Here is a 51,962-nt window from a genome sequence, read left to right as displayed (position 1 = left end):
ACCTAAAGTTTCACTTATTAAAATGCACATTTTAAAAATCAAAATTCCAGCTAGAAGAATCCACAAACCAATATAAAACAGCAAATAAAATTACCATTTTCAAATAATGAAATACAGGCCCTAAAAGTGTGACGGGAGATATATATTGTAACTTCCAATCAAAACAAGAAAACAAACGTGATCATAGTCAACTTGTTTTTAATTTAATTAAACAATACTTAAGTTATAAATATAAACATAAAAGCAATATTTATAATTAAGAGGAAACAAATATGATTACAAGGAGAGCACTACTTGCTAATGGCGCTAAAGTTGCTGTTGGTACAGTATACGGCGGTACATTAGTTGGTTTTCTAACAGGGTGTGGTAGCAGTGATGACGCTGACACCCCTATTGTAGAAGTTCTTCCCGGCGGCCTTATGGTGGTTAATCCAATGCTATGTGTCGGTTGTCGTCGCTGCGAAATTGCTTGCAGTTGGAGCCACGGGAAATCAGCTGTCAGCCCAAGCACCTCAAGAATTAAAGTCGCTAAAAACTTAAACTTTGGCCCTCATGGCGTACAAGCCAATTATGAAGACCAGCGCGGCGAACAAGGTGATAGCACCATTGTTCCGTCTACCTGTCGTCAATGTGATGTCTGCATGACGGTATGTCCGCAACAAGCCATTTCAGTCAATGAAGAAACTGGTGCAAGAGAAGTAAATGATGATTTATGTGTTGGCTGTGGTTACTGCGCGGATAAATGTCCCCAACAAGTCATTACTATCGATAAAACCACGCGTAAATCACTTAAGTGCGACCTTTGCCAAGGTAATCCTAATTGCGCTCAAGTTTGCCCTACAGGTGCCATTAAGTTTTACACCTGGGAAGAAGCAGTTGCTGAAGTTGAGCTTCATGAAAAATATTTAGAATTAGTTTAAACAAAAACTAAAAGGAATAATTATGACTACTACATATGGCGGCTGGGCCGGTTATGTTTTAAGAGTTAATTTAACAACAAAAGTAATTACTAAAGAAACAACAGAAACCTACCACGATTATATTGGCGGAATGGGGATCGGTTATAAAGTATTATGGGATAATCATATTGATGGTATTAAAGCAACAGATGAAGAAAATAGACTAGTTATTTCAGCAGGACCATTAAGTGGTTCTGGTGCTATTTGTTCAGCAAGAACAACTATTACTTCACGCAACCCTGTTATTCGTAATCACTTAATTACTGACGGCCATTTTGGCGGGCACTTCTCACCCGAACTTAAATTTGCAGGCTACGATGCAATTATCGTTGAAGGCAAATCAGACACGCCAGTTTGGTTAAAGATTGTCGATGATACGGTAACATTAGAACCCGCAGAATCTTTATGGGGAGTGGGAATTTTCGATACTTTTGCTGCTGTTAGCAAAATGATGGGACAGCAAGCCCAAGTGGCAGCAATTGGTCCTGCCGGTGAAAACCTCGTTGCCCAATCAACAATTCAAACCCAAGGTGGTCACTCTGCTGGTGGACATGGTTCAGTTCTAGGTTCTAAGAGATTAAAAGCAATTGGTATTATTGGTACCGGCACAGTTGATATCGCTGAATCCACAACCAATGAGCAACTGCGAGCATTAGATGATCATATTCTTGGTATCATTGGCGCGAATAATAACGGCGTTGTGCCTAACCAACCGCAATCTTGGGCAGAATATAGCTCTTCTGGTAGCCGCTGGCGCGGTGGGCCAGGCGTAAAATGGGGTGCAGCTGACACCCCTGTTGAATTAGAAGAAACCCCATGGGACGATCGCCAAAAAGTGGGCATGCGCAGCTCAATGGCCGAAATGTATTTTGGCCGCGACGAAGCCAATAAAATCTTCAAACGTCCTGGTGGCTGTCATTCTTGTCCTATTCGCTGTTTCTGCGAAATCAAGAACCCAAAAATGAAAACCGAATACAAACTACCAACTGAAAACATCACAAATGTATGTTTAGGATTCCTTGATCCATGGTATTCAATGGGTAAACCAAGCAGTGGTGAAAAACGCACCGATATTCAAACCGTTGGTGCTTATTATATGGATTATAATGGCATTTGGAGCGCCTATGGCCAGCTTTCTCATGTCATGCGTGAATTTACCGCACGCGACTTTTGGAAAATAATTCTACCTGCAGAAGAATATGCAGCGATTAATTGGGCCCAGTACGCTGACCAAGATGCTCACTTCATGCAAGATTACTATACTCGAATTGCTCATGGTGCATCTTATAATGGCTCAAACATTTTTGGCCGTATGCTTGGTCAAGGTTTACATAATTTTATCAACGATGATGGTGAGCTTTATAACATTGAAGATATTCTAAACGAAGTCGAATCACCAAGAATGGCAGGACTGACATTTGCACTTGAAAGTGATGAAGGTTATGAATTCTACGGTGAGACCTATAGCGTATTCTTAGATTCCCATGTAAAAGTATTCAATCGCTCAATGGTTGGTGGTGTACATCATGCCAGTGAGTCTGCAGGACAAGTTGGAGCACTGCTCAACACTGTATTTAACCGTGACCCACAATGTCATTCACACATTAATTTAATCAATTGTGGCCTTCCTTGGGCGAAAATTGCAGAAGTCGCAGAATCAATGTGGGGCCCCGGTGCATTTGACCCAGTCAAACATTACACTGAAATGAACACGTCTAAAGCTAAGTTTGCTAAATGGTGTTTAGTGAAAAACGTACTGCATGATTCACTGACTTTATGTAACTGGATGTTCCCTCTATTGGTTTCACCTGACGTAAATCGTGATTACATTGGTGATAGCTCAATTGAATCGCAAATGTTCAGTCTCGTCACAGGGATTGAGACCTCTGAAGCAGAGCTTGATGCAAAAGCTGAAACGGTACTGCAACTGCATCGAGCATTAACAGTGTTGCAAATGAATGAGCCAAATCAACGTAAAAAACATGATGTGTTATCTGAATGGGTTTACGATTTAGATCATGACATGAACTTTGGCGATGAAGGCACGATTAAAATGGATCGCGACGATATCCAAATAGGTTTAGACATGTTCTATGCCGAAATGGGTTGGGATAAAGACACAGGCGTGCCTACACGTGCCACCTTAGAGAAGTTCAAACTGGGCTATGTCGCAGATAAACTAGAAAGTTTAGCCTTGCTACCAGCTTAAGCATTGATTAGTTAGTAATAAAGAAAGGTGGTTATTTCATGATTGAACTAGTCGATTATATTCGTTTACTCAGTAAGGACGGTCGTCTTGTGACGGCCGAACAGGTCATTGCCGTTGCTGGACTTGATCTTGAAATTGAAGATGTAGAAGTCGCACATCAAGCCCTGATTGAAGATAGTCAATATCAAGATATCGCCATCATTGCTGCAGAAACTGAACATTACTTTTATTCTAAAAAGTTCATTGTCCGCAGCTATGCTACTCAGTGGGTGGGTGTTAAAGACGGTAAGTTAATTGAAACTATGGCGGACTATATTCGCCGTTACTCTTCAATGGGTGAATTAGTCGCGGCATCAAATTTCACCCATCCACCCTATAATCTTGAGCATTCAGCGTTAGTAGGCTTGATAGAGAGGTTTGATCAAACAGCAGGATGTGAAGATATTCATTTTCAGCTGGATGCTCAATCCTATGAAACTAAAAGTGAGGGTTACTTTTTTTCTATCAAAACCATGACAACAACCTATGCCAAAGTGCTAGCGGATCATGATCCTTTTGAATGGTCAGCGTAAACTCATTATTCATTAATGAGTTGAAGGATAAAATTTAACAATGCCAATCGAAAGATTGGCATTTTCTTTTATCTGCAACGTTATCATCAGGTTCAAGAATGAGTTTAAAAGTTAAGTTTCAACGTTAAATTTCAAAAGCCAGTTTAAGGCAAGATTCTCTGTTACTCATATAACATATTGAAATTCACTATTTCACTCAGTATACAAAATAAACTTTAGGATGATTTTCTTTTTAATTATCGTGAGTTAACAGTTCGATAGTATAAATCATACAAAAGCGTGATTAAGGTATAAATTATTACAACGCTCTCTGCTAAGTTACCTCTAAATTGGTACATTACTAACAAGGTTAATCCATAATAAGCGTGCATAATGAACCCTACAACAACACAAGAAAGGTTACTAAACCTCGACTACATGACCTTATTAGTTTTTTTAAGGCTATATGAATTCCAAAGCGGAAAATTAACAGCTGAGTCATTTAGCGTCCCTCAATCAAAAATCAGCCGCTGTTTATCAAGGCTCAGAGAAGCTTTTGATGATCCTTTGTTTGTAAAAAGAGTGTCAGGATTAGAAATTACCGATAAGTCACAGCGCTTATATCCAATATTAAAAAAAATTGAAATAAACCACATCGACCTTGCCCAAGAGATTAATAAAAGCGTTGAAAGCTTAGACAGTGACATTATTATTAAAGCTCCATCAGGTTTTACCAATGGCGTATTAAGAAAGCTTTATAACTGCCAATGTGAGAACCATTGCGGCAGTGCATGTGTCAAGTCTGCAGTACTGCAAGACAATGGCTCAAATGATGAAGAAATGCTGTTAAATAGCCAGTGCGATATGGTTATTAGCTGTAATCCGTCTATCCATGTTGGTATTCAAAGCCAAAAGATTTGTGAAGTAACAGACACTTTTGTCATCGCTAAACATGATCACCCCATTTGGGATGAAATCTATAAACCCCTTTTAGATCGCGTATTAAACTACCCTGTCATTTTAACGGAAGTAATGCACTTCAACAGCGAGCTTGAAGCCACGCCGTTAAAGCAGTTTGCTGACGGCAGAATGCGAGAATTAAAAGTCGCAGCAAAAACCAATAATTTAAATGAGATTTACGACTTTTTAACTGGCACAGATGCCATCACGCTAGTGGTTTCTCAAGGTGCGGTTGATTATTTAACTAATGACGATGCTTTACGCGCGCAAATCGTGCCGCAAACAGAGCGCGCTGAGTTAATGCGCAACAAGCCTAATATGACGCTGTATATGCAAACTCGTAAAACTGAGCGCAAGTTATCAAACTGCGTTAAAAATAAGATAGCAGAGCTGATTGCTACGGGTGCCAATGGCTGTATTAAAGCTTGCCAATTATCGCGTTAATCGCAATAAATTCATAACGCATGCGCCCAGTTATACCACGCCAACTAGGCTAGCTTAGTTGGCGTTTTTATTGCCTTAAATCCGCTTATTTGACACATAGCGCTGTTCCCCGCAAGATAATCAACAAACTAAAAAAGACTAAAACCCTCCTAAAACAGGCTTTTATCACTAGATTGCGAAGAATGGAATCAAGATGTTTAGACAAAATATTATTATTACTGGCGCCAGTTCAGGGCTAGGCCAAGGTATGGCACTTGAGTTCGCGAAACAAGGCGCTAACTTAGGTTTGTGCGCAAGGCGGACCGATCGTTTAGAAGCATTAAAAGCCCAAATCAACGACACTTATCCCAATGTCAAAGTCTGGTTACTAGCCTTAGACGTTAACGATCATCAACAAGTATTTGACGTGTTTGACCAATTCAAAGAGCTAATGGGCAATGTCGACAGGGTTATTGTTAATGCAGGCATGGGTAAAGGTGGCTCTATCGGCACTGGGCTTTTTGAAGCCAATAAACAGACTGCCCAAACCAATTTTGTTGCAGCATTAGCTCAGTGTGAAGCAGCAATAAAAATTTTCCGACAACAAAATGCAGGGCATCTGGTCACCGTTTCATCAATTAGTGCTCTGCGCGGTTTCAGGCGCGCGATGACGGTTTACGCCGCGACTAAAGCTGGACTGACTTCGTTAACCGAAGGGATCCGACTCGATGTTATGAATACACCAATAGCGGTTACTTGTGTGCATCCAGGATACATTAAAACTGAGATTAACGATCACGCTGATGGTGCACCATTTATGGTTGATGCAGAAACCGGTTGTCGAGCAATGGTTAAGGCCATCAATAAAGAGCCGGCTAACTGTTATGTGCCGAGTTATCCATGGGCATTTATCCAACTTATTTTAAGAGTACTGCCAGATAAAATGCTACGCAAAATGAGTTAAAAAACAACAAATCGAACAAGCATCAAACCAAAAGACAGTAAAATTGTTCAATAAATATTTTGATACCGTATCATCTTAAATTACGGCTCTGCATAAAAAAGAGAAGCATTAAGCTTCTCTTTTTTGTGCTCGTCTCGCGCCCGTCTAATGAGTATAGGGCGACAAAGTCGCTTACTTAAGTTCAGTAATATTGATTGAACCTTTACCGTAAGTTGGATGACCTTTTTGTTGTTCTTCAGGCAGTTGATTAATGCAGTAATTGATATAAAAAATGTTAAACACGACTGTGAGAATTTTATTCATTTTCAAATCAATGCCGAAATTCACGTGGGCATAATCTTGCAATGCCGCTCGCGCTCTAAATGACCAAAATACATGTAAAAAGAAAGCCCCAAAAAGTAATAAACTGCCGATACCACTCATCAAACCAAAGTCACTGTGTGACAACACACCACCAAAACCAAAGCAAACTGCTATCGCAATAATAAACGAATCATCAGCGGTGCGAATTGAAGTAATCTCGTCCATTTTGGGATACTTAGCAAATAACCAAATTATCGGATATATCCCACCAGTAAAAACGGTTAACCAAAATAATCGGCTGGTTTTAGTATTAATCTTTTCAGGTAATTCTTTAATATTATTCATATACGTTGATCAAACCTTTATCATATTTACTGGTTAACACTTATTTGCATCACTAACTTAGTTGCTACTCGACAATGTAATCTGCCTACCTTGACTGCATCATTGCTAAATGACACCCAAAGATTATAAATTAAAAACAGTTCAATTTGATTAAATAACACTATAAATCAGCATGTAACTCTCATTTTAGACCAATTATCGCTGTAATCCAGTCCCGTTTTAACGCATGACTAGCTAGTTCATATCGAATCATTATTTTAAAGGCAATAAAAAACGAGCCATTTGGCTCGCTTTTAATAACACTAACAAACTACACAGTAAGCTCTTTGGTAAGCGAATCAGCATACCCCATCTTAGTTAACGCAGTGCGAACAATATCTAATGTCATTGGATCTTCAATGGTAGCTGGCACAGTATATTCATTGTTATCAGCGATTTTACGCATGGTGGCACGTAATATTTTGCCTGAACGAGTTTTAGGTAACTTTTGTACTGCACTCACTAATCTAAAAGAAGCGACTGGGCCAATTTCATGGCGTACTAAAGCCAGTAACTCTTTGTAAAGTTGCTCATCTGATAAGTTAACGCCATTTTTAAGCACCACTAACCCGAGTGGTACTTGGCCCTTTAACTTATCTTGTACCCCAATGACCGCAGCTTCAGCCACTGCATCATGCTGACATAACACTTCTTCAAAGCGGCCAGTCGATAAACGGTGCCCTGCGACATTTATAATGTCATCAATACGGCTCATGATATACAGGTAACCATCTTCATCAATGTAACCCGCATCACCCGTTAAATAGTACCCTTCATACATCGACAAATAGCTGTCTACATATCGTGCATCATTATTCCAAAGGGTAGTAAGATTACCAGGCGGCAATGGCAGCTTAATGACCACGTTACCGCTTTCATTAGCAGGTACTTCATCACCCATGGCATCGAGTACCTCTACTTGATAACCCGGTACTGGACGTGCTGGCGATCCCGCTTTTACTTCAATGGGATCAACCCCCATCAAATTCGCTGCAACAGGCCAACCTGTTTCGGTTTGCCACCAATGATCAATAACTGGCTTATTGAGTTTATCTTGTGCCCAATAAAGCGTATCAGGATCGCAGCGCTCACCCGCTAAGAACACTTGGCCTAAACAAGATAAATCGACGCCTTTAAGCAGTTCACCATTAGGGTCTTCGCGTTTGATCGCACGAATGGCAGTAGGCGCGGTGAAAAAACTGTTAACTTTATATTGCTCAATGATGCGCCAAAAAGCGCCAGCATCAGGGGTGCCTACAGGTTTCCCCTCATACATTAGTGTTGTTGCGCCAGCCATTAACGGTCCATAAACAATATAAGAATGACCAACCACCCAACCCACATCAGATGCAGCCCAAAATACATCGCCTGCTTCAATATTATAAATGTGCTTCATCGACCATGTCATAGCAACCGCGTGACCACCATTGTCACGCACAACGCCTTTGGGTTGCCCAGTGGTGCCCGAGGTATACAGCACATATAAAGGGTGAGTTGATTCAACTGGCACGCAATCCACAAATGGGGCATCCGCTATTGCAGTCTGCCAGTCAGCATCTCTCACAGGTTGCATCTCAGCACTATACTGGGGACGATTTAAAATAACGCAGTGATTCACTTCATGGCTAGCTTGATTTAATGCTTCATCTAAAAGCGGTTTGTATTTCACTACGCCTGATGGCTCGATACCGCACGAAGCCGAAAGAATTAACTTGGGTTTAGCGTCGTTAATGCGTGTCGCTAACTCATTTGCAGCAAAGCCGCCAAACACTACAGAATGAATAGCACCAATCCGCGCACACGCTAACATCGCGTAAGCAGTTTCAGGCACCATTGGCATGTAAATCACCACCCTATCGCCTTTTTCGATCCCGATAGACTGCATATAACCCGCTAAACGGCTTACTTGAGATAGTAATTCTTGATAGCTAATACTGTATTGGTTTTGCGTCACTGGACTTATATATTCGATTGCAGTTCGTTCGCCATGACCCGCTTCTACATGTCTGTCGACTGCGTTATAACAGGTGTTCATTTCACCACCAGCAAACCACTTATAAAACGGCGCGTTAGACTCATCAAGCACTTGCTTGAATGGTGTAAACCAGGTTACAGCCTCTGCTGCCTGTTGCCAAAACCCTTGCTTATCTTGCAAAGATTGCTGATGCATTTGCTTTCCTAATCCAGCCATCTTTTACTCTCCAGTAAACTGCTTGTCAGTTAATTTTAAATCGTAGTGATTATTTTTATTTCATTATGGCGTGGTTAAAAAATAAACCCTATTAGACCAAGGGATATAGCATTTCAGGGATTAAATAAGGATTTAGAATCTGCACTTAATGAGTTAACGTATTGAAATTAAAACACTCGTATAAATTTTCATGTCACCTATTTAACAAAACTTGATATAATGCCTAGTGCTAACTTGAGCTATGACTGGTGAATGCCCACCTTGATTGGCAAGCACGATTTACAAAAATCCCCGCTAAAAAAACCGTTACAAACTGGCAGCAAACTTTACCTTTACGTAAACTTCATATATCTTGCATCAAAAGACGTACTTTTGGTGAAACGATGAGCGCAAATTTAAATCCACAATCCACTTATTCAATTAGTGATTTATCAAAGGAATTTGATATCACCACACGGAGTATTCGTTTCTACGAAGACCAAGGGTTAATTAAACCTAAACGCCGTGGGCAAACCCGTATTTACAGTCTGAAAGACCGTGTACGTTTAAAACTTATTCTACGTGGTAAGCGCCTAGGCTTTTCGCTAGCTGAAACCCGTCGTTTGTTTGAACTCTACGATGCTGACAAAAGCAGCACATCGCAGCTGCACACCATGCTTGATTTAGTCGAAGAAAAGAAAGCATCACTGCAACAGCAAATGGACGATATTAAAGTGGTATTAATGGAGCTTAATTCGGCAGAGCAACAATGTAGAGCAGCCCTTAAAGAAGAAGCTTAAATACTTATTTTAAATAAGCATTGAGATACCAATAACTCAACAAATAGAAGTTAATCTCAAAAGGTATGCATCAGCTCATATAGCGATCCAGTAAATAGCACGTTAATACAGACAGTAACACCAAGCAGTAACACCAAGAGGTAGCGGAACTCATCGCCGCTATTTTTTGAAGTAACAAGTAAAACAACATTGAGCCCGTACAAAGAGATGGGCCAATAACAACATAACAAGCTTGACCATAAAAATTATAAGCCCAAGAAACAACATAGTTTCACGGCAGCAGTAACCTATATTCAACAGGACACAAGACAATGACATCACTCTACACAAGCCTTAATTTCGGCCTGGGCGAAGACGTGGACATGCTTCGCGACGCCATCCACGACTTTGCCAGCAACGAGATTGCTCCAATCGCTGCACAAGTTGATCAAGACAATGCATTTCCTAACCACATGTGGCCTGTTTTAGGCGAAATGGGGTTACTGGGTGTAACTGTGCCTGAAGAGTTTGGCGGCGCTAACATGGGCTACCTTGCCCACGTGGTCGCAATGGAAGAAATCTCCCGCGCATCTGCTTCTATCGGCCTAAGTTATGGTGCCCACTCAAACCTTTGCGTTAATCAAATTAACCGTAATGGTAACGATGCGCAGCGCGCAAAATACCTACCTAAACTTGTCAGCGGCGAACATATCGGCGCATTGGCGATGAGTGAGCCTAATGCAGGTTCTGATGTGGTATCAATGAAGCTTAATGCCCGCAAAGAAGGTGACCGCTACATTCTTAATGGCAACAAAATGTGGATCACTAACGGTCCTGATGCTGACACTTTGGTGATTTACGCTAAAACCGATATCGACAAGGGCCCACACGGTATTACAGCCTTCATCATTGAGAAAACATTCAAAGGTTTCAGCACAGCGCAAAAGCTCGATAAATTAGGCATGCGCGGCTCTAATACCTGTGAGTTGGTATTTGATAACTGTGAAGTACCAGAGGAGAACATTCTCGGCGGTCTGAATAACGGCGTCAAAGTGTTGATGAGCGGCTTAGATTACGAACGTGTTGTGCTATCAGGTGGCCCACTTGGGATCATGAATGCCTGTATGGATATTGTTGTACCTTACATTCACGAGCGTGAACAGTTTGGTAAATCAATCGGTGAGTTCCAGCTTATTCAAGGCAAAATCGCTGACATGTACACAGGCATGAATGCTGCGAAATCTTATGTCTACAACGTAGCAAAATCATGCGATCGCGGTGAGACGACCCGTAAAGATGCCGCTGGCGCTATCTTATACAGCGCAGAGCTAGCAACCAAAATGGCACTCGATGCAATTCAGTTACTCGGCGGTAACGGTTATATCAATGAATATGCAACGGGCCGACTACTGCGTGATGCCAAGCTATATGAAATCGGCGCAGGCACCTCTGAAATTCGCCGTATGTTGATTGGTCGTGAACTGTTTAACGAAACAAAATAATCAGCAAAACGCTAATTATCTATACACCAAAAAGCATAACCTAAGCCTTTTTTTAAATGGCCACATTGAAAGTGTTATTGCGAAGCATGGTTGGGAGTTCCCCCCATTGTCTCAGCCATGCTATCGCGCCACTTGACTCATTAAGGATATGAATTGTGACGCAATTGAGCAGCCGTATTAACTCCCGCAGCGATGAATTTAAAGCCAAGCATAACGACATGGCCGCACTCGTCGATGATTTAAAAATCAAACTCGCTAAGATTGAGCAAGGTGGTGGTCCTGTCGCCCTTGAACGTCATCTATCGAGAGGTAAATTGCTCCCGCGCCAACGAGTGGAAAAACTGCTCGATCCAGGCTCGCCATTTTTAGAAATCTCCCAATTTGCCGCCTATGAAGTTTATGATGAAGCCGTTCCAGCAGCTGGCGTAATCGCAGGTATTGGTCGTGTCAGTGGCGTTGAATGTATGATTATCGCCAATGACGCAACCGTTAAAGGCGGCACTTACTACCCTATTACCGTCAAAAAGCATTTACGCGCCCAAGACATTGCCAGTCGCTGTCATTTGCCATGTATCTACCTTGTCGATTCTGGCGGCGCAAACTTACCACGCCAAGACGAAGTATTCCCCGATCGCGACCATTTCGGGCGCATCTTTTATAATCAGGCGCAAATGTCAGCTAAAGGCATTCCGCAGGTTGCTGTAGTGATGGGCTTATGTACTGCTGGCGGCGCTTATGTACCCGCAATGGCAGATGAATCGATTATCGTAAAAGAGCAAGGCACCATCTTTTTAGCTGGACCGCCATTAGTGAAAGCGGCAACTGGTGAAGAAGTCTCAGCAGAAGAGTTAGGTGGCGCTGAAGTGCATACCAAAATCTCTGGGGTTGCCGATCACTTAGCCCAAAATGATGACCATGCACTTGAGCTTGCCCGTAAATCAATTTCTCGCCTTAATCATCAAAAAGAAATTGCCGCGCAATTAAGTCCTGTTAAACCGCCAAAGTTTGATATTAACGAGCTTTACGGCATTGTCGGCACTGATCTTAAAAAACCATTTGATGTCAAAGAAGTCATCGCACGTATGGTCGATGACTCAGATTTTGATGAATTCAAAGCCAACTACGGCAACACGCTGGTTTGCGGTTTTGCCCGTATTCATGGCTACCCCGTCGGCATTGTGGCCAATAACGGTATTTTGTTTTCAGAGTCAGCCCAAAAAGGCGCTCATTTTATTGAGCTATGTTGCCAGCGAAAAATTCCATTACTGTTTCTACAAAACATCACCGGATTCATGGTCGGTAAAAAGTACGAACATGAAGGCATTGCCAAGCACGGCGCGAAAATGGTTACCGCCGTATCCTGTGCAAATGTGCCTAAATTCACCGTGATTATTGGTGGCAGTTATGGCGCGGGTAACTACGGCATGTGCGGCCGCGCATTCGAGCCAACCATGATGTGGATGTGGCCCAATGCACGCATTTCAGTCATGGGTGGTGAACAAGCGGCAGGCGTATTAGCGACAGTACGCCGTGATGGTCTCGCCCGTAAAGGCCAAGAATGGTCTGATGAAGACGAGCAAGCATTCAGAAAACCGATTGTTGAGCAATACGACAAAGAAGGTCATCCGTATCATGCCAGTGCTCGTTTATGGGATGACGGAATCATCGACCCTGCGCAAACTCGTGATGTGGTTGGTTTAGCCTTATCGGCGGCATTAAATGCGCCTATTGAAGACACCAAGTTTGGTGTATTCCGCATGTAATTGCGGATAAATAGGAGCAGATAATGACAGATACAACAGCCATAAAAAATGACGTTCTAAAAAATGATTATCAATACATCCAATGCCAGCTAAACCAAGGTGTTGCTGAGCTAATATTAAACCGTGTTGAAAAGCATAATGCCTTCGATGAAGTGATGATTAGCGAAATGATCAGCGCCATTGAAGCCTTTGCTATCAACAGTCAATGCCAGCAATTGATACTGCGAGCAAACGGTAAAAACTTCAGTGCAGGCGCTGATTTAAATTGGATGCGCAAACAAGCAAAAATGGACTTTGAGCAAAACCTTAGCGATGCCAACGAACTGGCTAAGTTAATGCACGTGCTAGATAAGTTCCCTAAACCGACTATCGTTTTAGTCAATGGCGCAGCCTTTGGTGGCGCACTTGGGCTAATTTGCTGCTGCGATATTGCCATTGCCAATGAACGTGCCAGTTTTTGCTTAAGCGAAGTCAAACTCGGGCTTATTCCAGCAGTGATAAGCCCATACGTGGTTCGCGCAATGGGTAATCGCCAAGCAAGGCGCTACATGCTAACCGCCGAGCGATTTAGCGCAGAGATTGCATTAACTCATCAAGTTATTCATGAAATAAATGATGACTTAGATGCTGCAGCAAAACCATTTATTGAAGCCTTTAATGGCAACAGTCCTCAAGGTATGGCGTGGGTTAAAACCTTAGTGTCGCACCTTGAAGATGGCGTTATTGATGACGCTACCCTCGCCCATACCAGTGAGCAAATTGCTCGCATTCGTGTGTCAGATGAAGGCCAAGAAGGCCTTAATGCATTCTTTGAAAAACGCTCGCCAGCTTGGATAAGCAACCAACAACAAAACGCCAAGACTGATGCACAAGGAGCCAAATAATGTTTACCAAATTATTAATTGCTAACCGCGGTGAAATTGCTTGTCGCATTATTAATACCGCCCGCGCAATGGGCGTTCGCACTGTTGCTTTATATTCCGATGCCGATGCCAATGCCCGTCATGTTGCCATGGCAGATGAGTCATTTCATATTGGTGGCAGCGCACCAGCAGAGTCGTACTTAAAGGGTGATGTCATCATAGATATCGCCAAAAAATCAGGTGCTGAAGCGATACACCCAGGTTACGGTTTCTTATCTGAAAACGCAGGTTTTGCCCGCAGCTGTGAGCAAAACGGCATAGCCTTCATTGGTCCAGGCAGCGATGCCATTGACTCAATGGGCAGTAAAAGCGCCGCAAAAATCATTATGGGCGCAGCCAATGTACCGCTAGTGCCAGGTTACCATGGCGATGCACAGGACGACAACACCTTACTTGCTGAAGCAGAAAATGTCGGCTACCCCATGCTGATTAAAGCGGCCTATGGCGGCGGTGGTAAAGGCATGAAAATCGTTGAAAACCAAGCTGAAGTGCTTGATGCGATTAACTCAGCTCGCCGTGAAGCAGCATCATCGTTTGGTAATGACAAACTGTTGATGGAACGCTATTTGCGCCAGCCTCGCCATGTTGAAGTGCAAGTATTTGCCGATACTTTTGGCAACACCATTTACTTATCTGATCGTGATTGCTCAATTCAACGTCGCCACCAAAAAGTGGTCGAAGAAGCGCCAGCGCCAGGTTTGTCTGATGCGCTGCGTCAGCAAATGGGTGAAGCCGCTGTTGCTGCAGCCAAAGCGATTGATTATGTGGGCGCAGGTACGGTTGAATTCTTATTAGATACCGACGACAGCTTTTACTTCATGGAAATGAATACCCGTTTGCAAGTAGAGCATCCAGTAACCGAAATGGTCACAGGACAAGACTTAGTAAAATGGCAGTTAATGGTGGCCAGCGGCAGTGAGTTACCCCTTAAGCAAGATGAGGTCAGTATTCACGGCCATTCATTTGAAGTACGTATCTATGCTGAAGATCCCCGTAATGAGTTCCTGCCAGCGGCGGGTAAATTAAACTTCTTACGTGAACCTGATCAAAACCGCCATGTGCGTATTGATTCTGGTATTCGTGAAAACGACGTCATCAGTAACTTTTACGACCCAATGATTTCAAAATTAATCGTATGGGACGAGTCTCGCCCACGTGCGCTGCAGCGTCTGACTCATGCATTAAGCTCATACCAAATTAGCGGTCTTAAACATAACATCGAGTTTTTAGCTAATATCGCTGAGCATCCCGCATTTGCTGAAGCTGATTTTTGCACTGACTTTATCGAACGTTACGCCAGCAGTTTAATTGGTGACGTCACCAATGAGTCGGATAATGCCCTCGCCTTAGCAGGCCTTTATCAAGTGCTTTCTCGTCAAGAGACCGCAAAGGTTAACGCAACCAATAGCGACGACCCATACTCGCCTTGGGGACAAGTCAGTGGCTTTAGGCTCAATAGCGCCAGCGTGCACCATGTAGCGCTACTCGATGATGAGCAAACGTTGCAAAACTTAGTCATTACTGACTTAGGTGATGCTTTACACCTTGGCCTAAACGGTCAAGCGCTCAAGCTTGCTGGTTCCATAGTTGATGACATGTTATTAGCTGAAATTAACGGCCATAAAAGTAAAGTCCCAGTCAGCCATGAAGGTGATGATTTTACTCTTTTCTTACCGTCTGGCAGTTACCACTTTAAAGCGGTTCAGGCACAAGTTGCCGAAGACACAGCAGACAGTGCGGATAAATTAAAAGCTCCAATGAATGGCACTGTGGTCACTCACTTAGTTGAGGTGGGCGATAACGTCACTGAAGGCCAAGGCTTATTAGTGATGGAAGCGATGAAAATGGAATACACCATTGAAGCGCCATTTGATGGTGTGGTCAGTGAGTTTTACTTCCAAAGCGGCGAACTCGTGACCGATGGCGCTCAGCTATTAAATGTCGAAGCGCTTAATGTCGAAGCTCTGAATGTAGAAGTTGCAGAAAAGGAAGCCTAATGATGAATGCAGCGAGTCTTCCTAACAAAGTCAGTATTTTTGAAGTTGGCGCCCGTGATGGCTTACAAAATGAAAAGGCTGTTAGCACCCAAGATAAACTGACCTTAATTGAGCAACTCGCCGATGCAGGGGTCAAGCGTATTGAAGCCGCCAGTTTTGTGTCGCCTAAATGGGTGCCACAAATGGCTGATTCAGGTGATGTGCTTAAAACTGTCAAGCGTAAACAAGGCGTGGTCTACTCTGCTCTTACCCCAAATCTAAAAGGGCTGGAACTTGCACTTGACGCTGGCGCCGATGAAGTTGCCATCTTTGGCGCGGCATCTGAAAGCTTCAGTCAGCGCAATATCAACTGCTCTATTGAAGAGTCGATAACACGCTTTGAGCCAGTCATGGCACTGGCTAAGCAAAGAAACATCCCCGTTCGCGGCTATGTTTCCTGTGTCCTCGGTTGCCCTTACGAAGGTGACATTGATATTAACGAAGTCGCCCGAGTGTCTGAAATACTTTACAAAATGGGCTGTTACGAGATTTCACTTGGCGACACCATAGGTGTTGGCACGCCCATTAAAGCCCGTAAGATGGTTGAAGCCGTTGCTAAATTAGTCCCGGTTGAAAAACTAGCGCTGCACTTTCATGACACCTACGGCCAAGCGTTAGCTAATATCGCAGCCTGTTTAAGCACAGGCGTTAGCGTGATTGATTCATCCGTTGCAGGCCTTGGCGGTTGCCCGTATGCCAAAGGCGCATCAGGCAATCTTGCTACCGAAGATGTGGTTTACATGCTGCACGGAATGGGCATCGAAACCGGCATTGATTTAACTAAGCTTGCTAAAGCAGGTCAGCAAATAAGCCACACTTTAGGCAGAACAACAGGCTCAAAAGTGGCACAAGCTATTTGCGCAGAATAAACCGTTTTTAGCTAAGTAAGCTTTTTAGCTAATAAATAGTATGTAGATAGCAGACCAAATACATCGCGATGGGCATTAATTGCCACTCGCGCAATACAGAAAAGGACAAGATGATGGCAGGACTCAACAAAGTCGTTCACAGTTACGATGAAGCCCTAAACGGCCTCAGTAATGATATGACCATTATGGTCGGCGGTTTCGGATTATGTGGCATTCCAGAAGGTCTGATTAATCACATGGTCAAAATGGGCGTCACTGGATTAACCGCTATTTCAAATAATGCCGGTGTGGATGACTTTGGTTTAGGCTTGCTACTAAAAGAGCGCCAAATTGCCACGATGATCGCCTCTTATGTCGGTGAAAATGCCACTTTTGAGCAACAAATGTTGTCTGGTGAACTTAATGTCATCTTAACGCCACAAGGCACGTTAGCTGAAAAGATCCGTGCTGGCGGCGCAGGTATCCCTGCCTTTTTCACCGCTACTGGTTACGGCACACCGATTGCTGACGGTAAAGAAACCCGTGAAATCAAAGGCCGTCATTACGTGCTTGAAGACTCATTGACCGCTGACTTTGCCCTCGTTCGAGCTTGGAAAGCTGACACCATGGGTAACTTAATCTTCCGTAAAACCGCAGCGAACTTTAACCCGATGATGGCGACAGCTGGCAAAATCACCGTGGTAGAAGCTGAAGAAATTGTGCAGCCAGGTGAGTTAGACCCTAACCATATTCATACCCCAGGTATTTACGTTGACCGCGTTATTCAAGCAAGTTTCGAGAAGCGCATCGAACAACGCACTGTCAAACCAAACGCAGCGGCAGAAAAATAAGGAGCAAGACATGGCATTATCAAGAGAACAACTTGCTCAACGTGTAGCCCAAGAAATGCAAGATGGCTTTTACGTTAACTTAGGTATCGGCATTCCGACCTTAGTGGCTAACTATATTCCTGAAGGCATGAGCGTGATGCTGCAATCTGAAAATGGTTTATTAGGTATGGGCGAGTTCCCAACTGAAGACACCATAGATGCAGATCTTATCAATGCAGGCAAGCAAACCGTTACAGCTGTTGATGGCGCATCGTTTTTCTCATCGGCAGAAAGCTTTGCGATGATCCGTGGCGGCCATGTTGATTTAACCGTACTCGGCGCATTTGAAGTCGATGTAAATGGTTCAATCGCCTCATGGATGATCCCAGGCAAGTTAATTAAAGGCATGGGCGGCGCCATGGATTTAGTGGCTGGCGCAGACAATATTATTGTCACCATGATGCATGCTGATAAAAAAGGTAACTCTAAGCTACTGCCTTTATGCGAGCTGCCTTTAACGGGTTATGGCTGCATTAAACGCGTGATGACTGACTTAGCCTTTATGGAAATCAAAGACGGCGCATTCCACTTGTTAGAGCGTGCCCCAGGAGTGTCGGTTGAAGAGATCCAATCTAAAACTGCGGGTAAGTTGGTGGTGCCAGAGCATGTACCAGAAATGGTGTTTTAACTTCTAGCCAAAAGTTAATGTATTGGCCTTTTTAAAATCAAAAGCGAGCTTCATTGGAGGTTCGCTTTTTTGTTTGGTGGGTCTTTAGTGGATAGGGTTATTTACTGTTTTTAACAACAAAGACAACAGCAAAGACAAAAGCAAAATCAAGGTCGTGGCGCTTCGCCCACACCAGACGAAAGGGAAACAACAGCATTTCCCTTCTCGACATCCCTTGCCGCTCCAACGAAGTTATTCTGAGAAACGAATAAGCTGCGGCCTTATTCGAAAATCACTAACGCTTACGATGGGGCGTCCCTTCCCCTCGAAAGCTAGCCAGACATCCATGTCTGGGCTTACGCTATTTTCTTCAACGTCCACAGCAACTTCGAATGGAGATGGTCGAACGACTAAGTGTAATGATAACGACAATCTAACCACTTTTTTATAATTTAGTTAACTGGAGGAAATATTTGTTTTGAAACTAAATCATAGCTAATTACATCAACAAGATTTTCTTCCAATTGTGTTTCTAAAAGGTTATAGAAAAAACCATCGACGGTTCCAGTATCATGCCCACCACTCTCCAAGTCGAAAAAAGCTTGATAAACCATTCCTTCAGGGTTAAATAAAATAGCTTTTACTCTGCTTATTTTCACTGCTGTGATACAAGCCTGAAAAGTAGTATCACATCCAGAAGAGCGTGCATTACTATTTCTTATGAACAATACATACGTAGCTGGATTTGGGCCAGAAAATAACCTTTCTAGAATGTTTTCATCATTTATACTGAAGCTGTCTGACGCCAATTTAAAGGTCATTTGGGGAAGTTTTTCCTGAAATAAACTTTCTATATGTCTTGACTCATCAAGGTTCTTACTTGTCACTATCAGCGCTATTTTTGCTTCTTCTGAAACTTTAGTTTCCTTAATTATTTCGCTCACGAAATTACTCGAATCTCCAGGTTCTATTCCAAAGTTATTTTTATTCGAAGCACAGCCTGAAATAGCAAAACAAGCTAATATCGTTATTAAAACTACTTTCATGTTACATTCTCAAAGTTGACACAACAATAAATTTACCTACATAGCTTACATTCTTTGAACGAGATACATCTAATCATAAACTCTCACATACAAACATCATAAGCCATTGTATATAAAGATTAATATTTTAATTAAAGCTTTAGCCACAATCAATATTAAATAATATTAATCTGGTTTTACTGGTACTAATTCGGGACTAAAAATTTTAAGAGAATCCCCATGCATATTAAGCTTCAATTTACTCCGTTAGAAATGACTGAGGTTATTGAATAAATAGCGTAAGCCTATAGAAAGCATTAGCTATTTTCGAATAGCATCTAAGATGACAACTACGCCGAAAATAAGCATGCTCAGAGTTATACTTAATCAAAAACCTCTAATTGAGCCTGCTGATTCAATGATCTCCGTTGGAAGTGTCCGAATGCGTTAAGCTAATTTACGTGATGGAGGCAGGACGCCGACATAGCCTTAGATTGAGCCACGGATGGCGAATCTAAGGCGGTAGTTAATTCGCTAATAAGTACGAGGTTAAACACTTCGTCGGAGCGGCAAGGGATATCGAAAAGGGAAATGCTGTTGTTTCCCTTTCGTCTGGTGTGGGCGAAGCGCCACGACTTTAAATCTTAGTGACCGAAGGTCATAAACAAAACAACATGCCATTCAAGCATCCAGCCTATCGACGCCGACACAGCCTTAGATTGAGCCATGGCCGCTTTTTGACGTCCATGTCATCGCGACATTTGTATATCCTTATACTTCAGATACCAATCTAAGGCGGTAGTAAATTCGCTTAATTAAGCATAAGGATCAACACTTCGTCGGAGCGGCATGGGATGGTTCTTAGAAAAAGTAAGAGGGGATTGCTGTTGTTTCCCCTCTTTGTCGGGTGTGGGTGGAATACCCACGACGTTGACTTTAGCAACCGTCAGGTTGTAAGCAAATCAAAGTAAACTTAATTAAAAACCAGTTAGCCCTACTGATAGGTTAGCCATAAACAACAATGGCAACATGACTGTTGCCATTCATTCATCAATCTCGGGTTAGCACTTCTAATAATTCAATTTCAAAGAATAGATCAGAATTAGGCGGGATTTTATCGCCAATTTTGCGCTCGCCGTAACCAAGGTGAGCAGGGACTGACAGTTGGCGTGTTCCGCCTACCTTCATTGGGTTGTCACCAATAATACCTTGATACCAACCTTGGATAACTCGTTTAGCGGAGATCACCACTTGAAAAGCTTCTGAGCTATCAAATACGCTGCCATCGGCTAATTTACCGGTATATTTACAGGTGATTAGTGCACCTTTTTCTGCGGCTTTACCTTCACCAACCGTGATGTCGGTAATATTAAGTTCTGCAAGGGAAGTCATACGAATGCCTTTTCTATAAAATAATGCCGAGATTATAACAGCAAACGGACATTATTCTGATGCTAAAAATAACTAAGAATCAGTTATTCAGCATCGTTTCTAACCGCTAATTAACTCTTTCCAGCTAACCAATACATCTCCCTCAACCGCCCTATTCTCATCAATTTCAATTGTTCACTAAAACTGAATATCAGCTGAACCAACTGGTAATTTAAATTAATAATTACAACTATTTAATCTTACATCAAGCTTGTATCAAGTTGATGTCCTGATAATGAGTTATCGATTAAACCAACAGCTAACACCTTTAAAATTATTTCTTAAAGATAGCGCTTTAACCTAAATAGATAAGCCAGTTTGTAAACCACAACCCTTTCAAGAGGACAAAAAATGGAACCCCAGTTAGTCGAAGTGAAAGACTTCGTATCATTCACCTTAGCCATTATTACCTTATTTATTGGTAAAGGCATCATCTCGCAATATGAGGTGCTTAGAAAATACAGCATACCCGAACCTGTTGTAGGCGGTTTTTTCTGCGCTATTATTGTCGGCGTTCTGTATTATGCCTTTGGACTACAAATTGAATTTAACCTCGAAGTAAGAGATATATTATTACTGTACTTTTTTGCGGGGATTGGTTTAAAAGCTGATTTTGCGACCTTAATTAAAGGCGGTAAACCGTTACTAATTTTACTATTTTTATCAAGCACCTTTATTATCCTGCAAAATGTCATGGGGGTAAGTGTTGCAAGCTTATTTGGCTTAGATCCTAAAGCCGGCTTAATGTCAGGTTCGATTTCTCTCATCGGCGGCGTTGGAACCGCAATGGCATGGACCCCAACCTTTGTTGAAGAGTTAGGCATTACCAACGCTAGTGAACTAGGCATAGCTTCAAATACCCTAGGTCTTATCGCAGCATGTGTTATCGGTGGCCCGATTGCCGCCTATTTAATGAAGCGTCATAAGGTCAAACCCAATCAAGATGATGAACTGGATATTGGTGCTAGCCATCAAGAAAACAGTAAATCAATTAAAGTCGATTATTTTGGGGTACTGCGCGCTTGGCTATGGCTTAATGTCACCTTGATAATGGGCTATTTTATTGATTTAGGTTTGCAAGGCGCAGGCCTTAAATTACCTATGTTTGTCGCCTGTTTACTTGCAGGTATTATTATCGGCAACGTTGGTCGAGCGATACTGAATCGCAATAAAGACAGAGACCAAACCTACATTGAAGAAGCGTCAAGAGGGCTAAGCTTAATTCAAGATATTTGTTTAGGCATGTTCTTAACCATGGCGCTAATGAGTCTTAAAATCTGGGAACTCGAGGGCAGCTTCGCTTACATCTCCGTTGTAATGACCTTACAAGTCATTCTGTCTGTTGTCTTTACCATTTTTGTCGTCTTTAGAATGATGGGTAAAGATTATGAAGCGGCAGTGATTTGTTCAGGTTTTGGCGGGGTAACCTTAGGCTCAACAGCAACTGCAATTGTTAATATGACTGCGGTATCACAGCAATATGGCGCCGCCCATAGAGCCTTTATTATCGTCCCTTTAGTGTGCGGCTTTTTCATCGACATCATCAATGCAATGATTATTAATATGTTCGTGAGCTTTTAACTATCTCTCACACATTTTAAATTAACAAAAAGGCGAACCATTTTAGGTTCGCCGGTTGATTTTTAACACTCGCTCGTTAGAGTTTATCCTAATTGAGTAAGCTCAAAGTGAATTAATTCAAAGCCAATTAAACCTGTAAATTTAACAGTATTTGCTATAGACCTGTGTTAAAAGCTTATGTAAAAGTTTCTGTTAAAAACCTTCGCATATAAATGCTATTTTTAAGCCTCTATAACAAAGCTACCTTGCATAATCGCCCAATGCCCAGGAAAGGAGCAAAAGAATCGGTAAGCTGCACTGCTGTCTAACCCTTCAATACTAAAAGTGATTGATGTCTCTGCACCACCACCAATAACACCAGTATGTGCGATGACTCTGGTATCGTCTGGTTTAACATAACTGTGTTCAATACCTGCAGTCATTCCATCATTGGCGATTGCTTGTATATTCTCGGCCGTACTTAACACCCAATTATGTCCCATCGCAGATTTAGGTAACGTGCCTGAATGCTTCAGGTTTAAAGTTACTTGTTTACATGTTGCTGGAACAGCTAACGTTTTCTTATCAAATTGCATTGCATCATTGGCTGTAATAGTCAGTTCACAGTCATTAGCACTGACACTTAAACTTGCGAGAGTTAACGCTAGTGTCGCTGTTAACTTAGTAATGTGAGTCATATTGCTCCCTTATAATATGGTATTGATTGCAGCAGCGCTGCTTACCAAAGGCAGTCTAAATCAATAACAAGTAAATGAGAATGGTTATCAATAGTAAATAAGTTAAAGATTAAATTAGCCTACTACGAATGTGACTGACTCAAAGTGATCATCAACAGTTCGGCAATATTGTTAATAACGCCATTGAAAATCAAGTTGTAACTTATCGTTACACTCGACACTTTCTCTCCGCCATCATACTGTTACAATGAATTTTCCCCCTAAATACTGGACGTAACCTGTGAAAACTTTTCGTTTATTGACCGTATGTAGTCTGCTTTTGCTACCAAGCGTTGATGCTGCGCCATTTCAATTTGATCAAAAGATTTATCATGAAGATGTCAAAACTCTCGCCAGCGACGAGTTTGAGGGCCGAGGTCCTTTATCTAAGGGAGAAAAGCTGACTGTTGAGTATTTAGAAAATGCCTACAAAGCGATGGGGCTTGAACCCGGTTTTGGTGACAGTTACCGCCAAGCTGTGCCTATGGCTAAAATTACCGCAGACCAAAACATGCAGCTAAAAATTGACGATTTAGTTTTCAATAATGGCAGCGACTTTACCGCCAGAACTGAACAAGTTTTACCTCAGCTTGCGCTAAATAATAGTGATGTAGTCTTTGTCGGCTATGGAATTAATGCCCCAGAGTATCAATGGAATGATTACGCTAACCTTGATGTACAAGGTAAGACCGTGATTATTTTAGTAAATGATCCTGGTTTTGCGACCCAAGACCCTAGCATCTTCAAGGGTAACGCTATGACTTACTACGGTCGTTGGACTTATAAATATGAAGAAGCGGCAAGACAAGGTGCCAAAGCCGTTTTTATTGTGCATGAAACCGCACCGGCAGCCTATGGTTGGAATGTCGTACAAAACAGCAATACCAATACTAAATACACTTTAGTCGATGAGGATAAAAACCAGTCTCATATTGGTGTCATGGGCTGGATACAACATGATGTAGCCAAACAAATTTTTAAGGCCGCAAACTTAGATTTCGATAAATTAAAAGTCACAGCTGCAAAACCAAGTTTTAACGCTATTCCATTAAACCTTAAAGCTAATTTGTCTGTAAAAAACGATATTGAATTAGCCACATCTTATAATGTCGCAGGGTTAATTCCAGGCACTAGCCAAGGTGATGAGTACTTAGTGATGCATGCCCATTGGGATCACCTTGGTAAAACGATTAAAGATGGTAAAAGTCATATATATAATGGCGCAGTCGACAATGCTTCTGGCGTTGCTGGCGTCATGCAATTAGCGCGTCACTTTAAACAACAAAAGTTAGCTCCAAAACGCGCTATTCTTTTCACCGCCTTTACTGCTGAAGAAACAGGGTTAATTGGCGCACAATATTTTGCTGCTCACCCACCTGTACCCACTAAACAAATTGTGTCATTTTTAAATATCGATGGGATGAATGTTGGTAAAGGTGTCGATTACATTTTGCGTTATGGTGAAAATGTATCTGAACTAGAAACGTATTTAGATAATGCCGCTAAAGCTCAAGGTCGGTCAGTTAAAGCTGATCCCCGTCCTCAAAATGGTTTAATGTTCCGCTCAGATCATTTTGCATTAGCTAAACAGGGCGTGCCAGGGTTAATGTTTATGAGCCTAGGCGACACCGACCCTGAATACATTTCACATAAATACCATCAAACTGCCGATGATTATAATCCCAATTGGGACCTTGGTGGCGTAAAACAAGATTTGGCATTAATCTCAGATATCATTGAAAAACTTGCTAATAATGATGATTGGCCAAAATGGATTGAAGAATCTGATTTCAAAAAACGCCGATCTGAAGATGCACGGTAATAGGCACTATATGACTTTTCTGTCATTACTGTAAAAGCTCAGTAAATCAAAAAGCGAACCAATTAAGGTTCGCTTTCTAATTTATGCGATAAAGATCGAAGCTAAAGACAATAATTCGTTCTAGAAGTGGTAGCGCACGCCGCCTATTGCTTCTAGCTCGACTTTAACGTCATCCAGTAAATACAAGGTTGGCTGTGCTTCGATAAAAAAGGTGAATCGCTCTACCTTAGTGTGAGCACCAAATATTGCTCTAGCACCTAATTGAATATCATTGCTTTTAGAGTCAGCAATCTTACCGCCAATGCCCCAGTAAAAATGGGGATGGTCTTGAAAATTGAATGTTTTATCTAAGGTAAATGATAAATCATCTAAGCCTACACCAAACTTATAATTATCCATTTTGATATTAATACCTGAGTCACTACCGACCATAAGTCCCACTTCTGGAGCCGCTTTGGCTGGCGCTGAAATCATTATGGTTATGAAAATGATGATTGAGGTAAACAGTGTCGCAGACTTCATGAATATCCTTGCTAGATGCTTAAAAAGCGACATCCTAGCGAGATTGCATATCGGTGTAAATTAGAAACCCCTGTCCTTTCTTTTATGAACATTTATTTATAATAAAGCTTCAATTCTGATAACCATTTGATAGCGCAATAGCATCAAACTAAAGAGTGAAACCCTGAAATGAGAAACGTGGTGACAGGTTGTTGATGAAGATGAAGAAGCTGTTGGTGAAAAATAATAGCGCGCTAAGATGAGCAGTTGCTAGATTGACTGAGATTGTAAAAAAGAGATAAACAAAGAAAGAGAAAATAGCTAGGGTTAAATCTGTAAGCGCCCCTACTCAAGAAGGTAACGAGTACGGAACCGATTCAAATACATCTCACTCTATGAACAAGTTCCGATTATCTTACTTTAAGATAATTTCTCGCATTCTATATTCACCGGTTAAGGTTCTAACTTCAGGGTATTTGGCTGAAATTTCGTTAGACTTTTTCTCGTCTGACTCACTCCATTTTTTCATAAACTCTTGGTACTTGGTTTTATTCGGTTCGATATCAGCAGCATTAGCAAAACTGACCACCAGCAACATATTAAAATCACCGCTCGTCGGTAAATCACTGCCGTATATCTTCCAATCTTTAATATAACCAAGCTCCTTTTGTAGCTTTACAGCTTTAACCCAACTACTGCGTAAACCCGCTAGGTAAATATCACCCATATTCGGATCAACACGCACAGTCGTCATCATCATTATTTCGGTGCCAAGATCATAATCTTCAAATACTTCTAATCTATCCTTTGAAAATGCAGAACCACTTACTAAAACGCATAACAATAATATTAAGGTCTTGTTCATGTCGTTCACTCCTATTGCAATCATTTTGGTCACGATATAGCGACCAAATGTGCATAGAAAGTATAGCCAAATGGGCTATAAACGCATGATTAAATGCAAACGTCAGTCTTTTCAGTTTATTAGATTGAAATTTATACTGACAAAATAAAGCGACGTCATTCTAAAGTAATACAAGCTTATGATGAATATAGATAAAAAAAGGATACTTAAGAATGACACCGAATGATCAGCAACAAACACTGGTATAGAAATGATCAACTAACTCCATTATAAACCCCTAAAAAAAGCCTGTTAAACGTTATGTTAACAGGCTTAAATGTAGCACTTTGGTGGTACGCTATTTATCGGCAATAACTAGCCTGTTGATAAAAGCGTTTTCCTAACGATAATCGCAATTTAAAGTCACAATATTGGATAACAAGGTTAAAGCTCTTTGGCAGTATTGCCTGCAAATAGACTTTGTATTTTGGGTGTAATACTAATCAACTGAGCAGTCAGTAAGCTCATGCTATAACCCAGTACAGCACCGATGAATAATGGCGGTAAAATCGCGGCAAGATCTGCACTCATTGCAAAAGTAATGCAACAACCTATAAAAGCGCCAGGGATAAAAGCGAGCTTTTTATAACTTGCCTGTAAACACATTCCTGCTGTAGCAATACCCGTAAAGGCATAACCTATTATCGGAGATATAAAGAAACTACTGCCTGAAATGATTAACCATCCCCAAAACACGCCCGATAAATTAGTACTCATGGCCATAAACATGCCTTTAATACCGGTTTCGGTTTGAGCAAAAAAAGTGCTGCAACTTAAAAAACCTATCCAAGTCACTAATTGGAAAACGTCGGCAACGCCTGCCCACAATGCTGCTAATAAACCTGCTGAAATCGCGATTTGCCAACGATGTTCCATAGCTAACCTCTTGAAATAGTCTTTATTAAGAAATTGAGTGTTTACAAAATAACACAATGGAGGTTAATTTACGCTATTCAGGCACTAAAAAAAAGCGACCCAAGCCCAGTTTTGATGAATGAATCAACAAATTTTCGATAAAAAACATGTAAACATTCAATATTACTAATTTAAGATATAGCTTGTAGCGACTGTAGGGACCACTTTTTCTAATCATTAGAAATCTGCTTCAATCATTTTTTTGTCGTATAAGTATTGAATTTAAAACGGAACAAGTGATAGGCATCAAATTTTGGTAAATCAACTACATAAAAAAGGTATAGATTTGTATTTTCATGCTTTACACAACAGTTTGGACTTATTGAGTCATTTACGCTGATATCCATCTAATAAATAATTACAAACCAATCGCCCTTTTCAAATGAAAAGCTTGCACAGTTGGTGAAACCAAAAGACTAAGGCTTGCTCATGAAAAAATACTTATCTACTTCTAGGCTGAACCTTGCTACCAGCTCTTTAGACTGGGTAATGGGGATGACGATTAAGCAATCGCTCAGTTTAAAAGATGCCGTCGCATTAACTGATGTGACTAAGCTGACTGTGCCAGAAAAGCCCATCGAAACACTTTATATTCATATTCCTTTTTGCCATACCCTTTGCCGTTTTTGTTCATTTCACAAAATTAAATTTAATGAAGGTGTCGCCAAGGCTTATTTTAAGGCGTTAAGACAAGAAATTCGCATGGTGATAGCCCAAGGTTATCGCTTTAATCGGGTATACATTGGTGGCGGGACGACAACCATATTAGAAGATGAGTTGATTAAAACCATCGAGATGATTAAGTCTATTACCACGGTACGAGAAGTGTCCTGTGAAAGTGACCCAATTTATTTCAAAGAAGGTAATCCACATTTACTCAAAGGCTTGGTTGACCGCATGTCGATTGGGGTGCAAAGCTTTGATGATAAAATTCTAAAAGCCAGTGGCCGATTTGAAAAATTCGGCAGTGGTTTGCAACAAGCTGAATACGTTAGCCGTGCCATTGAAGTGATCCCCACAGTTAACTTGGACATGATGTATGGCTTTAAGATGCAAACGCCAGAGACTGTTGCCAGTGATTTAGCTCAAACCATTCGCTTAAGCCCAGATCAAATCACCACTTACCCTTTAACCGTTGGCATAGGCCAAAATCGCAAGAAAGCAGGTTGTTTAGCAGGTAGTCCTGAAGAATTATGGCCACAGTTTTTAGCGGTAAAAGAAGCAATGGCTGAACGTTACATCATGGAGTTCCCGTGGACATTCAGCCGTAACTTTGGTCAGCCAGTAGAAAATAAATACGTTTTAGATGGCGAAGATTGCTTTGGCGTTGGCTCAGGTGCTTTTGGTCGTTTTGGTGAACAGTTTAGAATTTCAAGTTTTGATATTCCTGACTATATTAGCCGAATCGAATCAGGGCAAACAGGTACCTGTTATACCAAACCATTAGAAGCCAAAGCCCTATTACAACATCACTTAATGATGATGATGGGTCACGGCACACTGGACAATCAGCAGTTTAAAGCCCATACAGGCAAAACACTTTGGCAAGCTTTTCCACTGGAAATGAGTTATCTGATTTCCGCTGGGGCTTTGACTAAGAAAGGCAATAATTACCAGACCACGGTTGGAGGTCAATTTATTGCACTGAAAATGTTCTCAGGCTTTTTGGCTGGTATGGATTACTTACGTGAACAAGCACGAGACTTGCCTTTAACCATGGCTGTTGATGAATCTGCAGAAAACAAATCTGATGAGTCTCCTATCTTTACAGGATAAGTCGTCACAAATAAGCTCAAGCTTGGTTTAACTGCTTATTAAGTTAAACCAATACAGAAAACATAACCCGCTTTTTATAAAGCGGGTTCTTTTTATAAAGCAGAGTGTTTTTATAATGCTAGTTGCTGTTTTATATCCCTATCAACCTGGTGGTCATGTTATTTCGTTATTGCTCAGATAATAGAAAATCAATTGCCTGAACTAATTTAGGTGAGTCTGGATCTGATATTCGCGTCACCCAAACCACTTGTCCTTGTCGATTAATAAACACAGTCGTTGGAGTACCTGTTACACCATAACGTTTTGCAACCTTGTCACCATTTATCAAGGTTGTCATGTCGATGCCTCGCTCCTTTAACACCTTCGCTGGCATTGCACCTTTATCTTCATTGAAGCTAATCGCCACCATTTCAAGATCAGATTCACTATTCGCTAACCTTAATCGTTCAAGCCCTGGTTGAAGCTTTTTACAATAAGGGCACCAAGTGGCCCAAAAATGAATCACAACCGGTTTACCCGCTTGCTCAGCCAATGACCATTCATTGCCTTGGGCATCATTGAGTATAAATGCTTCAGCTTGAGGAAAATGATGTTCATCAGTTAGTGTCTCATCTGCCCGCGCAGCAGTTGAAAAAAGCAACATTAACAAGCTCAGTAAAGTAAAGGTCATTACCTCCGCTGCAATTTCACGATACCGTCTGTTTAAAATCAGTCTGTTTGAAATCGGGCTATTTAAAATCAGTCTGTTTAAAATAAGTCCATTTAAACTCTGTCCGTTTAAGGTCAGTCCGTTGATAGGTTTCATAAGCATTCAATCCTATTAATAAAGTCGACAATCAGCGATAAGCATTCGCACTTGAATATTAAGACCGACTAAAACACCTTTTTTATTCAGGGCAGCTTACTGCTAAACGAGAACACAGCTCGCCAGTTTTTCAGCGGCTTGTTAAGTGACTGATTTAGATTAGTGTTTATGCATGTTTGAAAATAAGAATTCGACGTTAAGAACGTTTTACAAACAGGATTAATCACGTTAGTTTGGTATAAAACAAAAAAAACAAAATGGATTATTGGGGAATATCTATGCAAAAATTAACCCATTGGTTAAATCAAGGCCGTTTTCATAAACATGCCTTTAAACCACACTTTGAAAATAACATTTTTGTCAGACACGAGGGCGATAAGTCCAAACCAGCATTATTACTGATCCACGGATTCCCCACTTGCAGTTATGATTGGCAACCAATTTGGGATAGCTTAAGCCCACACTTTTATCTGATTACCTTAGATATGATTGGTTTTGGTTATTCCGATAAGCCGACAGACTTCCCTTATTCTTTTGCTGCTCAAGCTAATTTAATCGAAGATGTACTTACGTCATTAGATATTAATCAAGTTCATATTTTATCCCATGATTACGGTAATACCGTCACTCAAGAATTATTGGCAAGAAACAATGATGCTAAGCAAAAGCAAGCGTCGCCTTGCTTTGAAATATTAAGCTGTTTATTACTAAATGGCGGCATTTTCCCCGAAGTGATTCATCCAATTCTCATCCAAAAACTGTTACTAAGCCCCATAGGTTTTATTGTGGCTAAAGGCATGGGTTATGACGCTTTCAAACGTAATTTCGACAATATCTGTTGTATTAACATTGACGATATTGAACTGAGAAAATATTGGCAACTGATCCAACATAACCAAGGCGACCGTATCTTTCACAAGCTGATCCAATACATGAAAGAACGGGTTGAACATCGTGATCGCTGGGTCGTCGCATTGCAACAATATAAACAACCCATGCGTTTTATTAATGGTTTAGAAGATCCTATTTCAGGGCATGACATGCTTAAACGCTACCAAGAGCTGATAACCGATGCAGATACCATCAGCCTTAACGGCGTGGGACATTACCCACAAGTTGAAGCGCCAGAGCAAGTTCTTGAACATGCATTCTCGTTCTGGAAAAGCCATAAAATAATGACTTAAAGCCTACATTTACCTAGCTAAAACATCGCTTAAAAATAAAGCTGAGTTTTTACTCGAAATTGGTTAAGGTAGTTTATCGCCTAACAAATAAGCGAAATTGCACAGTAAATAATAAGCAAAAGGTTCAGCTGTCTGCCCATGTATTTGCACAGCTGAACCGACACGATAAACAGTTATGGAGTCTGTTAACCTTGCTTCGCTAGTATCGGCAGTTTGACAGATAGCAAACAACAAAGGACCGTATTATGCCGATTTATCAAGCTCCCCTTCGCGACTATCAATTCATCCTATCTGAGTTACTCAATATTTATCAGCAAACTGATCTTAAAGGTTTTGATGAAGTCGACCCTGAACTTACCGATGCCATTTTACAAGGCGTGGCTGACTTCACCACCGATATCATGTTGCCGCTTAATGCCTCTGGTGATCTTGAAGGTTGTAAGCTTGAAGACGGAAAAGTGATAACACCAAAGGGGTTTAAAGCCGCATATCAGCAATACATTGATGATGGTTGGGCAACCCTTACCTGTGACCCTGAATACGGCGGTCAAGGCTTACCCGAAGTGATTGGCACCTTTGCCACCGAAATGAAAACCGCCACCAATATGGCATTTGCCATGTACCCGGGATTAACCCATGGTGCTTACTCAGCGATTCATGTTCATGGCAGCGATAAACTTAAACAAAAGTATTTAGAAAAACTCGTCAGTGGTGAATGGACTGGCACAATGAACTTAACTGAGTCTCATGCAGGGACAGATCTAGCCTTACTGCGCACTAAAGCTAAACCTCTTGGCGATGACACGTTTGCGATTAGCGGCGAGAAAATATTTATCTCATCAGGGGATCACGACTTAGCTGAAAACATCATTCACTTAGTGTTAGCAAAATTACCTGATGCCCCTGAAGGCGTCAAAGGTATCTCATTATTCGCGGTGCCTAAATTTATGGTCAACGATGACGGTTCTTTAGGCAAAGAAAACAGCTTAAGTGCCACCGCACTTGAGCATAAAATGGGCATTCATGGTAACTCAACCTGCGTGATGTTATTTGATGGCGCTGTAGGTGAATTAGTCGGTGCGCCTCATCAAGGTTTAAAAGCCATGTTTACTATGATGAATCAAGCCAGACTCGGCGTGGGTATTCAAGGGTTAGGTGTTTCAGATATTGCCTACCAAAATGCATTGGTGTACGCCAAAGACCGAGTCCAAGGCCGCGCATTATCTGGGATAAAACATGCCGACCAAGCAGCGGATCCTATCCTGGTTCATGGTGATGTTCGCCGCATGTTGTTGTCGCAAAAGTCATTCAATGAAGCAACCCGAGCATTAATGGGCCAGCAAGCATTGTGGTTAGATACCGCTGAGCGCCACTCCGATCCTGTCAAAGCCAAACAAGCGTCTGCGCTTGCGGCATTATTTACGCCTATCGTTAAAGGTTTTGTCACCGACCAAGGCTTTAAAGCCTGTGTTGATGCGCAGCAAATTTATGGTGGTCATGGCTACATCAATGAATGGGGCATGGAGCAATTTGTCCGCGATATTCGTATTGCCATGCTTTATGAAGGCACTAACGGCGTTCAAGCTTTAGATTTAGTGGGTCGTAAATTGTTATCTGATAAAGGGGCGACATTAAGCCTTTGGTCAGACATGGTGAAACAGTTTATTGGTGAGCACAGCGCTAATGACGCGATGAAGCCGTACATTGCAGGGCTAATGGATGCTGCTGCAGATTTAGAAAAAGCCACTGGCTTTATTGCAAAATCAGCCGCCACCAATCCAGACATGATTGGTGCAGCTTCGATGCCTTATATGCAATTATTTGGTATCTCGGCTCTCGCTTGGATGTGGGCACGTATTGCAGCCACCTCTCTTGCAGCCATTGAAGCTGGAACTGATGAACAGGCTTTTTATCAAGCTAAGTTGAACACTGCCAGCTTTTACATGAACTATTGGGGTTGTCAGACACGTAGCTTACGTAAGCAAGTGGAAATGAGCAGCGCAAATATTGCAGCCTTTGATGACAATGACTTTTAAGCGGTGCTATTAAACCGCATTAACTCTGCAACCAAAAAACAAAAACAGCGCCAATAGGCGCTGTTTTATGATCATAACGATGATTGATAATTTATCTAGGAATGAAAGTCGCTTGCTTATAATAAAGTTTAATCATTTTTAAACTCACTTTGGAAAGAAGTGAGTTGGCTAACTCCGCACTAAGCGGACTAAAATAGTGGGTTATAATGTGTAGCGAAGCGAAACCTAAACCACTGTTTTAGTTCTTTTTAAGTGCCTTGTTAGTTTTTCTTAGGCTTACACTTCTTTGTTTTTAACCAGACAGGATCAACATCTATTTTAGCAAGAGATATATTGTAATTAAGTGCCCTTAAGGTTTTTAAAGAGTTCTTTAAGGTTACCTTTGAAAAAAATGGTAATTCTTTAGGTATAGTTTTTTTAGTAGCAATGCCATAAACCACATTGTAATCATTCGGGTTTGGTCTAAGTTGTGGGTTTTGTAGTTTAATCGAATTAGGCAATTTCGGATTTAATTTTTCTCTATAATCTATATCTTTAATAAACGCCTCAGCTGCCACAAACCCTTGTGAAAATAAATGACTTAATGTACTTGAACTACGATAAAGCTTCACATGAACAAATTCGTTCCCATTTCTAATCAGATCACAATGCTCTAATTTATCGTAAACTCCACCTATTTGAATATTTTTCTTATCCATCAGACAAAAGCCGTTTTCAGTTTTAGAGACATGCTCATTGTAATCACCTTCGTCATCATGAGAATAAACAGGGAACTTAAAAGGGTGAACATCAAGGTCGCTAAGGTAATCATCAACTGCGGATACAAAATCACGATTTATTTTATACCATACACCATTTCTCAATATGTAATTATCTGAACCAAAAGTAATTTCAGCATATAAACACCTGTAAACAGGCCAGCTTTTTACTGATTGATATTCACTATTATTTACGTGAACCATATTACTCTTCATGATATCAATCGTAGGAGAAATACCATTTAAGTAGTTGATAAAATCATCAAACGACAGAGTTACATGTCGAAGTGTTTTTTGGTACATATCAAACGAGTATCCAACTTGGCTTTCCCAGTCGACAATTTCAGGTTCACCTAGCCAAAAGTGATCATAAACTTTATTATCTAAATATTGCTCTAACTCCATATCAAGTAGTTCAATCTCATCAAAATCCCTAACCCGATTAATGTTTTCTACCCAACTAAATTTTGCAGGAAGTTTGGAACGATACTTATTGATTGCTTTTAATAATATTTTAGGGATATCTGACAACTCAGTTTCGACTGCAATTGTAAGAGCATCACGGCCTGTTACGTTACTTCCGAATTCTTCAACTAAAGACGTTCCAGTTACTGCATAAAGCATTTCCATTTCAGAATCTAAATGAAGATTAAATATATCGACATCAATAGTACTTTGAGTTCTAGAGTTTAAAGGGTTATGGTCGTAGCTGGCTTTATCTAAACTTCTTAATTTATCTGGGTCGACTGAGTTTAATGTAACTTTTAACCCAAAATCTCTTTCTATAGCTTCTGATTTTAAAAGGTGAAAGCCCGTACCAAAAGATAGTATAAAAGTCGCGCCAGAAACACTTACAACAAAAACAGCGCCTACACTTGAGGACATACCAAATTCAGAAATATCTACTTGATTCTCTGAAGTGAATAATTTAGACCACGGAGGTGCACTTTTAGGTGGTTGCTTTTTTATATATAGCCGAGAAAATTCCGTTTCAGGCAAGTCCATTTCAATTGGAGGTTTAGCGTTCTCCAGTTTAATCACGTCTGAATCAATACTATAACCATCTCTCATTAAGTAAATGGATAATTTCTCTTTTCTTACTTTGATTTTTTTTGCCATAAATCCTTCTCGGCACCATTTTGAAAAACTAACAGCTTATTAGCGAGAATTCCGATAAACACCCCTAGGCTACTTACCAACACTCAATCACTTTTCAGCTTAATTTATTAATAGTTTTAATAACTTAACAGCCATCAAAATTTAAATCAATCGACTAAATACTGGATAAAACCGAGAATTGAGATAACTGATAATTATCTGGGGCGTTATGTAAACTTCTTTTAAGCCAAAACGCTAACTTTTCAATGATATAGGATTGTTTGATTGGTAAACCCGAGAATTTTTTATTAGTTTTTATTGGCAAGGTTGTCTTATATCACTACTTCAATCTAATCCATTGCCTGCCGCAGGCTTATGTGCAGATACAACTGCGAGACGCTGCGAGTACGTCCATGTAAGCTCTGCCAAAACATCCATGTTTTGGAAGGTCTTGAACGTATCTACACTGGGTTTATTGTCTCTTCGATTTGACTGCATTGGTGATAATTTAAAGAGCTAAAGCTAGTAGATCTTGCATTTAAAAGACTCAATTTGAGTTGAGGACGTTGAAGAAAATAGCGTGAGGCTGACAGGACGTCAGGCTAGCTTTCGAGGTGCAGGGATGCACCATAGGAAGCGCTAGCACTTTCGAATAAGTCAGAAGTTAGCATCAAACGAAGTTAAAAGCTGGATGATTCTCCGTTGGAAATTTTGCTGTTTAAATTTCGCCGGAGCTGCGGGGTGTTCTAAGAGGGAGTCGCAGTTCACTCCCTTTTAGTCTGGTGTGGGCGAAGCGCCACGACTTTGATTTTTTAAACGATAATTTCAAAATTTGAAACAAGTTTTCGGGCAAAAACGTTTTACGATAACTTCATTTATATTGGCTCAGTTACAGCAGACCATTACTTCAATTTAATCCATTGCCTGCCGCAGGCTTTTGTGCAGATACATCCAAGACACGCCGTAAACACATCCCTGTGGGCTCTGCGAAAACATCCATGTTTTCGAAGGTCTTGAACGTATCTACACTGGGTTTATTGTCTCTTCGATTTGACTACATTGGTGATAATTTAAAGAGCTAAAGCTAGTAGATCTTGCATTTAAAAGACTCCATTTGAATTGAGGACGTTGAAGAAAATAGCGTGAGCCTGACAGGACGTCAGGCTAGCTTTCGTCGGTGCAGGGATGCACTATCGGAAGCGTTAGCATTTTCGAATAAGTCAGAAGTTAGCATCAAACGAAGTTTAAAGCTGGATTGATTCTCCGTTGGAAATTTTGCTGTTTAAATTTCGCCGGAGCTGCGGGGTGTTCTAAGAGGGAGTCGCAGTTCACTCCCTTTTAGTCTGGTGTGGGCGAAGCGCCACGACTTTGATTTTGATTCTATTCAAATCTAGAAATCATTAGCTAACTAAAGCTGCTAACAAGTTTTGGGGCAGGAATGTGTTACTCCTAACCCGTTTTTGTTTGCAAAAATGGGTTTTAACTTCTCATTTCATCAAATACTGTTATCAACAGTATTAATCCCAAATGAACTCACGGAAATGCTTACGACATACTGACTCATAGCTTTCGTTGCCACCAATCGCCACTTGCTCGCCTTCACGCATTGGTTTGCCATTGCCATCAAGACGCACCACCATGTTGGCTTTACGGCCACAATGACAAATGGTTTTTAACTCAACCAATTTATCAGCCCATGCTAATAGGTATTGGCTGCCACTAAACAGCTCGCCCTGGAAATCAGTTTTAAGGCCATAACACAGTACTGGAATATCTAAATTATCCACCACGTGAGTTAATTGCTTCACTTGTTCTTTACTTAAAAACTGCGATTCATCAATTAAAATACAATGCAGCTTTTGGGTTTCAAGCTCAGTTTCAATCATCTTAGATAAGTTATCTTCAGCGCCAAAAACTTGCGCTTCAGTTTCAATCCCTATTCTTGAGGCGACTTTTCCCACACCATAACGATCATCGATTGACGCTGTCATGACTAGCGTATTCATTCCGCGTTCACGGTAGTTATAAGATGATTGTAGAAGTGATGTTGATTTGCCAGCATTCATAGCCGAATAATAGAAATAGAGTTGTGCCAAAACAGAAGATCCTTATTGTTATAATCGCCGTTATTCTATCATCGAATCGACTTTTAAATAAGCCGATTACAGATTTAATAGCGTGAAGCTGTTAACAGGTTTGCTGGCAAATTACTGAGGCTATAACAATTAGCAAGTAAGGCGTGACAACCGTAAACCTCGCATACATTAACAAAATTTACATTCTGCAATAAATTAGATCACAGTTTTACGCGCTGTTAAGTCCATAACAATTACAGGCATCACAAAACCCAACATTCTTCATATACGATTAAGAAACAATTGATAAATTGCATAAACAATTATAATTAAGGAAGTAGAAAGTCGATGCATAAAACAATTGTCGCAGTAGCCATTGCTACTACCCTCGCTTTAGGCGGTTGCAGTTACAACAATTCAAACAACTCAATTGAAACAGCAACACAAGAGGCTGCAGTGCAACAGAATCCACTATTACAAGCCAGTGTTTTACAGTATCAGGCACCTGACTTTAGCCAGCTTAAAGATGAGCATTATCTGCCAGCCCTTGAACTCGGTATGGCGCAGCATTACCAACAAATTTTGGATATTGCCGCTAACCCTGCAGCCGCCACGTTTGAGAATACCATTGCAGCAATGGAAAAAAGTGGCGCTTTACTAACCCGTACCTCGAGTATTTTCTATAACCTTACAGGTTCAAATAGCAACCCAGAGCTGCGTAAAGTACAAGGTATTATGGCGCCTAAAATGGCTGCCCACTCAGATAACATCAACCTGAACCCTGAGCTGTTTGCCCGTATTCAAACCATTTACGATAACCGCTTGACCATGTCGCTGACTGATGAAGAAGTCCGTTTAGTTGAAGTCTATCATCAGCGTTTTGTACTGGCGGGTGCGAAACTAACTGAAGCAGAAAAGCAGCAAATCCGTGAGTTAAATGAAGAGCAATCAACCCTCACCAATGAATTTGCTCAAAGGCTATTAAGACTAAGTAAAGAAATTGCTGTAACTGTGGACGATGAGGGTCAACTTGCAGGCTTATCAACATCAGCAATCGCTGCAGCAAAAGCGGATGCCGCAGCTGCGGGATTTGACGGCCAATACTTACTTAACATCACCAATACCACTCGTCAGCCAGTATTGGCGCAGTTAGATAATCGAGCATTACGTCAGCAAGTATGGGAAGCATCTGCTAACCGTGGCTTAACAGGCGAAAATGAAACGGCTTCATTAGTGGCACGTTTAGCACAGCTTCGGGCTAAAAAAGCCAAACTATTAGGTTTCGACACTTGGTCTGACTACCGCTTGGCGCCGCAAATGGCAAAAACACCTGAAGCGGTCTATGACATGTTCGGCTCTATGGTGCCTGCGGTCGTTGAAAATACCCAAAAAGAAGCTGCAGACATTCAAGCGATGATTAACAAAACCGGCGGCGACTTTACTCTAGCGCCATGGGACTGGGCTTATTACGCTGAGCTAGTGCGTAAAGAAAAATTTGACTTAGATTCAGCATCAATCAAGCCTTACTTTGAATTTAATCGCGTACTTGAAGATGGGGTTTTCTTTACCTTACAAGAGCTTTACGGCGTAACGCTTAAGCCGCGCCCAGACTTACCTGTTTATCATCCTGATGTAAAAGCTTACGAGATGTTTGATGAAGACGGGTCAAGCATGGCTATCTTCTACGCTGATTACTTTGCCCGTGAAGGCAAACGTGGCGGCGCATGGATGAGCTCTTTTGTTGGCCAGTCAGAGCTATTAAATCAAAAGCCTGTCGTCGTAAACGTGATGAACATTAAAAAGGCGCCTGAAGGCCAGCCAACGTTTGTGAGCTACGATGAAGCCACGACTATGTTCCATGAAATGGGCCACGGTACTCATGGTATGTTCTCAAAAGTGAAATACCCTTCACTAGCTGGAACTTCTGTTTCACGTGACTTTGTAGAATTCCCGTCAACCTTTGAGGAAGACTGGGCCGCACATCCCAAAGTACTTGCTAATTACGCCAAGCATTATGATACGGGTAAACCTATCCCTGATGACTTGCTGCAAAAACTATTAGCGTCACGAAGCTTTAACCAAGGCTTCGATACGTTAGAGTATATGTCTGCAGCTCTGCTTGACCTAGAATGGCATGCACTGGACGCTGATGCTCCTTTACAGAACGTTGAGCAATTCGAAGCCAATGCATTGAAAAAACACGGCGTTGATTTGCCTGCAGTGCCGCCACGTTACCGCTCAACCTACTTTGCGCATGCATTCCCTGGCGGTTACTCAGCAAGTTATTACGCTTATATGTGGAGTGAAATTCTTGCCGCTGATGCTTTTGCTTACGTGCAAACTCAAGGTGGTTTAAATCGCGAAATAGGCATGAAGTTTAGAAAAACGATTCGTGAAGTGGGCAACAGCGTACCACCAATGGAAGCGTATCAAAACTTTAGAGGCCAAGCCCCAACCACTGAAGGGTTACTTGAGCGTCGCGGCTTAAATTAATTAGCCTAACGTATACAGTAAATACAAAAATGCCACTCTATTGAGTGGCATTTTTTATATTTGAAAATAAAAACCAGTCGTTACTTAGTTGCTATTTTAAGCCCTAATACTGCCAGTACAAATAACACTGAACAAGTAATAAAGCCCATTGCTACAGAGCCAGTAAAACCAAGCACTGTGTAACCGACAATACTGATAACAGCGACAATCAAGGCATACGGTAATTGCGTCATTACGTGGTCTAAGTGATGACAGCTCGCACCCGTTGACGACAAGATGGTGGTATCCGAGATTGGTGAACAATGGTCACCGAATACTGCACCAGATAATACTGCGGCTAACATTGGTAACATCATTGTGCTGTCACTGCCCATCGCCATATCAGCAGCGATTGGCAACATGATACCGAACGTTCCCCAGCTTGTGCCGGTTGAGAAAGCGGTTAAACCAGCAAGCAAGAATAATACTGCAGGTAATAATGCAAACGGGATATTACCAGTAGCAAGGCTTGCCATGTACTTACCTGTTTCAAGCTCACCAATCACTGATGCGATGGTCCAAGCAAATAACAAGATGTAGATAGCGGGTAGCATTGATTTCGCGCCGACCTTAAGGCCAGTAAACATCATGCTAGCATTGATTTTTTGTTGAATTGTCAGTAGTACCGTCACAACTAAGCCCACAAGTGACCCGTAAAATAATGACTCACTCACTTCAGTGTTTTCAAAAGCACCTAGTACGCTAAACTTTAGGTCTTCACTTGCTAGTGCATCCGCACCAGTTGCAACCATAAAGTAAATCGTCGCTGCCACCAAAACAAAAATTGGTAGGAATAGACCTAGAATTTTACCCGTATCCGCTTCTGGTAAATCAGCCGTTGCACCTGGTGGTAAGCCTTTGCTTTCGTCAAACAATTCGCCTTTTTGCGCATTACGTTCATGTTGACGCATTGGGCCAATATCTAAGCCAAAGATAGCCACACAAAGTAATAGCAATAAAGCGAAAGTGGCGTAGAAATTCATCGGCACCATTTGTAAAAAGACGCTTAGGTGTCCAGTGTCAGCAAAGCCATGTGCCGTTAAAATACCGCCGATTAATGCGATGATATATGCACCCCAGCTAGAAACGGGTGAGATAACACAAACTGGCGCAGCTGTTGAATCGAGCAAATAGGCTAACTTAGCGCGAGAAATATGATAACGGTCGGTAATAGGACGTGCGATTGAGCCAACAACAATGCTGTTGAAGTAGTCATCAATAAACACCACACAACCTAAGAACATCGTCATCAGTTTGGCATCACGCTTATTACGAATACGTTGATGTGCCCAATCGGCAAAAGCGCGAGCTGAACCACTGACTGTGATTAACGCGGTGATCATCCCAAGTACCACTAAGAAGCCGATGATCTGTAAATTCCACGCGTTTAGCGCGCCATCATCCCATACTAGACTGGTTACAGTGCTAAAGAGGTGACTTGCTGCAGTACCTATTGAAAAGTCGCTTAAAAGCACCACACCGGCAAGAATACCTAAGCCAAGTGAAAGAAGCACTTTACGTGTGACCACTGCAAGAATAATTGCCACAACAGGAGGCAAAAGCGAAAGTGCCGAATCGGCGTAACTTGTTATCATCATTTTTATAATTTCTTCGTTGAGTACGAATGGAGGATAACTGATAAGGCAAGACAACGCAGAAAGCGAAGACAAGGATCTTTTCAGTAGCACTCCACAGTAATATCGATATCAACATCGATATCCATTGTTTTATCCTCACGGATAAAAATTACTATGACAGTGCAGCCCCTTTCGGAAACTGCCCCAGCAAACGGTTTTGATATAACCAGTTCGCTTCGGCACCAAATCCTTTCCGTTTAAGTTATTGGTATCACCCAACGTAAACTTACTGATATTTGATGCGCCTCTACTTATGTATTCAGCACAGTGAGAGCCTTATTTGAAGCTCTCTGCCGATACACGTCACTATACAAACATAAGCGCGAGGTTAATTGCCAGATAAAAGTAGCTTATCTTGTGAGAAATAACATCACAATCAAAAAACGCCACAGCGGCTTATCAAGGGTGTAACGATTTATTAGCAAGCGTTGTTTTATCCATCAATATCACCATTTCAAGGGATGTTTGACCAAATAGGAGGGGTAATACTATTTTCAGACCTGATTAAGCTGTACTGCTCTGCGAGATAATTTTTGTTTGATAAAATCAACGGACTTAATACTCAAACTTAATTTATGATGCTATTTAACGCTAGACAGTGCTTGCGTGTGTGTATGTGTGTGTCTGTGTGTCTGTGTGTCTGTGTGTCTGTGTGTCTGTCTGTATAGATGCGTGACAAGTCATAATCAATAAGTAAATGCCTTGAAAGTATTGCTATTGAATAACAATCATAAACTAATCCCCCCATTAGTTTATGATTGTGTTTCACCTAACAGGTCACTCCCTTTAAAAAGTTAAAGCATCAGATTATGCATTATCAATATAGGCCGAACCGAGATATTTAGGCTAAAGGCTTAATTATTAATACCTTAATTATTGAGTTTAATTATTAAGACTTTAAAAGCCATATAAACTTGTAAAAATGAATAAATATGCAAATAAAAACAAATCAATGGCTGGGTTATTCACAACGGTAATAAATATCTAAGGCTGAAATGACTAATCTAAAACAAAAATGTAGCTACTGACTAATTTACTCTTGTCTAACTTGAGTTTACTGCCACGCATGGCGATTTTACTGGCTATAAAACAAAAAAGGTTTTTGCCAATATGACAAAAACCTTCCTAAAATGCATAAAACTTACTGTTTAAACCAGCCTATAAATAATAGGTAAAATACTGATTATAATAAATTAGTAAGTTCTGGAATCGCATCAAACAAATCAGCTTCAAGACCATAGTCTGCGACTTGGAATATAGGCGCTTCAGGATCTTTGTTAATCGCGACAATCACTTTTGAATCTTTCATGCCCGCTAAATGCTGAATCGCACCAGAAATACCCACAGCGATATATAAGTCAGGCGCAACAATTTTACCTGTTTGACCCACTTGTAAATCATTCGGTACAAAACCTGCGTCTACTGCAGCACGTGATGCACCGACAGCAGCGGTCATTTTGTCAGCAAGCGCTTCAAGAATGGCAAAATTCTCTCCACTGCCCATACCACGGCCACCAGAAACAATCACACCAGCGCTACCTAACTCAGGACGCTCTGATTCAGTCAATGTTTGCGATACAAACACAGTCTTAGCTTCGGCGACAAAATCTACCGCCACAGCTTCTGCAGTGCCTTCGTTGCCCACTGCATCAAATGCACTCGTGCGCACAGTTAACACTTTCTTGTCATCTAAACTTTGTACTGTTGCTAAAGCAGAGCCAGCATAGATAGGACGAACAAATGTGTCTGCACTAACAACTTCAATCACTTCTGAAATTTGTGCGACGTCCAATAACGCAGCCACGCGAGGTAAAGTATCTTTACCAACACTTGTCGCAGCGGCCACGACGTAGTCGTAATCGCCAGCAAGCTTAAGCACGAGTTCAGATAAATTTTCAGCCATTTGTGCTTCATATGCAGCTGCATCAGCCACTAAAACCTTACTGACGCCAGTTAATGCTTGCGCAGCAGTAACAGCTGCAGCACATGCACTGCCAGCCACTAATACATGAACATCACCGCCAATGGCTGTCGCAGCGCTAACTACTTTTGCTGTGTCTAATTTTAAACTTGCATTGTCGTGCTCTGCTAATACTAAAATGGCCATAATTAGATCACCTTCGCTTCATTTTTTAACTTTTCAACTAGCTCAGCTACTGAACTCACCATGATGCCAGCTTGACGTTCAGCAGGAGGCGTCACTTTAACAATAGTTTGGTGTGCTTTTAAGCTAACACCTAAATCATCAATCGAAAGCGTCTCAAGCGGCTTACGCTTCGCCTTCATAATATTAGGCAGTGAAGCGTAACGAGGTTCATTTAAACGTAAATCAGCTGTCACAACCGCTGGTAATGGCATTTTAAGGGTCTGTAAACCGCCATCGACTTCACGTGTTACTTCTGCGCCGTCTGCACTCAATTTAAGTTCTGATGCAAACGTGGCTTGAGGCATTTGGGTTAATGCAGCAAGCATTTGGCCAGTTTGGTTGTTGTCGCCATCGATAGATTGCTTACCAAAAATCACTAAATCTGCTTGTTCTTTTTCTTGCACCGCTTTAAGAATTTTAGCAATTGATAAAGGCACTAGCTCTTCATCCGTTTGCACATGAATAGCGCGATCAGCACCAAGTGCCATAGAGGTACGTAGCTGTTCTTGCACAGCTTTAGCTCCAATACTCACCACCACGACTTCAGTCGCACTTCCCGCTTCTTTTAATCGAACTGCTTCTTCAACAGCAATTTCACAAAATGGGTTTAACGCCATTTTTAAATTAGCAGTATCAACATTTGTGTTATCAGCCTTTACTCTGACTTTCACATTGGCATCGACTACGCGCTTTACAGGCACCAATACTTTCATGGGATTTCCTTCTACACCTTCAATGTATGTGGATGGCACATTGGCTATCACCAATGCAATATGGCACAACTTTACGTCCTGTTAACGTTAACGTCAACCAAAGTCAAACACTTGTTTATATCTTTTTTTGTTAACTTGGTCGGTATAAATAAGTTGTATTAAGCATTTATTTATTTATCAGGCGGGGTATTTGCGTTTTTTTATTTAAAATTTGTTCATTTAAGGATTTTTTATTTGATCCAATCAAATTTAGTTTCTATTATTAAAGGCGATTCAAGTAACCGTGTTTTTCTACTATTATTTTGTTTTAACATTTTAAATAGTCAAATCAATTTACACTCTCGTTTGATAACAATTAAACAATCTAGAGTTTTGGTAAGTATTATTTAATAGCCACAGAATTACTTGAGATACTTATTAATTAAAATCATTAGGATGCACATTGATATGAGTGACTTTTTAGAAATTTTAACACATGGTCGTCGTTTTAAAGCTGCTGTAAAAGAGTTATCACTAGAAGATTTACGTGAACTTTCAGTTAAGTTAGAAAAGATTATCACTGAAAGAGAAGAAGACGAAAAAGCTGAATTAGAAGCGAATGCTGAACGTAATGAACGTATAGCCGAAATATTAGCTCAAATTGAAAACAGTGGTTTATCAATTGAAGACTTAGGCGAAATTACTGCTAAGCCAGCACCTAAAAAGCGTGCCCCTCGTCCGGCTAAATACCAAATTGAAGTTGATGGTGAATTAATTCAGTGGACTGGCCAAGGTCGTATGCCAACGGTATTTAAAAACCAAATTGATGCAGGCAAGAAAATGGAAGACTTTTTAATTCCTGGTATGGAATAAAAGTTCACCTTTTTGAAATTAAAGAGCTTACTTCGGTAGGCTCTTTTGTTATCTGCATAAGCCTTTATCAAGTATTTCCACAATCCTGTAAGCCATGTAAACTGTAGGCAATATAGACTCCTCTTTAATGCTCTAAATAAATTAGGCCGTATTATGAACACTTCTCAAACGATTGCGTTAATCACCCTCTTCTCTACTGTACTTTTATCAGCATGTTCAAGTAATTACACCTTTAATAGTAATTTAGATGGTGAAGCTATCGATGAATACTTTAAGCCGACAAGTGTTGAATTGTATATTGACGGTGCAAGCCCCAAAGGCCCCTATGAAATCGTTGGCTTAGTTGAAGGTGAATCTTGTCAAGAAACAGAATCAGGTGTGCCAGCTAATATTGCAGATGCACGCACCCAAGCACGTAAAAAAGCAGTCGAACTAGGCGCGAATGGCTTAATAGTGAAAAAGTGTCTATTAACAGAACAAAAGACCAATACTTGTTATACCCAAGCATTTTGTGTCGGCCAGGCGATTAAAACAGCCACAGCTCAATAACCTTTAAATATATTAGTTATATAAATGAATAAATATTCTGAACAGTCTTTTAATTCTCAAATTGAAGCTGTTGCAATATGTCGTACCCCGTACAAACAAAAGTTTGGAATACCGCGACAACCTGGACTAGTCAATGTTCGTGGCTGGGTTGAGCTTGCTCCCCATGTTAATAACATCGATGCTGTGAGAGGTATTGAGCAATATTCTCACTTATGGCTACTTTTTTGTTTTCACCAAAATTTAGCTCAAGGTTGGAAAAATACGGTTAGGCCACCCAGACTAGGTGGCAATGAAAAGCTAGGGGTATTTGCCACTCGCTCAACGTTTAGGCCAAACGGCATTGGTCAGTCAGTGGTTAAATTACACAATGTTGTGCAACGAAATGGCAAAGTATGTTTAGAAATATCGGGGATGGATTTATTAGACGGTACGCCAATCATTGATATTAAACCTTATATTCCTTTTTCTGATGCTATTGATAATGCCAGTGGTGGTATTGCGCAATCTGCACCACAATTAATTGACGTACAGTTTAGTCAATTAGCTGAAAACCAATTGGCTGAATATTCGAACGAAAATAAAGTGGCTGATTTAAAACAAGTGGTGAATGATGTTTTAGCTCAAGACCCTCGCCCTGCTTATAAAAAATCTAAAGCTGATGCTAAGATATATCAAGTGGCTTTATATGATATCGATATTTTTTGGCACCTTAATAATGACAAAATTGAAGTGATAGAGATTAAACCCACTTCGGTTTGTTAGCTATGGTTTCTCCCTTACAAACAAGCAAGTATTACTCTTCCATCATTATTTAATATAAGCCCATAACCATGACTCAAGATAAACCTGATTATCAAGCACAACATAAAAAGCGTTTGTCTTGGATGCCTTGGCTTTATTTTTCATTAAAAGAAAAACACTTAATCTGGGCTAAGCCTTGGCAAGATGATATTCAGCAGCATTTATCTTCAGTTGAAACCGTCCATATCGGTGAGCAGTGTTTCATCGCACCTGAAGCAAGGATATTTGCTGAGCGTGGCCGAGATATCCGTATCGGCGACCAATGTATGATTGCTGCTGATGTGTTTTTACATGGCCCTATCACCATGGGCAAAGAAGTCGCCATTAATCATGGTTGCTCGTTTGATGGCGGTAGAGTGGGTATTACCATTGGAGACAGAACCCGCATTGCCAATAATGTCACTATATATGCCTTTAATCATGGCATGTCGGTAGATTCGCCTATATACCAACAACCTGTGACAGCCAAAGGGATTACCATTGGTGAAGATGTTTGGGTTGGCGCACAAGCGGGTATTGTCGATGGAGTGAATATCGGTAACCAAGCCGTCGTCGGTATGGGCAGCATAGTGACAAAAGATGTACCAGATTTTGCCATTGTTGCAGGAAACCCTGCCAAAATCATTGGTGACAGGCGCGATAAATAACAGAAGCCCTCTAAGACTTATTACACTTACTCAAGGATAAATAAAGTAAGGTTAATTCGCTTATCATCTGCGTTATATTCTTTGTTTACATGTATTAATATTTGACGGCATGCCCTAAACCCCATGGCCAAATATATAACTAGATTAATAACTTAGCTTTCTCCCAACACGAGTCAACAAACGCTCGCTATTGTGGCACTGACCACTCCCTTTTTCGCCAACCGATAATAAAGCTTTATACAGTTCAATTATCTGGTGACAACATCGTGGCAAGTGCTAAAATGTCGCCCATTAATAGTTACTAAGTGGACAATGGGAATGCGAGTTAGCAATTACCTGCTTTCAACACAAAAAGAAACCCCTGCAAATGCAGAGGTTGCCAGTCATCAATTAATGCTGCGCGCAGGTTTTATCCGTCGTAATGCATCAGGTCTTTATTCATGGTTACCGAGCGGCCTACGTGTTTTACGTAAGGTTGAAGCGATTATTCGTGAAGAAATGGACAAAGCAGGTGCAATTGAAATCTTAATGCCTTTGGTTCAACCCGCTGATCTTTGGGTTGAAACTGGCCGTTGGGAAAAATTTGGCCCTGAATTGTTACGCTTCCAAGATCGTCACAATCGCGATTTTGTACTTGGCCCAACCCATGAAGAAGTGATTACTGACTTAGTGCGTAAAGAAGTGAGCTCATACAAGCAGCTTCCTTTAAGCCTTTATCAAGTACAAACTAAATTCCGTGATGAAGTTCGTCCACGTTTCGGTGTAATGCGTGCCCGTGAATTCTTGATGAAAGATGCATACTCTTTCCATTTAAACCAAGAATGTATGGATAAGACTTACGCAGCGATGCATGAAGCTTATAACAATATCTTCAAGCGTATGGGCTTAGCTTTCCGCTCTGTGATTGCTGATACTGGCTCAATTGGTGGTGATACTTCGCATGAGTTCCACGTACTAGCTAACAGTGGTGAAGATTTAATTGCTTACTCAACGGGTAGTGATTATGCCGCTAACATTGAAAAAGCAGAATCTCCTGAGCCTACTGCGACTTTAGCAGCGCCATCTCAAGAAATGAATCTAGTTGATACACCCAATGCTAAAACCATCGCTGAGTTAGTTGAGCAATTTAACATCGATATCACTAAAACAGTGAAAACATTGATTGTTAAAGGCGCCACTGAAGAAGCACCTTTAGTAGCATTGATTGTTCGTGGCGATCATGAGCTGAATGAATTAAAAGCTGAAAAGCATGAGCTTGTGCTTTCTCCATTCGAGTTCGCTAGCGATGAAGAAATCAAAGACGTTATCGGTGCAGGCCCTGGTTCTTTAGGCCCTGTTGGTCTTGAAATGCCAATTATCATCGATAAAGATGTTGCGGTAATCAATGACTTTAGTGCTGGTGCTAACCAAGAAGGTAAACACTTCTTCGGCATTAACTGGGAACGTGATTTACCAATGGCTCAAGCCATGGATATCCGTAACGTAGTTGAAGGTGAAGCGACACCTGATGGCCAAGGGGTTTATGCCTTTGCACGTGGTATCGAAGTCGGTCACATCTTCCAGTTAGGCACTAACTACTCAGAAGCGATGGGCGCAACCGTACTCGATGAAAACGGTAAATCTAAAGTCATGATGATGGGCTGTTATGGCGCAGGTGTTAGCCGTATCGTTGCCGCTGCGATTGAGCAAAACCATGATGAACGCGGGATGATGTTACCAGAAACATTGGCTCCGTTTACCGTCGGCATTTTACCGATGAACATGCACAAGTCTCATCGCGTAAAAGAAATGGCTGAACAGCTTTATAAAGATTTAGCTGCTGAAGGCATCGAGATATTACTCGACGATCGTAAAGAGCGTCCTGGTGTGATGTTCAACGACATGGAACTAGTGGGTTTACCACACGTCGTCGTGATTGGTGATCGCAATATCGATGCTGGCGTGTTTGAGTACAAAAACCGCCGCACCGGTGAGAAGCAAGATATCCCATTCGATCAAATTGTTGATTTCATCAAGTCTTCAATCAAAAGCTAATTGATTTGGCGATAATTAAAAACGCACCTTTTGGTGCGTTTTTTTATGCCTAAGCATTTATCGCATCCAATATCCTTTCAATATTTATGCTTAAATTATCGTTCTATTACTCGTCGAACCAGATATTATTAACCATACTGATATCATGGCGTTAGTCATAAGAAAGGAGATCTTAGTTGTCAGAGTCAATTGCACTTGTTTTAGGCGGTGGTGGCGCTAGAGCGGCCTATCAAATTGGGGTATTAAAAGCCCTAGTTCAACTGTATCCGAGAAATCATCATATTCCGTTTGAAATAATCAGTGGCACGTCTGCTGGTGCAATTAATGCGACTTCATTAGCCACTCACGCTTCATGTTTTCATCTTGGAGTCAAAAAGTTAGATTGGGTTTGGCGTCATTTTGAAACGAAGAAGGTCTATCGTTCTTCATTTTGGGGCGTATTTAAACATCTATGTAAAATGGCGCTTAAAGGCTTGCAAAGCGACAAAATGAACACTGATGCTGGCAGCTTATTAGATAACGCGCCACTGCGCGGTCTGTTGAACCAGCTAATTGATTTTCAACGTATTGAACGCAATATTGGTAGTGGTGCATTAAAAGCCATTAGTTTAGATGCTTCAAGCTATAACGACTCACACTCCTATAGCTTCTTTCAAGCCAATAATACTGTGAGTGACTGGAAACGAGCGAGAAGACAAGGAAACCGCTGCACGTTAACTACAGATCACTTAATGGCAACGTCAGCAATACCATTAGTATTTCCTTCGATTAAATTAAACCAAGCCTACTTTGGTGATGGCTCTGTGCATCAACTATCTCCTTTATCAAGTCCTATTCATTTAGGCGCTGACAAAATTATGGTGATCAATCTCGATAGTCCTCATCAACAACATCATAATGAGATTGATGCTCACCCTAAAACTGCCACCATTGCAGGTCATTTGCTCGATACCATTTTCTCCGATACCTTAAACAGTGACTTAGAGCGATTAGAGCGAATTAACTCAACATTAGCTTTGATACCTGAAAATAATGCTAAACAAATCCATTTACGTAAAATCGATACCTTAGTGATTAAACCCAGTGAAGATTTGAGTGAAATTGCAGCACGATATTTTAAAGAATTACCTATTGCTATCAGAATTTTACTTAAGTTTTTTGGGGTTGATTGTGAAACAGACTCTAGTGTCGTGTCATATTTATTATTTGAAAAAGCCTACACGAGTGCTTTAATTGATTTAGGCTATCAAGACGCAATGACGCAGATTGATACCATAAAGCAGTTTTTTAATATCGAACACTAAGTTCATTTTCGCTGATGATTAACTTTGACTTATTTAATGATGTAAACGGTGACTTATTTAATGATGTAAACGATGACCTTGTGTCATTTGCAGTTTGACAAGGAATATGAAACCACGGAAAAATTAAAGGAATAGATATGAACGCAATAAGGATAATTGCAGTAATCGCCATGCTAATGGCCATTTCAATATTAACAGCATGCTCTGACTCTCAGTTGAGCTTTGACCCCGATCCTACTAAAGGCAGCTTACATACAGTCAATTGGCCTGGCGTATATCAAGGTACTTTCCCCTGCCCAAGCTGCGATGGTATGAAAACGACCCTCACACTCATCCCACCAAATCAATATACAATCTCCACTGAGCACTTGGGCCAAGACCCGCTACCATTTAACAATAGTGGGCTATTCCATTGGGATAAAACTGGCAACGTCATCTACTTAGATAGAGGCCAGATATACCATGTGGTCGAAGAGAAAATGTTCTTACTCAATGTAGAAAGTGAACGCATACGTGGTGAAAATGAAGAAAAATATATCGTCAATAAGATTGCCGAGCTACCTAGTCGCCCCGCCATCAGCAGTGACTTTATTCCAGCTTCATCTTTAGTAAGAGATTGAACAAAAAAATTCACCGTCATAGGTGATTTTTTTTGCTTTCGTTACAAATTCAAATTAGGTAAAAATGAGTTTGTATTCAACGTGAATACAAGTCATCACTGAGTATAACCAATCAGGTTTTTAGTGATTATTAATCAGTTTAAGAAACACCTTGGAAAGACAAATGTCTCAATACTACAAATTTGATATCGACGACATCCTTTGGGATAACGAAGTTGACGAAAAACCAAAAGCGAAGAAACTCAAACAACGCAGAAAAGATACTAAGCGTCGTTACGCAGATGATTATGCAGAATTGGATTTTGAAGTAAATCAGTACAATTAAGTGTTTATACTTATTCGATTAAAAGCAAGTTGCTAGGCAACTTGCTTTTTTGTATGTGCTGTTTCTAAAAGCCTGTCATTGATAATATAAATATCGCGATTAACCAGCAGGTCTGACTCAGTTCTGCTAATTAAAAGCGTGAAGTTCCGCCAATGTAAAAACCATCCTCGAATGATCTGTTTGACTGGTTATCATACTTAAACTTCAGATTACGGTAACCGATGAAGATTGCCATGTTAGGGTTAAAATCATACTGTACTTTTGCACCTAATTCGGTGTAACCATCAACATCTGAAAATGATAATACAGACGGAGCATAATAAGCATCGCCATGAATCGATATCTTATTGCCTAAAGCCAATGAATAATGACCACCAACAGAAATAACGCTGCCATCAGGATTATCATCAAACCAAACTGAGGTCCATTTAGGACCAATTTCAATCGTATGAGCACCAGTCTGATGAGTCATATGCATAGCAAATTCTGCAAGCTGACCTTTTTTATCAGAATAGATATAACCCGCTTCAAGATTGCTATGAGGGTTTATATTGGCCTTTAGATTAGCTGACACGACATGTTCACTTAAACCAATAGTGATTTCGCTCGCTGTTACGCTTAAAGGTAACGTACTCGCAGCTAACGATGCCGCTAAGATAATTTTTTTCATTTGATAAACTCAGTCTTAAAGTCTTATTTTGCAGGGATTATACTGGCCAAATCCCGTTAGTCTTTAAAAATCAGTTGTATCGTTCAGGCTTCGCGCAATACACACACAAAGTTAAAACACATGGACAACAAAAAAAGGAATTTTGTTAATGATTGATACCCATTCACGATGAATTACGTATTCATTAGAGCGGGACTCATCGTGAGTGTGTAAATGAGAAAGTGAGAAAGTGAG

At 41.0% G+C, this 51,962-nt stretch carries 42 protein-coding genes and 1 riboswitch; of the genes, 27 read left to right on the top strand and 15 right to left on the bottom strand.

From position 1 onward, the window contains the following. Window positions 1-272: 272 nt before the first annotated feature. From BCU84_RS14775 to BCU84_RS14755, 5 genes are all read left to right on the top strand, one after another. Window positions 273-920 carry a 4Fe-4S dicluster domain-containing protein gene (locus BCU84_RS14775; RefSeq protein WP_102528838.1) on the top strand — a complete coding sequence of 216 codons (648 nt, stop codon included), beginning with the start codon at window positions 273-275 and terminating at the stop codon, window positions 918-920. A gap of 22 nt (window positions 921-942) precedes the next feature. Next, window positions 943-3,168: an aldehyde ferredoxin oxidoreductase gene (locus BCU84_RS14770; protein WP_102528837.1), complete on the top strand. Its 2,226-nt coding sequence runs from the start codon at window positions 943-945 to the stop codon at window positions 3,166-3,168. A 38-nt stretch (window positions 3,169-3,206) separates the two neighbouring features. Beyond that, the gene (locus BCU84_RS14765) at window positions 3,207-3,740 is read left to right on the top strand and encodes a hypothetical protein (protein WP_102436314.1); all 534 of its coding nucleotides are present in this window, start codon (window positions 3,207-3,209) and stop codon (window positions 3,738-3,740) included. 372 nt (window positions 3,741-4,112) lie between these two features. Beyond that, on the top strand, window positions 4,113-5,123 hold the full coding sequence (locus BCU84_RS14760; RefSeq protein WP_102528836.1) for a LysR family transcriptional regulator: 1,011 nt from the start codon (window positions 4,113-4,115) through the stop codon (window positions 5,121-5,123). Between the two features lie 193 nt (window positions 5,124-5,316). Beyond that, complete coding sequence (locus BCU84_RS14755; RefSeq protein ID WP_102528835.1) at window positions 5,317-6,066, top strand: SDR family oxidoreductase; 750 nt, start codon at window positions 5,317-5,319, stop codon at window positions 6,064-6,066. 171 nt (window positions 6,067-6,237) lie between these two features. On the opposite strand, the gene BCU84_RS14750 is transcribed toward BCU84_RS14755, so the two are convergent. Both BCU84_RS14750 and BCU84_RS14745 read right to left on the bottom strand, forming a co-directional pair. Beyond that, window positions 6,238-6,714, bottom strand: a complete 477-nt coding sequence (locus BCU84_RS14750; RefSeq protein WP_102528834.1) for a hypothetical protein — start codon at window positions 6,712-6,714, stop codon at window positions 6,238-6,240. Window positions 6,715-7,024: 310 nt separating this feature from the next. Continuing rightward, window positions 7,025-8,944 (bottom strand): propionyl-CoA synthetase, encoded by a 1,920-nt coding sequence (locus BCU84_RS14745; protein ID WP_102528833.1) that lies wholly within the window; start codon window positions 8,942-8,944, stop codon window positions 7,025-7,027. A gap of 383 nt (window positions 8,945-9,327) precedes the next feature. Here BCU84_RS14745 and BCU84_RS14740 point away from each other — a divergent pair, with 383 nt between their 5' ends. The 8 genes from BCU84_RS14740 (at window position 9,328) to BCU84_RS14705 (ending at window position 18,292) form a co-directional block, all read left to right on the top strand. Then, window positions 9,328-9,723 carry a MerR family DNA-binding transcriptional regulator gene (locus BCU84_RS14740; protein WP_102528841.1) on the top strand — a complete coding sequence of 132 codons (396 nt, stop codon included), beginning with the start codon at window positions 9,328-9,330 and terminating at the stop codon, window positions 9,721-9,723. A 311-nt stretch (window positions 9,724-10,034) separates the two neighbouring features. Beyond that, window positions 10,035-11,204 (top strand): isovaleryl-CoA dehydrogenase, encoded by a 1,170-nt coding sequence (locus BCU84_RS14735; RefSeq protein WP_102528832.1) that lies wholly within the window; start codon window positions 10,035-10,037, stop codon window positions 11,202-11,204. A gap of 155 nt (window positions 11,205-11,359) precedes the next feature. Continuing rightward, on the top strand, window positions 11,360-12,967 hold the full coding sequence (locus BCU84_RS14730; protein WP_102528831.1) for a carboxyl transferase domain-containing protein: 1,608 nt from the start codon (window positions 11,360-11,362) through the stop codon (window positions 12,965-12,967). A gap of 23 nt (window positions 12,968-12,990) precedes the next feature. Next, complete coding sequence (locus BCU84_RS14725; RefSeq protein WP_198589589.1) at window positions 12,991-13,851, top strand: enoyl-CoA hydratase-related protein; 861 nt, start codon at window positions 12,991-12,993, stop codon at window positions 13,849-13,851. After that, window positions 13,851-15,887: an acetyl/propionyl/methylcrotonyl-CoA carboxylase subunit alpha gene (locus tag BCU84_RS14720; protein ID WP_102528830.1), complete on the top strand. Its 2,037-nt coding sequence runs from the start codon at window positions 13,851-13,853 to the stop codon at window positions 15,885-15,887. The genes BCU84_RS14725 and BCU84_RS14720 overlap by 1 nt, the downstream gene beginning before the upstream one ends. Continuing rightward, window positions 15,887-16,795: a hydroxymethylglutaryl-CoA lyase gene (locus tag BCU84_RS14715; protein ID WP_102528829.1), complete on the top strand. Its 909-nt coding sequence runs from the start codon at window positions 15,887-15,889 to the stop codon at window positions 16,793-16,795. Before BCU84_RS14720 ends, BCU84_RS14715 begins: the two co-directional genes overlap by 1 nt. 113 nt (window positions 16,796-16,908) lie before the next feature. Further along, window positions 16,909-17,625 carry a CoA transferase subunit A gene (locus BCU84_RS14710; RefSeq protein WP_102528828.1) on the top strand — a complete coding sequence of 239 codons (717 nt, stop codon included), beginning with the start codon at window positions 16,909-16,911 and terminating at the stop codon, window positions 17,623-17,625. A 10-nt stretch (window positions 17,626-17,635) separates the two neighbouring features. Next, on the top strand, window positions 17,636-18,292 hold the full coding sequence (locus BCU84_RS14705) for a 3-oxoacid CoA-transferase subunit B (RefSeq protein ID WP_102528827.1): 657 nt from the start codon (window positions 17,636-17,638) through the stop codon (window positions 18,290-18,292). 431 nt (window positions 18,293-18,723) lie between these two features. On the opposite strand, the gene BCU84_RS14700 is transcribed toward BCU84_RS14705, so the two are convergent. Next, window positions 18,724-19,317 carry a hypothetical protein gene (locus tag BCU84_RS14700; RefSeq protein ID WP_102528826.1) on the bottom strand — a complete coding sequence of 198 codons (594 nt, stop codon included), beginning with the start codon at window positions 19,315-19,317 and terminating at the stop codon, window positions 18,724-18,726. Window positions 19,318-20,346: 1,029 nt separating this feature from the next. Continuing rightward, the gene (locus tag BCU84_RS14695; protein WP_102528825.1) at window positions 20,347-20,688 is read right to left on the bottom strand and encodes an FKBP-type peptidyl-prolyl cis-trans isomerase; all 342 of its coding nucleotides are present in this window, start codon (window positions 20,686-20,688) and stop codon (window positions 20,347-20,349) included. Between the two features lie 390 nt (window positions 20,689-21,078). On the opposite strand from BCU84_RS14695, the gene gltS reads away from it, so the two are divergent. Next, a complete protein-coding gene (gltS, locus tag BCU84_RS14690) occupies window positions 21,079-22,308 on the top strand; it encodes a sodium/glutamate symporter (RefSeq protein WP_102528824.1) in 1,230 nt (409 codons plus the stop codon). A gap of 221 nt (window positions 22,309-22,529) precedes the next feature. Here gltS and azu read toward each other — a convergent pair whose 3' ends face one another. Then, the gene (gene azu, locus BCU84_RS14685; protein WP_102528823.1) at window positions 22,530-22,985 is read right to left on the bottom strand and encodes an azurin; all 456 of its coding nucleotides are present in this window, start codon (window positions 22,983-22,985) and stop codon (window positions 22,530-22,532) included. A gap of 319 nt (window positions 22,986-23,304) precedes the next feature. On the opposite strand from azu, the gene BCU84_RS14680 reads away from it, so the two are divergent. After that, window positions 23,305-24,846 carry a M28 family metallopeptidase gene (locus BCU84_RS14680; protein WP_241906445.1) on the top strand — a complete coding sequence of 514 codons (1,542 nt, stop codon included), beginning with the start codon at window positions 23,305-23,307 and terminating at the stop codon, window positions 24,844-24,846. Between the two features lie 120 nt (window positions 24,847-24,966). Here the strand turns inward: BCU84_RS14680 and BCU84_RS14675 are convergent, their stop codons facing one another. From BCU84_RS14675 to BCU84_RS14665, 3 genes are all read right to left on the bottom strand, one after another. Further along, a complete protein-coding gene (locus BCU84_RS14675) occupies window positions 24,967-25,368 on the bottom strand; it encodes a hypothetical protein (RefSeq protein WP_102528821.1) in 402 nt (133 codons plus the stop codon). A gap of 394 nt (window positions 25,369-25,762) precedes the next feature. Further along, a complete protein-coding gene (locus tag BCU84_RS14670) occupies window positions 25,763-26,212 on the bottom strand; it encodes a hypothetical protein (protein ID WP_102528820.1) in 450 nt (149 codons plus the stop codon). 423 nt (window positions 26,213-26,635) lie between these two features. Next, window positions 26,636-27,127 (bottom strand): DUF1097 domain-containing protein, encoded by a 492-nt coding sequence (locus tag BCU84_RS14665; protein ID WP_102528819.1) that lies wholly within the window; start codon window positions 27,125-27,127, stop codon window positions 26,636-26,638. Between the two features lie 468 nt (window positions 27,128-27,595). On the opposite strand from BCU84_RS14665, the gene BCU84_RS14660 reads away from it, so the two are divergent. Then, entirely contained in the window at window positions 27,596-28,942 is a 1,347-nt protein-coding gene (locus tag BCU84_RS14660; RefSeq protein ID WP_102528818.1) for a coproporphyrinogen III oxidase family protein, read from the top strand. A 166-nt stretch (window positions 28,943-29,108) separates the two neighbouring features. Here the strand turns inward: BCU84_RS14660 and BCU84_RS14655 are convergent, their stop codons facing one another. After that, window positions 29,109-29,747 (bottom strand): TlpA disulfide reductase family protein, encoded by a 639-nt coding sequence (locus BCU84_RS14655; RefSeq protein WP_241906444.1) that lies wholly within the window; start codon window positions 29,745-29,747, stop codon window positions 29,109-29,111. Window positions 29,748-30,025: 278 nt separating this feature from the next. Here BCU84_RS14655 and BCU84_RS14650 point away from each other — a divergent pair, with 278 nt between their 5' ends. Together BCU84_RS14650 and BCU84_RS14645 are read left to right on the top strand one after the other, a co-directional pair. Further along, window positions 30,026-30,931, top strand: coding sequence for an alpha/beta hydrolase (locus tag BCU84_RS14650; protein ID WP_157936227.1), 906 nt, complete (start codon window positions 30,026-30,028; stop codon window positions 30,929-30,931). Between the two features lie 245 nt (window positions 30,932-31,176). Beyond that, entirely contained in the window at window positions 31,177-32,967 is a 1,791-nt protein-coding gene (locus BCU84_RS14645) for an acyl-CoA dehydrogenase C-terminal domain-containing protein (protein WP_102528816.1), read from the top strand. A 260-nt stretch (window positions 32,968-33,227) separates the two neighbouring features. Here BCU84_RS14645 and BCU84_RS14640 read toward each other — a convergent pair whose 3' ends face one another. Continuing rightward, window positions 33,228-34,844 (bottom strand): TIGR04141 family sporadically distributed protein, encoded by a 1,617-nt coding sequence (locus tag BCU84_RS14640; protein ID WP_102528815.1) that lies wholly within the window; start codon window positions 34,842-34,844, stop codon window positions 33,228-33,230. Window positions 34,845-36,340: 1,496 nt separating this feature from the next. Beyond that, window positions 36,341-36,919: a thymidine kinase gene (locus tag BCU84_RS14635; protein WP_102528814.1), complete on the bottom strand. Its 579-nt coding sequence runs from the start codon at window positions 36,917-36,919 to the stop codon at window positions 36,341-36,343. 327 nt (window positions 36,920-37,246) lie between these two features. Here BCU84_RS14635 and BCU84_RS14630 point away from each other — a divergent pair, with 327 nt between their 5' ends. Further along, window positions 37,247-39,391, top strand: a complete 2,145-nt coding sequence (locus BCU84_RS14630) for a M3 family metallopeptidase (RefSeq protein ID WP_102528813.1) — start codon at window positions 37,247-37,249, stop codon at window positions 39,389-39,391. A gap of 80 nt (window positions 39,392-39,471) precedes the next feature. On the opposite strand, the gene BCU84_RS14625 is transcribed toward BCU84_RS14630, so the two are convergent. From BCU84_RS14625 to BCU84_RS14615, 3 genes are all read right to left on the bottom strand, one after another. Beyond that, the gene (locus tag BCU84_RS14625; RefSeq protein ID WP_102528812.1) at window positions 39,472-41,028 is read right to left on the bottom strand and encodes a Na+/H+ antiporter NhaC family protein; all 1,557 of its coding nucleotides are present in this window, start codon (window positions 41,026-41,028) and stop codon (window positions 39,472-39,474) included. A gap of 76 nt (window positions 41,029-41,104) precedes the next feature. After that, a riboswitch (Lysine riboswitch) is annotated at window positions 41,105-41,325 on the bottom strand. Window positions 41,326-42,250: 925 nt separating this feature from the next. After that, a complete protein-coding gene (locus BCU84_RS14620; RefSeq protein ID WP_102528811.1) occupies window positions 42,251-43,174 on the bottom strand; it encodes an FAD-binding protein in 924 nt (307 codons plus the stop codon). 2 nt (window positions 43,175-43,176) lie between these two features. Continuing rightward, window positions 43,177-43,926 (bottom strand): electron transfer flavoprotein subunit beta/FixA family protein, encoded by a 750-nt coding sequence (locus BCU84_RS14615; RefSeq protein ID WP_102528810.1) that lies wholly within the window; start codon window positions 43,924-43,926, stop codon window positions 43,177-43,179. A gap of 447 nt (window positions 43,927-44,373) precedes the next feature. Between BCU84_RS14615 and BCU84_RS14610 the strand changes: the two genes are divergently transcribed. The 8 genes from BCU84_RS14610 to BCU84_RS14575 all read left to right on the top strand — a co-directional run bounded on the left by BCU84_RS14610 (window position 44,374) and on the right by BCU84_RS14575 (window position 51,058). Next, a complete protein-coding gene (locus BCU84_RS14610) occupies window positions 44,374-44,778 on the top strand; it encodes an H-NS family nucleoid-associated regulatory protein (protein WP_102528809.1) in 405 nt (134 codons plus the stop codon). 153 nt (window positions 44,779-44,931) lie between these two features. Continuing rightward, complete coding sequence (rcsF, locus tag BCU84_RS14605; protein WP_102528808.1) at window positions 44,932-45,327, top strand: Rcs stress response system protein RcsF; 396 nt, start codon at window positions 44,932-44,934, stop codon at window positions 45,325-45,327. 24 nt (window positions 45,328-45,351) lie between these two features. Beyond that, complete coding sequence (tsaA, locus tag BCU84_RS14600) at window positions 45,352-46,089, top strand: tRNA (N6-threonylcarbamoyladenosine(37)-N6)-methyltransferase TrmO (protein ID WP_102528807.1); 738 nt, start codon at window positions 45,352-45,354, stop codon at window positions 46,087-46,089. A gap of 68 nt (window positions 46,090-46,157) precedes the next feature. Then, window positions 46,158-46,775, top strand: coding sequence for an acyltransferase (locus BCU84_RS14595; protein WP_102528806.1), 618 nt, complete (start codon window positions 46,158-46,160; stop codon window positions 46,773-46,775). 318 nt (window positions 46,776-47,093) lie between these two features. Further along, a complete protein-coding gene (locus BCU84_RS14590) occupies window positions 47,094-48,809 on the top strand; it encodes a proline--tRNA ligase (protein WP_102528805.1) in 1,716 nt (571 codons plus the stop codon). Window positions 48,810-48,985: 176 nt separating this feature from the next. Then, the gene (locus BCU84_RS14585) at window positions 48,986-50,113 is read left to right on the top strand and encodes a patatin-like phospholipase family protein (RefSeq protein WP_102528804.1); all 1,128 of its coding nucleotides are present in this window, start codon (window positions 48,986-48,988) and stop codon (window positions 50,111-50,113) included. Window positions 50,114-50,250: 137 nt separating this feature from the next. Continuing rightward, window positions 50,251-50,733 carry a copper resistance protein NlpE gene (locus BCU84_RS14580; RefSeq protein WP_102528803.1) on the top strand — a complete coding sequence of 161 codons (483 nt, stop codon included), beginning with the start codon at window positions 50,251-50,253 and terminating at the stop codon, window positions 50,731-50,733. A 163-nt stretch (window positions 50,734-50,896) separates the two neighbouring features. Beyond that, window positions 50,897-51,058, top strand: a complete 162-nt coding sequence (locus BCU84_RS14575) for a small highly charged protein (RefSeq protein WP_102528802.1) — start codon at window positions 50,897-50,899, stop codon at window positions 51,056-51,058. Window positions 51,059-51,188: 130 nt separating this feature from the next. On the opposite strand, the gene BCU84_RS14570 is transcribed toward BCU84_RS14575, so the two are convergent. After that, entirely contained in the window at window positions 51,189-51,728 is a 540-nt protein-coding gene (locus BCU84_RS14570) for a YfaZ family outer membrane protein (protein WP_102528801.1), read from the bottom strand. Between the last annotated feature and the right edge of the window lie 234 nt (window positions 51,729-51,962).

The sequence above is a fragment of the Shewanella sp. 10N.286.51.B7 genome (genome assembly GCF_002873615.1).
Lineage (GTDB): Bacteria > Pseudomonadota > Gammaproteobacteria > Enterobacterales > Shewanellaceae > Shewanella > Shewanella electrodiphila.
The sequence above is the reverse complement of the archived record's forward strand: the minus strand, read 5'-3'. Positions and strand labels throughout refer to the sequence as shown.

Excerpts from the sequence above, each read along its gene's own strand:
- BCU84_RS14775 (WP_102528838.1), top strand. The coding sequence starts at position 273 with ATGATTACAAGGAGAGCACTACTTGCTAATGGCGCTAAAGTTGCTGTT.
- BCU84_RS14770 (WP_102528837.1), top strand. The coding sequence starts at position 943 with ATGACTACTACATATGGCGGCTGGGCCGGTTATGTTTTAAGAGTTAAT.
- BCU84_RS14765 (WP_102436314.1), top strand. The coding sequence starts at position 3,207 with ATGATTGAACTAGTCGATTATATTCGTTTACTCAGTAAGGACGGTCGT.
- BCU84_RS14760 (WP_102528836.1), top strand. The coding sequence starts at position 4,113 with ATGAACCCTACAACAACACAAGAAAGGTTACTAAACCTCGACTACATG.
- BCU84_RS14755 (WP_102528835.1), top strand. The coding sequence starts at position 5,317 with ATGTTTAGACAAAATATTATTATTACTGGCGCCAGTTCAGGGCTAGGC.
- BCU84_RS14750 (WP_102528834.1), bottom strand. The coding sequence starts at position 6,714 with ATGAATAATATTAAAGAATTACCTGAAAAGATTAATACTAAAACCAGC.
- BCU84_RS14745 (WP_102528833.1), bottom strand. The coding sequence starts at position 8,944 with ATGGCTGGATTAGGAAAGCAAATGCATCAGCAATCTTTGCAAGATAAG.
- BCU84_RS14740 (WP_102528841.1), top strand. The coding sequence starts at position 9,328 with ATGAGCGCAAATTTAAATCCACAATCCACTTATTCAATTAGTGATTTA.
- BCU84_RS14735 (WP_102528832.1), top strand. The coding sequence starts at position 10,035 with ATGACATCACTCTACACAAGCCTTAATTTCGGCCTGGGCGAAGACGTG.
- BCU84_RS14725 (WP_198589589.1), top strand. The coding sequence starts at position 12,991 with ATGACAGATACAACAGCCATAAAAAATGACGTTCTAAAAAATGATTAT.
- BCU84_RS14720 (WP_102528830.1), top strand. The coding sequence starts at position 13,851 with ATGTTTACCAAATTATTAATTGCTAACCGCGGTGAAATTGCTTGTCGC.
- BCU84_RS14715 (WP_102528829.1), top strand. The coding sequence starts at position 15,887 with ATGATGAATGCAGCGAGTCTTCCTAACAAAGTCAGTATTTTTGAAGTT.
- BCU84_RS14710 (WP_102528828.1), top strand. The coding sequence starts at position 16,909 with ATGGCAGGACTCAACAAAGTCGTTCACAGTTACGATGAAGCCCTAAAC.
- BCU84_RS14705 (WP_102528827.1), top strand. The coding sequence starts at position 17,636 with ATGGCATTATCAAGAGAACAACTTGCTCAACGTGTAGCCCAAGAAATG.
- BCU84_RS14700 (WP_102528826.1), bottom strand. The coding sequence starts at position 19,317 with ATGAAAGTAGTTTTAATAACGATATTAGCTTGTTTTGCTATTTCAGGC.
- BCU84_RS14695 (WP_102528825.1), bottom strand. The coding sequence starts at position 20,688 with ATGACTTCCCTTGCAGAACTTAATATTACCGACATCACGGTTGGTGAA.
- gltS (WP_102528824.1), top strand. The coding sequence starts at position 21,079 with ATGGAACCCCAGTTAGTCGAAGTGAAAGACTTCGTATCATTCACCTTA.
- azu (WP_102528823.1), bottom strand. The coding sequence starts at position 22,985 with ATGACTCACATTACTAAGTTAACAGCGACACTAGCGTTAACTCTCGCA.
- BCU84_RS14675 (WP_102528821.1), bottom strand. The coding sequence starts at position 25,368 with ATGAAGTCTGCGACACTGTTTACCTCAATCATCATTTTCATAACCATA.
- BCU84_RS14670 (WP_102528820.1), bottom strand. The coding sequence starts at position 26,212 with ATGAACAAGACCTTAATATTATTGTTATGCGTTTTAGTAAGTGGTTCT.
- BCU84_RS14665 (WP_102528819.1), bottom strand. The coding sequence starts at position 27,127 with ATGGAACATCGTTGGCAAATCGCGATTTCAGCAGGTTTATTAGCAGCA.
- BCU84_RS14660 (WP_102528818.1), top strand. The coding sequence starts at position 27,596 with ATGAAAAAATACTTATCTACTTCTAGGCTGAACCTTGCTACCAGCTCT.
- BCU84_RS14655 (WP_241906444.1), bottom strand. The coding sequence starts at position 29,747 with ATGAAACCTATCAACGGACTGACCTTAAACGGACAGAGTTTAAATGGA.
- BCU84_RS14650 (WP_157936227.1), top strand. The coding sequence starts at position 30,026 with ATGCAAAAATTAACCCATTGGTTAAATCAAGGCCGTTTTCATAAACAT.
- BCU84_RS14645 (WP_102528816.1), top strand. The coding sequence starts at position 31,177 with ATGCCGATTTATCAAGCTCCCCTTCGCGACTATCAATTCATCCTATCT.
- BCU84_RS14640 (WP_102528815.1), bottom strand. The coding sequence starts at position 34,844 with ATGGCAAAAAAAATCAAAGTAAGAAAAGAGAAATTATCCATTTACTTA.
- BCU84_RS14630 (WP_102528813.1), top strand. The coding sequence starts at position 37,247 with ATGCATAAAACAATTGTCGCAGTAGCCATTGCTACTACCCTCGCTTTA.
- BCU84_RS14625 (WP_102528812.1), bottom strand. The coding sequence starts at position 41,028 with ATGATGATAACAAGTTACGCCGATTCGGCACTTTCGCTTTTGCCTCCT.
- BCU84_RS14620 (WP_102528811.1), bottom strand. The coding sequence starts at position 43,174 with ATGGCCATTTTAGTATTAGCAGAGCACGACAATGCAAGTTTAAAATTA.
- BCU84_RS14615 (WP_102528810.1), bottom strand. The coding sequence starts at position 43,926 with ATGAAAGTATTGGTGCCTGTAAAGCGCGTAGTCGATGCCAATGTGAAA.
- BCU84_RS14610 (WP_102528809.1), top strand. The coding sequence starts at position 44,374 with ATGAGTGACTTTTTAGAAATTTTAACACATGGTCGTCGTTTTAAAGCT.
- rcsF (WP_102528808.1), top strand. The coding sequence starts at position 44,932 with ATGAACACTTCTCAAACGATTGCGTTAATCACCCTCTTCTCTACTGTA.
- tsaA (WP_102528807.1), top strand. The coding sequence starts at position 45,352 with ATGAATAAATATTCTGAACAGTCTTTTAATTCTCAAATTGAAGCTGTT.
- BCU84_RS14595 (WP_102528806.1), top strand. The coding sequence starts at position 46,158 with ATGACTCAAGATAAACCTGATTATCAAGCACAACATAAAAAGCGTTTG.
- BCU84_RS14590 (WP_102528805.1), top strand. The coding sequence starts at position 47,094 with ATGCGAGTTAGCAATTACCTGCTTTCAACACAAAAAGAAACCCCTGCA.
- BCU84_RS14580 (WP_102528803.1), top strand. The coding sequence starts at position 50,251 with ATGAACGCAATAAGGATAATTGCAGTAATCGCCATGCTAATGGCCATT.
- BCU84_RS14575 (WP_102528802.1), top strand. The coding sequence starts at position 50,897 with ATGTCTCAATACTACAAATTTGATATCGACGACATCCTTTGGGATAAC.
- BCU84_RS14570 (WP_102528801.1), bottom strand. The coding sequence starts at position 51,728 with ATGAAAAAAATTATCTTAGCGGCATCGTTAGCTGCGAGTACGTTACCT.